This is a genomic window from Lactococcus termiticola (assembly GCF_003116835.1).
Taxonomy (GTDB): Bacteria; Bacillota; Bacilli; order Lactobacillales; family Streptococcaceae; genus Lactococcus; species Lactococcus termiticola.
In genome coordinates this window covers 1-56487 of the sequence record NZ_BFFO01000006.1, presented here as the reverse complement: position 1 = coordinate 56487, position 56487 = coordinate 1, and the positions used below count along the sequence as shown (strand labels likewise).

The window sequence follows — 56487 nt, the reverse complement described above, 5'->3', positions numbered from 1 at the left end:
CAGCGGATTGGTCAGGACTGGCTGGTCATGTATATCTTGACCAAGGGAAATCCAGGTCTATCCGGCCTTTATGGTGGGATTGTGACGGCTTTGCAGTTCCTGCCCTTCTTGTTTTTGTCACCCTTTACCGGCCTGTTGGCGGACCGTCTGAACCGCCGCCATCTCATGCTTTTCACGCAGACAATGATGGGCTTGCTGGCCTTGGGATTGGGGCTCTTGACTCTGAACCATCAGGTTACGATATACTGGGTCTTTGCCTTTGCCCTCCTCATGGGTCTGGTGCAGGCTCTGGACAATCCGGTCCGCCAGACTTTTGTCGGCGAGATGGTCGAAAAGAAGGACTTGACCAATGCGGTCGGGCTGAACTCGACTTCCTTTAATTCGGCCCGTCTGATTGGGCCTGCAGTAGGTGGCTTCCTGATTGCCTGGTCTGGGCCTGGCTGGGCTTTTATCATCAATGCCATCTCATTTGCGGCGACAGCAGGCTCCCTCCTTTTGATGCGGAAAAATGAGCTCTATGAGTTGCCGTCAGCCCAGAAGAAGAAGGGGCAAATCAAGGAAGGCCTCCGCTATGTGCGAAATCGTCCAGATATTCTCATTATCATGGGCGTGGTCTCTGTCGTCAGCATGCTGGGCCTAAACAACCAGCTGACTCAGGCCCAGATGGCGATTCACGTCTTCAATATCCCAGAGCCCTCACAATATGGCCTGCTCGGTACCTTCTTTGCCGTCGGTGCTGTGGCGGGCTCACTCATGGCCTCCCGCCGTCAACGGCCGAGGACCCGCCTGGTCGTCGGTTCTGCCCTGGCTTTTGGGGTCACGAGTGGGATTTATGCCATGATGCCGAACTTTTATAGCTTTGCCATTGCAGGGATTGCGGTCGGCTTTTGCGTCTTGACCCTGATTACTTCAGCCAATGCGACCGTCCAGCTTGGCGTGACGCCTGCCATGCGGGGGCGGGTGATGAGCCTCTACATGCTGGTCTTTCAGGGTGTGACCCCTTTTGGTTCGATTTTAGTCGGTTGGATTGCGGGTTCTTGGGGTGTCAATGGTCCCCGTTGGGCCATCGGGATCGGCTCGATTGCCTCGATCATTGTGGCCTTATGTGCGATTTATTGGACCAAGCGACATTGGCATTATAACATCCATCTGAGCCTGAAGTCACAGCCCCATCTGACACTGGATTATCCTCAGCCAGAGGACGACCGATAGGACTTGTCAAATCCTAAAAAAAAAGCTAAAATGTAGATAAATAAAAACTCGAAGGTCAAGGCTCGAGAAGATAGGTGCGGCTTGCACTTATTTTCGCTGTCTTGATTTTTCTTTTGGAGCACTAAAAATGAAACAAGAAAATTATGATGTCATTATCGTCGGGGCAGGACATGCTGGTGTCGAGGCGGCCCTGGCCTCAGCCCGTATGGGGACCAGCACGCTTTTGATTACCATCAATCTGGATATGTTGGCCTTTATGCCTTGTAACCCTTCTATCGGGGGCTCTGCCAAGGGGATTGTCGTCCGTGAAATTGACGCCCTGGGTGGCGAGATGGGCCGTAATATCGACAAGACCTACATCCAGATGAAGATGCTCAATACCGGAAAGGGCCCTGCTGTCCGTGCCCTGCGTGCCCAGGCAGACAAGGAGCTTTACGCCAAGACCATGAAGGAGACCGTAGAAAGCCAGGAAAATCTGACCCTCCGCCAGGGCATGGTCGAAGAGCTCTTGGTCGAGGATGACCGGGTCGTCGGCGTTCGCACAGCGACCGGGACAGAATACGGGGCCAAGGCCGTGGTCATCACGACCGGGACAGCCCTGCGTGGCGAGATTATCATCGGCGAGCTCAAGTATTCCTCAGGGCCAAATAATTCGCTGGCCTCTGTCGGCCTAGCTGATAATCTGCGAAATCTCGGCTTTGAGATTGGCCGTTTTAAGACGGGGACACCGCCTCGGATTTTGGGTTCTTCGATTAACTATGAAGCAACTGAAATCCAGCCGGGCGACGAGGCTCCAAATCATTTTAGCTTCTTGAGCAAGGATGAAGACTACCTCAAAGACCAGGTGCCCTGCTGGCTGACCTATACCAGCACGACCAGCCATGACATCATCAATAAGAACCTGCACCGGGCTCCGATGTTTTCAGGGATTGTTAAAGGTGTCGGCCCTCGTTACTGTCCTTCTATTGAAGACAAGGTTGTCCGTTTTGCTGACAAGCCCCGCCACCAGCTCTTCTTAGAGCCTGAAGGGCGAAATACTGATGAGGTCTACGTCCAAGGTCTTTCAACTAGCCTGCCAGAAGACGTTCAATTTGACCTCCTTCGCTCGATTCCAGGTTTGGAAAATGCAGAGATGATGCGACCTGGCTATGCCATCGAATACGACATGGTCATGCCCCATCAGCTCCGGCCGACATTGGAAACAAAGAAAATTTCTGGACTCTTCACAGCAGGTCAAACCAACGGTACATCAGGTTATGAAGAAGCAGCAGGGCAAGGTTTGGTCGCAGGGATTAATGCCAGCCTCAAGGTTCAAGGGAAGCCAGAACTCATCTTGAAACGCTCAGATGCTTATATCGGTGTGATGATTGATGATTTGGTAACGAAAGGGACTTTGGAACCTTATCGCCTTTTGACAAGTCGTGCAGAATACCGTTTGATTCTCCGTCATGATAATGCGGATATGCGTTTGACAGCAATTGGTCACGAAGTTGGCTTGGTTGATGAAGAACGTTGGACAGCCTTTGAAGCGAAAAAAGCCAGTTTTGATAAAGAAATGGCACGTTTGAACAAAGAAAAACTCAAACCCTTCCCAGAAACACAAGAAAAACTCGGTAAAATGGGATTTGGACCAATTAAAGACGCAGTTTCAGGAGCGGATTTCTTGAAACGTCCAGAAGTAACTTATAAAGATGTCCTTGACTTTGTCGGAGCACCAGAAGAAGCGCTGGATAGAACAGTCATTGAGCTGATTGAGACGGAAACAATTTATGAAGGCTATATCAAAAAAGCCCTCGAACAAGTTGAAAAAATGCACCGCCTAGAAGAAAAACGGATTCCTAAGAATATCGATTGGGATGCGATTGATAGCATCGCGACAGAAGCAAGACAAAAATTCAAGAAGATTAACCCAGAAACGCTTGGACAAGCCAGTCGGATTTCTGGTGTGAATCCAGCGGACATATCGATTTTAATGGTGTATCTTCAAAAATAGGATTTTTGGCTTGCCAGCCGTCCTTTCCCTTCGGGAGTGGGGATGTTTCTAGTAGTGGGTGCTCGCGGAACTAGCTTCGAGTGTTGCTAAGCTCTGCTTAGTCTCCCTACGGGAGCCGTCGCATGGCAAAGCAACGCTACTTGCGGATTTCCGCTCCGCGGATTATGGGAAAGCAAAGCTTTCTCATAATCCCACTACTAGAAAATCCCCTTGGATTAGAGCTCCGCTCCCGCCGTAGGCGGACCGCTTTGCGGGTTTGGCGAAGCCAAACGGCCGAAGGCCAATTCCAGGGGATTTTCTAATAATGGGAAGACAAGTAGCTTTGCTACTTAGTCTTCCGCACAGGGGAGATCCGCAAGTACTATTTCTTTGTGGCATGACGGCTCGCTTCAGCGAGACTGCCCGAGGGTCTTAGTGCTTTAGCACTTAGACTTCCGGGACAGCCTGATCTCATATCGAAGATGTGAGGTTGTTGGCTAAGCAAGGCTTAGAAATAGTCGAAGCTAGCTCCCCGAGCACCCATTATTAGAAACATTCCCAAACCAAACTGAGATAAAGTTAACTCTAACTAGCAAAAGATTTCACAAAATGCTATAATATAAAAGTAAAAATAAGGCAGAAATGCCACAAATCATTCGGAGGAATTTGAAATGGGAATCGTTTCAGCAGAAAAATTCGTACAAGCAGCCCGCGATAACGGCTATGCTATCGGTGGTTTCAACACCAACAACCTTGAGTGGACTCAAGCTATCTTGCGTGCCGCAGAAGCTAAAAAGACTCCAGTCTTGATCCAAACTTCTATGGGTGCTGCTAAATACATGGGTGGCTACAAGATGTGTAAAGTCCTCATTGAAACACTTGTTGAATCAATGGGTATCACTGTACCAGTTGCAATCCACCTTGACCACGGTCACTTTGACGATGCTAAAGAATGTATCGAAATTGGCTACACTTCAGTAATGTTCGACGGCTCACACCTGCCAATCGAAGAAAACTTGAAGCAAGCTGAAGAAATCATCGCTTTGGCTCACGCTAAAGGCATCTCTGTAGAATGTGAAGTTGGTTCTATCGGTGGTGAAGAAGACGGTATCATCGGTGAAGGCGAACTTGCTCCTATCGACGACGCTGTAGCAATGGCTAAACTTGGCGTTGACTTCTTGGCAGCTGGTATCGGTAACATCCACGGTCCTTACCCAGAAAACTGGAAAGGTCTCCACATCGATCACCTTGAAAAATTGAACAACGCTTTGGTTGAACAAGTTGGCCGTAAAGTGCCAATCGTTCTCCACGGTGGTTCAGGTATTCCTGATGACCAAATCCGCGAAGCAATCAAGAACGGTGTTGCTAAAGTTAATGTTAACACTGAATGCCAACTTGCATTCGCAGCAGCAACTCGTAAATTCGTCAACGAATTTGACGCTAACGAAGCTGAATACATGAAGAAGAAACTCTTCGACCCACGTAAATTCTTGGCTCCTGGTTTCGCAGCCATCACTGAATCAGTTGAAGAACGTATCGACGTTTTCGGTTCAGCTAACAAGGCCTAAGTCTTGCTTTGAAAAGTCCTTTTCTAAGGGCTTTTTTTGATGCTCCTTTTTTCAAGATGATTTAGCTTGCATCGCTTCCCCATTTTTGTTAAAATGCAAGATGTGGTCTTATATCCAAATAAGGATCTTAAGTGAAGGAAAGAATGATCTATGAAAAAAAGAAGTTCAAGACATATTAAGAAATCAAATAAAAAGAAAGTGATGTTGACAGGTGCTCTAGTCCTCTCTGCGGCCTCTTTTGGTACAGCTGGACATGCATTAGCTGACGAAGTTCATACAGCTGATGCCAATTTATCAGGTGCAGACCAGATAAATAGCCCCTCATCACCGTCAGATCCGACTCAGCCGACAAAGGTTGCAGAACCGACTCAACCAACACAGCCGTCAAAGCCATCGTTGCCAAGCACGCCGTCAGAGCCGACGAAGCCCACAGAGCCTACAAGCCCTTCAGAGCCGAGTAAGCCTACCAATCCGTCAAATCCTAGTCAACCCACAGAGCCCACAAAGCCTACGGATCCTAGTCAACCGACGAAGCCTACAGAGCCGAGCAAGCCAACTGAACCAAGTAAGCCTACAGAGCCAAGCAAACCGACTCAACCGACAAAGCCAACGAAGCCTTCCAAACCCTCTAAACCTTCGAAGCCTTCCAAACCGACCCAGCCTTCTAAGCCTAGTCAACCGACGAAGCCTTCTCAACCTGCAAAGCCAGTAGAGCCTTCAAAACCAGCTCAACCGGCTCATCCGTCATCCCCAGCAGTAGTGGCTCCAGACGTAAACTATCGGCCAGCTGAAAATTTCCCACCTATCTACGTGACGCCTGCCTACCCTGATTATAGTAATAGCTCTAAAATTACTAGCATCAAAGGCCTCCGTCTCTACAATAAGATCGCCATCGTCGTCCCTCCAGTGACCAGCGTCAACAACACGACGGTCGATGCCTTCATCAAGAGCCTGGGAGCCCGGGTGGCACAATTAGCCAGCCAGAACAACCTCTATGCTTCTATCATCCTGGCCCAGGCGATTCTTGAGTCTGGACACGGAACCAGCGAGGTAGCCCTGAAAGGTCATGACCTCTTCAATATCCGTGGGAGCTATGATGGCAAGTCAATTACCATCGGTTCTGGTGCCTATCGTGCCTATGGCTCATACGACCAGTCTCTGGTTGATTATGTGAAATTGATTCTCAACGGGACAGACTACAACAAGTACCTCTATGCAGGTGCCTGGAAGTCACGTTCTAAGTCAGTAGAAGAAGCTCTGGACGCTCTTCAAGGTGTCTTTGCGACCGACCCTAGCTATAAGGCCAAATTGATTGCAGTCATCAATGAATATGACTTGACCAAATATGATAATGTCAGCAATCTTTCAAGTTTGGTCAAAGATACACAGGCTCCGACAAGCCCTCTTATGCTTGGAGCCAACGACAGTAAATTCCCCGTCTGGGATGGTGTAGACCGTCCAGGCTCCAGTAGTTATGCCTGGGGTAACTGTACCATATATGTCTACAACCGTATCCTCCAGCTCGGTGGTAAAATCGGACAATACATGGGCAATGGTGGCGACTGGGGTGCTTCTGCAGTAGCTCAGGGTTACTATACAACCCATACGCCTCAAGTGGGCTATGCTGTAAGCTTCCCACCTGGAGTTGCTGGTGCAGTCGCAGTTTACGGCCACGTGGCCTTTGTCGAAAAGGTCTACGCCGACGGTTCATACCTGGTTTCAGAAATGAATGTCAAGGGCTTGAACGTCGTGGATTATCGTGTGATTCCTGCCTCTCAGGCAAGTCTTGCAACCTACATCCAGCCAAAATAAAAAAATCAGCCCATAGGCTGATTTTTTTTTGCCCCCGTCATGGGATAATAGCTTTATGAGGATAAGACCTCTCAGTAAATTTGTTTTTCATAACAGGAGGAAAATAAAATGGCAAATAAGAAAGACCGGATCATGGACCTGATGAGACGGGGCATCATCTCTGAAGATGAGGCCCTTGAGCTCCTTGAGTCTCAGAAAGAAGAGAAGGCGAGCGAAAGCAAGGAAAATCAGAGAGATAAGAAAGAATCCTTTAGCTATCAGGACAAGGAAGGCTATACCAACCACGATATCGACTTCCCTGATGCCTTTAAGAGTGTCATCAGCCAGATTGCGGATGGGGCAAAAGACTTGTTTAAGGGGATTTCAAAGGCAGTCGATGAAAACATTGATTTTGCCAATGGTTTTCCCAAGGTCAAGTCGATCAGTAAAACCATCGAAAAAGACATTGAAGGCGACTTCGATGCAGTAAATATTGCACTGACGGCGGGCAAACTCAGCGTCCAGCCTGGCGACAATGCCCATGTTAAAGTAGACTATAAAGTCTACGGGGCCGTAGAAAACGGCGACGTAGATAGCTATCTGGCCGAAAAGAGCAAGCTAGAAGTGATTGATGAGGTTCTCGAAATCACGACAGAGGCTCCTGGCCGTATCTCAGCTGACGTGGCCCTCTACCTGCCAGAGAAGACCTACAAAGACATTGCGGTCAAGCTGACCCATGGCGATAGTAGCTTCAGCAAGACCGAGGCTGAGAAGCTTAGCCTGAGCATTGTCAATGGCCAGATTGAACTCAAGGAAACTCAGACCTCAGAGCTCTTTGTCAGCAATAAGAATGGCGATATCCGCATTGAGGATGGCCGAGCAGATGAGCTCAAGCTCAGCCTGGTCAATGGTGACATCCGAGTGACCTCAGCCTTTGGCCGGGGCGACATCAGCTTGGTGAATGGAGATATTCTCCTTACACAAGATAGCAATAGCCCTCGGGAGCTGAATGTCAAATCTGTCAATGGCGACATCAAGCTCTCAGTACCTGAGGATTTGGGCCTGGTCGGCCATGTCAAGACCATCTTTGGTGGCTATAAGACAAGGCTCAAGCTCGACAGCCCCTTTGAGGCTGGCCGTAACGGGGCTGCCCTCGTACGAAATAGTGAACAAAGCCTGACCTTTGAAATTGAAACAAAGTCAGGCACAATATGGCTCAAGGACAATGAGTCCAAGGAAGAAGAAGCCTAGAAAGAAGGAAGAAAATGCAATCACGTGAACTCAGAAAATCAAAGGAGAACCGTCTCATCCGAGGGACCATTGCGGGAGTTGGGGAGTACTTTGGCCTGAGCCGGGATGTCATTACCTTCCTGAGAATCCTTTATGTCATCTTAACCTTCAGTAGCTTTTTTGCAGGTGTCATCGTCTATATCGTCGCTAGCTGGATTATCCCAGATGCCAGTGATGATGAAGCTGGCCAGGCAAGTTCCCAAAAACAGGACTGGGAGCAGCATTCAGGCGTTTATGAAAAACGCCATGCTGAGCGAATGGCTCGCAGACAGGCTAGATACGAAGAAAAAGCCCGTCGGAAGGCCGACAGCTGGGATGCAGGCTGGGAAAATCATCCAACCAAGCCAGGCCAGAAGATTAAGGAAGCCCAGCCGGTTGAGAAGGATGAGGATTGGTCGGATTTTTGAGATGAGGGAAAGCCTGTGACAAGGTGACTTTCCTTCCAGAAATTCTGAAAATAACTATGGGCCATCTTCGTGGCTCCGCCACTAGGCCCTCCATACTCGCTAAGTCGCTAAAGTGACTTAGCGAGCATGGGGCAAGCAGCCAGCTTCGCTGTCTCATTACTAAAAGGTGAACCCGTTAGGGCTCACCTTTTACCATATTTCACAGTAATTTTCAGAATTTCTTCCACTCTGGCCTGCTTTTTAGAGAAGGAAAGTCCTCTTACCAGCTCTTCAGAGAGACTTCCCCAGAAGACAAGACCATCTCCTGCCCGCCCGCCAGCTCAACGATAAGGCCAGCGTTAGCGGTCAGGTCACGGGCGATGCCCTCATAATCCCTGCCCTGCTGGCTGAAAGTCACCTGCCTGCCAAGGACGAGCGAATGCTCCGTGTAGATGCTTAGATAGTCTGCATTTTTAAGTCTGTCAAAGGCCTGCCAGATTTCTGAGATGAGCTGGTTGCGGTCGATATTAGCCTCGTCTGGACTGTTAAAGAGGCTTCCGGCCTTGTCTTTGAGGGGCTCTGGAAATTCTCTGATTGCAAAATTTAGGCCGATCCCAATGATGATTTCAAGCCTGCCATCAGCCTTCTGATGGGCCTCGGCGAGGATGCCACAAATCTTCTTGCCCTCCAGATAGATGTCGTTGACCCACTTGATTTGGACGGGCTTATCCGTCAGCTTTTTGATGGCGGAAACGACGGCCGCTCCGGCCAGGACCGTATATTGCGGCATGCTTTCACTCGGGTTGACCTGGAGGAGCAGGCTCATATAGATACCGCCCTCATCCGCCGAAAAAAATTCCCGGCCAAAACGTCCATAGGTCGCGGTCTGTTGCTCTGCGAGATAGAGGCAACGGTCTTGTCCGTCAGCCTTGGCATCCTGCTGGGTCGAGCTGGAACTGGCCTTGATTTTCACATCAGAGAGCCAGGGATTCCCAGCCAAAATGCCAGTTTTATCTAACTTTTTCATATGAAAATATCATAGCATAAAAGCAATAAAAATTGGGTAAATGCAAGGCCGGCCTAAGGATTTTGTGGTAGAATAGAATTAATATAAGGAAAAGAGGGATTGCCATGATTTTTGACGAACAATATCCGGATTACAAGGCTTTTGACCCAGAAGTCTGGGAGGCGATCGCAGCTGAAGAACGCCGTCAGGAGCAAAACATCGAGTTGATTGCTTCTGAAAATATTGTCTCCAAGGCTGTCATGGCGGCCCAAGGCTCCGTCTTGACCAACAAGTACGCAGAAGGCTATCCCGGCAAACGCTATTATGGCGGGACGGATGTTGTCGATGTCGTTGAAAATCTTGCCATTGAGCGGGCTAAGAAGCTCTTTGACGTCAAATACGTCAACGTCCAGCCCCACTCAGGCTCTCAGGCCAATGCGGCGGCCTACATGGCCCTGATTAAGCCAGGCGATACGGTCCTTGGTATGAATTTGGCCGACGGCGGTCATTTGACCCATGGCTCGCCGGTCAACTTTTCAGGCCAGACCTATAATTTTGTCAGCTATGGTGTCAACCCCGTCAGCGAGCAACTCGACTATGATGCCATCATGGTCAAGGCCCGGGAGGTCAAGCCGGCCCTGATTATTGCTGGTGCTTCAGCTTATGCCCGGACCATTGATTTTGCGCGCTTCCGTGAGATTGCTGACAAGGTTGGGGCCAAGCTGATGGTCGACATGGCCCATATTGCTGGCCTTGTTGCGGTTGGCCTCCATCCTAGTCCCATCCCTTATGCTGATATTACGACAACGACGACCCATAAGACCCTTCGTGGTCCTCGGGGTGGCATGATTATGACCAATGACGAGGCTTTGGCCAAGAAGATTGACTCAGCCATCTTCCCTGGCTCACAAGGCGGGCCACTCGAGCACGTCATTGCCGCTAAGGCCGTGGCCCTCAAGGAGGCTCTCGACCCTTCATTTAAGGCCTACCAGCAGCAGGTCATTGACAATACCAAGGCCATGGCCGCTATCTTTGGCGTTGAAGAAGGCTTCAAGCTCATCTCTGAAGGGACCGACAACCACCTCTTCCTGGTCGATGTCACCGGGATTGGGATGACAGGCAAGGAGGCTCAAAACCTGCTTGATGAAGTCCATATTACGCTGAACAAGAACTCGGTGCCTTTTGAGCCACTTTCACCTTTTATTACCTCAGGCATCCGGATTGGCTGTGCTGCCATTACCAGCCGGGGAATGAAGGAGACCGAGGCCAGACGGATTGCCAGCTTGATCATCCGTGCCCTGAAGGGCCGGAGCTTTGAAGAGGTCCAAGAAGAGGTCCGCAAAGAAGTGCTAGAGCTCACGGCTGCCTTCCCACTTTATCCCAAAGATTAACCACAACTGAATAAACGATGATTTCAAAAAAGCGAGTCAAAAAATAAAAATTTGAACAGTGATAGTAAGACTTGACCGCAAAGAATAGGAAAGTGATATGAAAAAAATCGGATCATTTGTAGCCTTAGTGATTGTATTGGCTGCAGCTTTTTGGGTCTATAGGACCCGTCAAAATGTTAAGCACGTCATGCGTTATGAGCAGGCGGTTTCAAAGAGTCTTGCAGCACAAGGCCTATCCAATGAGACCAATCTGGCTCTGGCCATCATCTATACCGAGACCAAGGGGCGGGACACTGACGTCATGCAGTCCAGCGAATCAATTAATGGTAAGACCGGAGAAATTGTGACCCAGTCTGAAAGCATCGACCAAGGGATTGCCAATCTGACCAAGGTCCTGAACTATGCGGCATCGAAGAAGGTCGACCCCTGGGCAGGTGTCCAGGCTTATAATTATGGTAAAAACTATGTTGACTATGTCGCCAAGCAGGGCGGGACAAATAGTCTGGACCTGGCCAAAGCCTACTCTCGTGATGTGGTCGCACCGAGTCTTGGCAATAAGACCGGCCAGACCTACTATCATTTGACGCTTTATTCGCTGTTGAATAACGGTGGTAAGCTTTATACTAATGGTGGGAATATGTTTTATGCCCAAGAAGTGAAGTATCATATGGCCTTGTTGAGGTTGTTTAATTGGTAAAAAAGTGTCCGTTGGACACTTTTTCTGTTCTCGCAGAATGCTGTTATTGCGGTCGTTTTGGAAGAGATGGTGTCCTATAGATAAAGTCCGTTTCGTTCCAGAAATTCTGAAAAATCACTGTGTGGCACGCAAGCAAAGCTTCGCTTTCATTGCTAAATGTCGAGCCCTCTCGGTCTCGCCATTTTCCCTTGTTCACAGTGTTTTTCAGAATTTCTTCCACTACACCCTTGCCTCATTTTTATTCGCCTGTTGACTATTTAATATAAGAAAAAGCTTGAAAACTCCAAGCTCTCACACAATCTTAAAATCTGAAAACAGCTCAGAATTATCAGCAATAGCCTCCAAATAAGTTACCTTAGCAAAAGGCGTAGGGCCCTTTCTGACCGCAGTGACAAAGCTCTGCAGAGCTACTGCATCTTCAGCCTGGGCGAGGATGCCAACAGTCCCGTCGGGATTATTCCAGACCCGGCCATAGATGCCGTATTGTTGGGCCAGCTGGATACAGCCAAATCGGAAGCCAACGCCCTGGACCCGGCCAGATACGATGATTTTGAGTTTTTGCATGGTCACCTCCTCAATATGGTATAATGATAACAAATTCTTGAAAGTTTAGGTTGAGCATGGAAGTCATACGTTCTAAAGATAATGTAAAAATTAAGTCAGCCAGAAAACTCCTGACCAAAAAGGGGAGAAAGCAGGCAGGGAGCTATCTTATTGAGGGCTTCCACCTCTTGCAGGAAGCCATCGGCTGGTCGGCCGAGCTCGAAGAGCTCTTTGTCTCAGAAGAGAAGATTGACCAGTTACCAGCAGGCCTGAGCGAATACCTCATCGTCTCAAATGAAGTCCTCGCCAGCCTCTCAGATGCAGAAACGCCACAAGGCCTTGTTGCAGTTGTCAAGCAGCCTCAGATTAGCTTTCCTAGGGCACAAAAGGTCCTCCTTCTGGAAAATGTCCAAGACCCTGGCAATGTTGGCACCATGATCCGGACTGCCGATGCGGCTGGCTTTTCAGCCGTTCTCTGCCTCAAAGGGACGGCGGATATCTACAGTCCCAAGGTTGTCCGCTCCATGCAGGGGAGTCAGTTCCACCTTCCGGTCATAGATGGCTTGAGCCTGGATGAGGCCCTGCCACTGCTCAAAGACCTGACTATCTTGACAACGACCTTGTCAAAGGACTCCATCAGCCATCGAGAGGTCCAGGCCGACAACTTTGCCCTGATTATGGGCAATGAAGGAGCCGGTGTCTCAGAGGCGGCCATCGAGGTCGCTGACCAGCTAGTCCACATCGAGATGCCAGGTCATGCAGAGTCGCTCAATGTGGCAGTCGCCGCAGGCATTCTGATGTTTAGCCTATAAGAAAAACGCCAGAATCCGGCGTTTTTTATTGGACTTTTTCAGCCAAGGCTGATGCAAAGGCTTCAAGATTAACGATGTCTTCCTCTTCAGCGTTGAGGTCAACACGGACACAGTCAGCTCCTTTTTCCGCTCCAGCTACTGCAAACTGCTCTTCAAACATGTCGATGCAGACGCAGAAGTCATCATAAAAAGTATCGCCTGAGCCACAGACGCCAAAGGTCTTGCCAGCCAGGTCAACGTCGGCCAAGTCCTCATAAAAGTCGACAATTTCATCAGGCAGCTCGCCGTCGCCATAGGTATAAGTGGCCACGATGCAGAGGTCAGCGTCGACAAAGTCTTCGGCATCGACCGTTGTGCATTCGTCGAGGTCGACGTCAAGGCCTAGGTCCTCCAGCTTATCAGCTACGATTTCAGCGATTTCTTGCGTATTTCCAGTCATACTTGCGTAGACGATTTTTGCTAATGCCATTTTTGATCACCTTTTCTTAAATTTCTTTAATAAAATTATATCAAAAATCTGGCAGAAATCACATCCTAAAGGCTCCGGAGCTTCTGATTTATCTGAGGATTTTATATAAACGGCTCAATTTATGATAAAATGGAAGCATAAAGTTATTAGAAAAGAGAAAGCAGTGATTACACTAAAATCTGAACGTGAAATCGAACAAATGGCCAAGTCAAGCAAGATCCTGGCCGACATCCATATTGGCCTGCGTGAGCTCATCAAGCCAGGCATCGACATGTTTGAAATCGAAGAATATGTCCGCCGGGTCTGCAAGGAAAAGAATGTCCTCCCCCTGCAAATCGGGGTCGACGAAGGCAACTATAATCCCTTTCCTTATGCGACCTGCTGTTGCTTGAATGATGAAGTGGCCCATGCCTTTCCTCGCCATATCAAACTCAAAGAAGGCGATTTGATCAAGGTTGACATGGTCTTGGGTCTTGTCGAAGACGACTTCTGCGATGTTTCAAAACTGAATTTTGACGATGCTGAAAGCATGGTTTACTATCAGGAAAATTTCCGTGGTGGAGTGGCAGATTCTTGTTGGGCCTTCGCTGTTGGTGAGGTTTCTGAAGAAGTCAGAAATCTGATGGATGTCACTAAAGAAGCCCTCTACCGTGGGATTGCCGCTGCCAAGGTTGGCAACCGGATTGGCGACATTGGTCACGCCATCCAAGAATACGCTGAGGGCAAGGGTTACGGCGTGGTCCGTGACCTGGTCGGCCACGGCGTTGGTCCAACCATGCATGAAGACCCAATGGTACCCCACTATGGCACGCCAGGAAAGGGCCTTCGCCTACGTGAAGGCATGGTCTTGACCATCGAGCCGATGATCAACACTGGCGATTGGGAGATTGACCACGACGGAGAACGGGGCTATGTGACGCTTGACGGTAGTCTTTCTTGCCAGTATGAGCACCAGTTTGTCGTGACTAAAGACGGTCCGGTCATCCTGACTTCTCAAGGAGAAGAAGGGACCTACTAAGATTTTCCAAATCTTTTAGATGAAAGCGTCCAGTTCAGAGAAAAAGAGCAGGAAAAACATGAAAGAAAAATTTAGCAAGGCTTTCATCGTTGAAGTCTTCAATCAGTTTCTCTCGTTTTTTAAGAGCTCAGAGATGAGCCTCTCGTCGATTGCGGTAGCCTATTACCTGATGCTATCGCTTTTTCCCTTTTTGCTGATTGTCGGAAATGCCCTCCCCTTTTTTCATCTGAATGTGGATCAGATTCTCCAGGCCCTGAGTGAGAGCATGCCCCATCAGATCTATGAGGCCATCTCAGGGCCGGGCCGGAGCCTCTTGTCCAATCCCAATACCAGCCTGCTCTGGGTCTCTATCATCGTCGGCCTCTGGACCTTTTCCAGGGCCCTTGCCAGCCTTCAGATGGCCATGAACAAGGCTTATGGCGTGCTAGACCACCGGGACTTTATCGTCAGTCGGGTCATTGGAATTGTCTCAGGCTTTGGGATCTTGATTTTCCTCTACATCGCCGTCCTGCTGTCGACCTTTGGCCAGCAGATCCTGGCCGAGTTGCACAGTCGCTTTCCCTTTAATGACCAGCTTTATTATACGTTGCACAATATGACCCTGCCGGCTGTGGGGCTCGCGACTTTTCTGTCGCTGGCCTTGCTTTACTTCCTCTTGCCCAATGTCCGAATTCACAAAATACGCTACATTATGCCAGGGACGATTTTCACGACCTTTGTCCTGGTCTTCTTGACCAATATCATCGCCCTTTACGCGACCAGGGCCCTCAATGAAGTGCGGGACTTCAAGGTGGCTGGCTCTCTGGTCGTTTTCACACTCATGATTTGGTTCATCTTCATTGCCCGTGTCCTGATTTTAGGGGCCATTCTTAATGCCGTTTATTTGCAGATCAAGGCAAAGAATATTGAGACCAGGCGGGGCGAGGTTATCGAGTTTATCAAGGTCATTCGTAATAAAGAAAAAAATCAGACAGATTAGGCTGATTAGGGGCTTTAGCGTAACATGGAGAGAATTATAGAAACTAGGATATTGAGCTCAAAGACTGGGAGTAAGGCGAGACTAGTTTCCTTTATGAATTCGAGGCTATCACCATTTTGTGAGAATAGAAAAATCAGTCGTTTAGGCTGATTTTTTTCTGAAGACGAGAAATTTAGAATAGAAGTAGTTGAGCAGGATGTTGAGGACCTGCAAAAATAGTGAGAAGATGTTCATCGTCAGCTTGAAGTTTTGATGAATGAGGCCGGTCAGGATTTCAGGATGGACGGTGCCGAACCACCATTTTAGGATGACGGCGAGGACCATGAAGGCGATACGTCCTGCTGAAAAATTGAGAAAGTCTAGGAAAACATGGTCACTTTCATGTTCAAAGACCCATTTCTTATTGGTCCAAAAGGCAAAGATAATGCTGACAATCTGACCGACAGCCTCTGCCAGGGGGGCAGAGTAGGAAGACCCCGAGGTCGCAAACATGACAATATTCAAAAAGATATAATAAACAAGTGTGGTTAAAACACCGAAAACCAGGTACTTAAAGGCTTCCGAAGCCATAAATTTTTTAATCGTATTCATTGCCTTCTTATTTTAGCAGAAAATTTATAAAATGACTAGCAAGCCTTATTTAGGAAAAATGGTCAGAATCTGTTATAATATAGCTTATGATAAGACAGCAGTTCTACTTTTTTATGATCGGTGTGATCATCTATGCCGCCCTGCTTTACTGGGCAGCCTCTCATGATTTTTGGTTGCCAACCGCCTTCTTTGCCTATCTTTTGGGCCGGCGGGTGGTCTTTGCCTACCGGGTTGACCGCTTTAATCGGATGAATCAACCTAAATAAGAAGACCTAATAAGGGCTTTTTTTCTCTAAAAATGACAAGTCAATATCAAGGTCGCCTGAGACTTGAAAAAAGCCAAGCTTTTCCGTATAATAAAAGAGTTGACGCGTCCGTAGTGTAATGGATATCACGCCAGATTCCGGTTCTGGCGATGGGGGTTCGATTCCCTCCGGACGCATTTTGTGTAGCAAGTCTAGGGCTTTAACTGGCCAAAGCCAGTTAAAGCCCAGCCTTGCTCACAAAATGGTTACTGAATAAAAGAAATTGAACGCAGTTCAATTTCTCACTTACGTGCAAAATGGCTATCCTACATTTCCGCCACTGCATTTCCAAAGTCAACGAATCCCCAAAATTGCAGTCAAGCCTGCAATTTTTTTATCAAAAACAGGAGAAAAAGGAGCTCAAATGGACATCCAATTTCTAGGCACAGGAGCAGGCCAGCCGTCGCACAGCAGAAAGACCCAGGCCATTGCCTTAAAACTCTTAGATGAACGTGGCGAAATCTGGCTTTTTGACTGCGGAGAGGCGACCCAGCATCAGATTCTGGAGACGACAATTAAGCCCAGAAAAATCACAAAAATCTTTATCAGCCACCTTCACGGCGACCATATCTTTGGCCTGCCTGGCTTTCTTTCAAGCCGGAGCTTCCAGTCTTCTGACGAGCAGACCGACCTTGAAATTTATGGCCCGCAAGGGATTAAAAACTTTGTGATGACCAGTCTGAAAATCTCAGGCAGTAAGCTTGGCTACCGGATTGATTTTCATGAGCTGGATCAGACCGCGGGTATTGTCTTTGAAGACGAGAGCTTTACAGTCTATGCTGAGCCACTCGACCATACCATCTTTTGCCTGGGCTACCGGGTCATGGAAAAGGATAGGGCTGGCGAGCTGGACAGCGAGCGATTGCAGGCCGATGGCCTGCCCTTTGGCCCGCTTTTTGGACAGATTAAACGGGGCGAGACGGTAGAGCTGGACGGCAAGATTTACCGGCCGGAGGACTATATTGGTCCAGATAAGAAGGGTAAGGTCGTGACCATCCTCGGCGATACCAGAAAGACCGAGGCGGCGGTCCGTCTGGCTGTGGGTGCCGACCTCCTGGTCCATGAGGCGACCTATGAGGCCTCAGAGCCTAAGATTGCCAAGAAACACGGCCACTCGACGACCAAGCAGGCGGCTGAGGTTGCCAAGGAAGCAGGGGCAAACAGACTCATCCTGACCCACATCAGCCCCCGCTATGTCGGTAAGGCGGTTAAACAACTCTTAACTGAAGCTCAGGCTGTCCACGAAAATAGCCATGTGGCGAAGGATTTCTATGAAGAAAAACTTTAAGGACATCCTCATCACAGGGGCGACGGGCGATATTGCCCAGGCCCTGGTCAAGCTCCTGGCCGAGGATAAAGACGTCCGACTCCATCTACTTTCCCGGGATCTTCAAAAATTAGAGCAGCTTTACGGCGGTCTTCCCAATGCCTGCTTTTATCAAGAGGGCGTGAGTCCACTGCCAGAAGTCGACATCCTGGTCAATAATGCCGGAACAGCCGTCTTTGAGGCCTTTGAAGAGCTGACCATGGACGATATTGAGGCCATGTTTGAGGTCAATAGCCTCCTGGCCATCCGCCATATTAAGGAGAGCCGGCCCCGGATTCAGATTGTCAATATTGCCTCTATCGCTGGCAAGCTACCGACGGCTAAGTCAACGGCTTATTCAGCTTCTAAGGCAGCCCTGATTGCCTTTTCAGATGCCCTCCGGATGGAGCGTCCGGACTTAATCATCACGACGGTCAATACAGGCCCGGTCAGGACCAAGTTTCATGCGGATAACCCCGCCTATCTTGAGCGGGTCGGCTCTTATGTCTTGACGGCAGATGAGATTGCAGTAAAAATTTATAAACAGTTGGGCAGGCAAAAGGCAGAGCTCAATCTGCCCTGGCAACTGGCTCTGCTCGTCAAGCTCCGTGGCCTTTTTCCCAGGATTTTTGACGGAGTCAGCCTGAGATTTTTCAACTATAAATAGGGAGAAATGACATGATTTATAACTATCGTCTCAATTCAGACAGACGGCTGGAACGTAATAATATCGGGACAGACGGCGACTTTCTCTACCTGCTCCAGCCGAGCAAGGAAGAAATCGGCCGGCTGACCGAGCGTTTTGGCTTTCCTTTTGACTATCTCAGCGGGATTTTGGACAATTATGAAAAGGCCCGGATAGAAGGCGACGACAAGGGCAACCAGCTCCTCCTCATGCAGTATCCGATGATGAGTGATACAGGCGAAATCAAGACCTATCCCTGCTCGATTGTCAACACCAGCTCGGGTGTAGTGATCTTTGCCTTGAATGCTGACTTTGAACTGCCTGGCCTCAAAGATGTCAGCTTTGAGCGGGAGCGGTTCGCCCATCAGATGACCTATCACCTCCTTTTTGACATTGAAGCCCGTTATGAAAAGCATCTGGCTGAATTTCGTCAACGCCGGCAAAAAATCGAAAAGTCTATCATGAAGTCGACGAAAAATGACCAGCTATTGGATATGATTGCCATGCAGGCCAGCCTGATTTACTTTGAAGATGCGGTGAGCAATAACCTCAGCGTCCTGACCCGCTATGCGGAATATCTCAGGACACATAGCCAGGACGGCTTTGCAGAGCGGATTTTCGATATTCAGATTGCGGCTGACCAGTCTCACGCCGAGACCCGAATTCAGCTTAAATTGATGGAAAATCTAAGAGATTTATTCTCAAATATTGTTTCTAATAACTTGAACATCGTCATGAAAATTATGACTTCAGCGACCTTTGTCCTCGGGATTCCTGCCATCATCGTAGGTTTTTACGGGATGAATGTCCCTTTGCCCAAGCAGGAATGGGGGAATATGTGGTGGCTGATTCTGGTCGGGATTATCCTGATTTGTGGATGGGTTAGTGTCCTTCTGCATAAGCGGGACATGATGTGAGCGGAGCCTGTTTGCAGGCTTTTTTGCAAGACTCGGTTCGCTAAGATTAAAATTTAGTAATTATTTCCTAATCCAAGCTTGATTTGATATAATGGAATTATCATATGAAAGGGCTTAAAGCTTAAGCTCAAAAGGAGGTAAAGTGGGAAATATAGCTTTGATGATTATTGCAGTGGCCTTTGCCCTGCTGGTAATCTTTATTATTGTTGTCCTGGTCAAGGTTTCAAAGACTATGACTGAGGTCAATCGCAGTATCAAGCTAGTCTCGAGTGACGTGGATGTCCTCATGCACCAGGCCGACAGCCTGATGGGCAAGGCTAATACACTGCTTGACGATGTTAACGGTAAGGTGGCTACGATTGATCCGCTCTTTACGGCGGTTGCTGACCTGTCAGAGTCTGTCTCTGCGGTCAACGCATCGACCCGTAACCTGGTCGGTCGCTTCAGCCGGTCTGGCCGTAGAAATGCCCGGTCTACAGCAGCTGTAGTTGCTGCAAAGCAGGCAAAGAAATTCTTTACAAAAAAAGAAAAAGTAGAAAAAGAGGTAGTATAATATGGCTAAAAAATCTGGATTTTTAGTAGGTGCACTGATTGGTGCTGCAGCAGCATTGTTCCTGGCCCCTAAAAAAGGCTCTGAGCTCCGTGAAGACGCAGGCAAGGCCTTTGACGACTTTAAGGCAGACCCTAAAGGTACGGTCTCAAACGTGACCGACTCAGCCAAGGCCTTCTATGATGAAAAGTTCAGCGACATCAAGGAAAAATTTGACAACGGGGACATCTCAGCTGAGCGTGCCAAAGACTATCTGGTCGCTAAAAAGGACGACATCAAGGCTAAAATTGATAGTGGTGAGCTGTCAAAAGAGTCTGTGATGGACTTTGTTAATAAGACAAAAGATTCAATTTCTGACAAATTTAACACAGCAAAAGATTCGACTGAAGAGCTCTTTGATGAAGATGAAAGTTCAATTTCAGATTCTGTTGTAGAAGCCCAAGAAGCAGTGACAGAAAAGGCTGAAGAAGTCAAAGATGCCGCAACTGAAAAGGTGGAAGAAATCGCATCAGAAGTTAGCCCAGCCAGCGAAAGCAAGGGCCTGAGCGATCTGCAAAGACGTGCCGATGAGATTGCTGAAAAGGCGAAAGAATTGACGGAATAAGAAGGGGCGGACATGATGTCTGCTTTTTTTCTGTTTAGGAGGACTGGCCCTTGCCTTGCGGAAGTTCGAGTGGCCAGAGGGCTCCAAGAGAAGCTACAGATAAGGAAAACGAAGTTTTCTTCGCTACATCGTTCTAAAGAGCGAGTCCGAAAGTCTCGCTAGTCGCCCTTTTCACAGTGTTTTCCCGATTTTCCTCCATTTCACTCGATCCACTTTATATTAATAATATTAATTCTTTCTTGTAACTTTTTTTCATCCATCATATAGCGTCAATAAAAAAATATACTTAAACAAGGATTTTTCAATTAAAAAAAGTTATAATGTAACTATACTCGAAAAATGAATAGGAGATTCATATGTCACAAGCAAACTTTGGTGTCGTCGGCATGGCCGTGATGGGTAAGAACCTTGCCCTCAACGTTGAAAGCCGTGGCTACACGGTCGCTATCTTTAACCGGACGACGGCGAAAGCAGAAGAAGTCATCGCTGAACACCCAGACAAAAATTTGGTCTTGACAAAAACCGTTGAAGAATTTGTCAATGCCATCGAAAAACCACGCCGTATCATGCTCATGGTCCAAGCAGGTCCTGCAACCGATGCAACAATCAAATCTCTCTTGCCACACCTTGACAAGGGCGATATCTTGATTGATGGCGGAAATACTCATTTCCCAGACACAATGCGTCGTAATGCAGAACTTGCAGATTCAGGCATCAACTTTATTGGTACAGGTGTTTCTGGTGGTGAAAAAGGCGCCCTCCTCGGACCATCTATCATGCCTGGTGGACAAAAAGAAGCTTATGACCTCATTGCCCCTATCTTTGAGCAAATCTCAGGTAAAGCCCCTCAAGATGGTAAGCCATGTGTGGCTTATATGGGCCCTAATGGTGCTGGACACTATGTTAAGATGGTCCACAACGGCATCGAATACGGTGACATGCAATTGATCGCTGAGTCATACGACCTCTTGAAACGTGTCATTGGCCTTGATAATGCTGAAATCCAAGCCATCTTTGAAGAATGGAACGAAGGCGAACTCGACAGCTACCTTATCGAAATCACCAAAGAAGTCTTGAAACGTCAAGACGATGAAGGTGAAGGATTCATCGTTGATAAAATCCTTGATAAGGCTGGAAATAAGGGAACCGGTAAATGGACTTCACAATCAGCCCTTGACCTTGGTGTCCCATTGCCATTGATTACAGAATCAGTATTTGCACGTTTCATCTCAACTTACAAAGATGAACGTGTCAAAGCAAGCGCAATCCTTTCAGGACCAGAAGTGAAATTTGATGGCGACAAGAAAGAAGTGATCGAAAAAATCCGTCAAGCTTTGTACTTCTCAAAAATCATGTCATATGCACAAGGATTTGCACAACTGCGTAAAGCCTCAGAAGACTTCGACTGGGACTTGCCATATGCAACCATCGCGCAAATCTGGCGTGCTGGATGTATCATCCGTGCAGAATTCTTGCAAAATATCACTGATGCTTTCAACAAGAACGCAGCACTTGAAAACCTCTTGCTCGATGACTACTTCATCGACATCACAAAACGTTACCAAGAAGCAGTACGTGACGTTGTAAGCCTCGCTGTACAAGCAGGTATCCCAGTGCCAACATTCACATCAGCCATCAGCTACTATGATAGCTACCGCTCAGCTGAATTGCCTGCCAACTTGATTCAAGCGCAACGTGATTACTTCGGTGCTCATACCTATGAACGTAAGGATAAAGAGGGTGTATTCCACTATGATTGGTATACTGAAGACTGATTCAGTTGACTTCAAACCCTGAATATAAAATCTGATAAAAAACTCTGCCAAATCTTTCGGCAGAGTTTTTTGATAAAGAAAAAAGAGCCAAGGCTCCAATAATTCCAAAAGATTAAATGGCTGAACGCAGACGTTGTCCGCCATTTTCCAGCATCCGGACTGTGCGAGGCAAGAAGGTGCGGATTTCTTCTTCGTTGTAGCCGACATGGAGGCGTTTGTCATCCATGATGATCGGCCGGCGAAGAATTTGGGGGTTTTCAGAAATAATCTTGATGGCGGTTGTCATTGAAAGGTCTTCAAAGTCAACGCCCAGGGTCTTTACGAAGCGATTGCGGCTTGATACCAAGCCTTCAACACCGTCGTCACATTTTTCTAAAATTTTAGTGACTTCATCTACTGAGAGTGGATTAGCGATGATATTGCGTTCGTTAAAGTTGATATGATGTTGTGACAACCAACTTTTCGCCTTCTTGCAACTGGTGCAAGATGGGGCGGTATAGATAGTAAGCATACACTCTCCTTATTAAAATTTAATGTAGCCAGAGCTGGGCCAGACCAGCTTTGTGGGCATAGGATTATTATATTATAGCACAAAGGAGGTGGCAAAAAAAGACCTTTTTCTAACTTTTTTCATAAAACTTATCTTTTAAGATATTGTTAAAAGGCGAGCCCTTGCGGGCTCGCCTTTTGAATATTTCACAGTGCTTTTCAGAATTGCCTTCACTACACTCCTGCCTAGTTTTAGTCTAGTGAGTTATATAAAGAACTCCGCAAAGCCCTAGTCCTTCAATGCATTATTCTCCATAATCTCATCAATAAAGCCATATTCCAGTGTTTCCTTGGCGTCCATCCAGTAGTCGCGTTCTGCGTCGGCGTGGATTTTTTCGATGGATTGGCCTGAGTTATCTGAGAGGATTTTTTCGAGGCGGTTACGAGTCTTCAGGATGCTTTCAGCAACGATGGCGATTTCAGTCTGTTGGGCACCTGGGCGGACACCTCCCATGGGCTGGTGAATGAGGTATTCAGCATTTGGCAACATGAAGCGTTTGCCCTTGGCACCGCTTGAGGCGATGATGGTCCCCATAGAAGCAGCCATCCCCATGACGATGGTCTGGACATCAGACTTGATGAAGTTCATGGTGTCGACAATGGCAAGGCCGGCAGAGACTGAGCCACCGGGTGTGTTGACATAGAGGTAGATGTCTTTGCTGTTGTCTTGGGCATCGAGGAAGAGGAGCTGGGCGATGATGGCATTGGCCATCCCGTCGTTGACTTCGCCCTGGAGCATGATGATGCGGTCCTTCAAGAGCCGTGAGTAGATGTCATAAGCGCGCTCGCCCCGGCTTGATTGTTCGATGACAGTAGGTATTAAGTATCCCATAAGAATCTCCTTATTTTCATTAACAATTTATAAATTCATTATAATCAAAAGGTCAAAAAAGGTCAAACAAAAAGATTTTCAATTTCCTAAAATGCCTTTGAAAATGCGGGATAGCGTGTTATAATTAGGGACATGAATGCAGAAATTATGTTAGCCGTCCTTTTTGGAATGATCATCGGTGCCTGGGCCTTGGTTGCCGGCATTTGGATTTACAAGAAATACGACGAAAACCGCTATAAAAAGCGGTTGACCATCGAGAAGCTCCTGCGTGAGATTGAGGTCCGTAATATCTTGAATCAGAAGATGATTGAGGTCTTGAACCGACCGATTACCGATGCCGACAAGGAATTCATCAATCCGACGAGCGACGTCAAGATTCCCTTCTATGACTATAACTTCTTGAAGAACTATACGTCGATGTATAATCTCTACATCCCTGCCTACTACATGACAGAATTTTTCAAGAGCCTTTCTTATCATCTGAGTGTCTTTGATGATGAGCAGGACCTGAAAAACGGCGGTTATATCTTCAAGGATGCCCGGACACTGATGGAAAATTTTTCTGTTGAGATTACTGAAGACATCGAAAAGAAGAAGGAAGAGCTGAACAAGGCGAAGAATATTTATCCTTCGATGTTGAAGCAACAGCATTATGAGCTTTAAGCGAGAACAGGCCTGAGGGCTTTTTTCTTTTTTACGGCTAGAAGCTGGAGATAAAGTCCCTTGCTGAATTTGACATAAGAAAAGCCACTGAGGGAGCTGACTATCGCAGTGTTCAGTGGGTCTTTAGTGACATGATATCAAATGTTTTGGCAGGGAGGGCTGCTTTTTACACTGCATAAAGGTTCTGTAACGGCATCCATTAACCCAATCTTTAGTCATATGCTATATTTATTCTTTGAGGAGGTCAAGTTCTTCCCCTTCTTTACCAATAAGCCCCAAAGGCCAAAGTGCCGTGGAGAAAAATACGAAAAATGCTATAATATGGAATATGAAAATTTTCGACTCACACACCCACCTCAACGATAAACCCTTCCTCCACCGCGAAGCAGAAGAAATCCAAAAAGCTGCTGAACTCTCCGTCGTCAAAATGAACGTTGTCGGCAGTAATTTTGAGCTGAATGATAAAGCCATTGAGCTGGCTCACAAATTTCCAGAAGTTTATGCGACGATTGGCTGGCATCCTGATGATGCGGGGCAATTTGATGATAAGGCAGAAAGCTATCTGAAGGAGAAACTGAAACAGACCAAGGTCATTGCCCTTGGCGAGATTGGTCTGGATTATCATTGGATGGTCGAGTCAAAGGATCGTCAGGAAGAGGTCTTCCGCCGGCAGATTCAGCTCTCTAAAGAAGCTGGTGTCCCTTTCCAGGTCCACACTCGGGATGCATTGGCAGATACCTACGACATCATCAAGTCAGAAGGGGTTGGCCCGGCTGGTGCCATCATGCACTCTTTTTCAGGGAGCTACGATGATGCCGAGGCCTTTGCAGAGCTGGGGATGATGATTAGTTTTTCTGGTGTGGTCTCTTTTAAGAAGGCAACGGATATCCAGGAGGCTGCAGGCCGATTGCCACTGGACAGGATTTTGGTCGAGACCGATGCTCCTTATCTGACGCCTGTGCCTTTTCGAGGCAAGGAAAACACGCCAGGCTATACGCACTATGTCGTCCAAAAGCTAGCGGAAATCAGAGGGATTTCAGTCGAAGAAGTGGCTGAGGCGACCTATCAAAACAGCCTGAAAATCTTTGGTCTGGAGGACTGACCGATGGCGGACAAGAAAAAAATTGACCAGGTCATCGTCGTTGAAGGGCGTGATGACACGGCAAATCTCAAGCGTTTTTACGATTGTATGACCTATGAAACGGGTGGGAGCTCGATTGATGAGCAAGACCTTGAACGCCTCAAACGCTTGCAGGCAAGTCGAGGGCTGATTGTCTTTACTGACCCGGATTTTCAGGGTGAACGAATCCGTAAAATCATCATGTCTGCGGTCCCTGATGCCCAGCACGCCTTTATCCAGCGAGATGAAGGTCGGCCTAAAAAGCAGGGTTCGCTCGGTGTTGAGCATGCTGACTTTGAGGCCCTGGAGCGGGCTTTTGAGGCAGTCAATACCTCCGGTCATCATGCAGAAGGCCTGAGCCAGACGGATTTGATAAGCTTTGGCCTGGTCATGGCTTCTGACAGTCGGCAACGACGAGAGTATCTCTGCCATGAGCTGAGAATCGGCTATGCCAACGGCAAGCAACTTTTGAAGCGGTTGAATATGTTTGGAATTGCTCTGGAGCGGGTTGAGGAGCTTATGAGAGGTTATCGCAATGACCTATAAAAGTATCGGCTACGAGAGTTTTGGAGAGCCAAGGGAGGTCCTAGAAATCAGGGCAAGAGAACGGAGCCCCCTGAAATATGCACAGCTCCGGGTCCAAATGCTCCTCGCCCCAGTCAACCCTTCAGACCTCATCCCCGTCACAGGAGCCTACCGCCACCGGACGCCACTTCCAGCCATCGCAGGCTACGAGGGTGTCGGCCTGGTGCTAGAAGTCGGTCCAGGCCTCTCGAGCGATCTCCTGGGCAAGCGTGTCCTCCCTTTGGAGGGCGAAGGGACCTGGCAGGAGGAGGTCGTCTGCGAGGCAGACTATGCGGTGATGATTCCTGACGAGCTGGATGACCTCTCCGCCAGCCAGCTCTACATTAATCCCCTGACAGCCTATCTTTTGGTCAATGAAGTCTTTCAGCTTCAGCCGGGAAAGAAGCTGGCCGTGACGGCAGGAGCCTCAGCGATCGGCAAGTGCTTTGCCCAGCTGGCGAAGACGATGGGCTTTGACTACTATGCCATCGTCCGTAATTCGTCGCATGATAAGGAGCTCTACGAGCTCGGGGCCAAGGCTGTTCTGACGGATGCCAAAGGCCTTCAGTTTGATGCAGTCGTCGACTGTGTGGGCGGTGAGGTCGGCACGAGTCTAGCTAAGCAGGTCAAGTCCGGCGGGCATTTCCAGGCCCTTGGCCTTCTCTCTGGCGAGCAGGTCGACTGGGCGGAGATTTCGGAATTACCTATTAAGCAGGGCCTCTTTCACCTCCGTTATTGGTTGGCAAAGCATAGCCCCGAAGCTTTTCAGGAGAAGATGGCTGACATCATTGGCTTAGTCCAAAAGGGGGAGCTTGTCATTAACCAGGATGTGCGCGTCCTTCCTTTTACTGACATCAAGCAGGCACTGGCGAGTGATGAAAAAGGAAAAATGATTCTCGATTTTAGAAATTAAAAAAAGGCTTTGTGATAAGCCTTTTAATGTGCAATCCGCTTGCGTTTAGCCTTCTTGCGGTTTTCTTCGATAAAGTTCCATTTTTCTTCGACCGGGTCGATGACCTTCGCCTTGTAGAGTCCGCCGGCGGTTGCGATTACTATGATGACCGCGAGGCCACCTGCGACAAAACCGCCAATAAATGATTTGCTCATCTCTTTCCTCCCTTAAGTTGTGTTATAATTTTATTATAAACTATTTATGGGAAAAAAAGGAAATGTCATGAGGAATCAAGTATTAGTGGTCTTGGGGCCGACGGCGGTCGGCAAGACTGCCCTGGGGATTCAGCTTGCCCAGGCCTTTGATGGCGAGATTATCTCGGGCGACTCCCAGCAGGTCTACCGGGGCCTAGATATTGGGACCGCCAAGGCGACGCCTGAAGAACGGGCGATGGCGGTCCATCACTTGATTGATGTGAGAAATCTGGACGAGAATTTTTCAGCCCATGACTTTGTGACAGAGGCCAATCTGCTGATTGCTGATATTCTCTCACGAGGTAAAGTCCCGATTATCGTGGGAGGGACGGGTCTCTATCTCCAGGCCCTGATTGAAGGCTATCATCTGGGTGGCCAATCAGGCCATGACGACATGATGGCCCTGAGGCAGGAGCTGGAGGCCTTGCTTGACGAGGACTTACAGGTCCGGCTTGAATCAGCAGGCATCGAGCTGGCCGAGTTTAGCCGGAGGCGGGCCATCCGGGCATTGGAAATTTCCAAATTTGGAAGTCAGCTTGAAAATCAGGGCTCAGCCTATGACTTTAAGCTACTAGGCCTGACGGCCGACCGGGAACTGCTCTACGATCGGATCAATCAGCGGGTCGAGCTGATGATGACGGCCGGCCTGCTGGCCGAGGCAGAGGGACTTTATCAAAAGGCTCCGGAAGCCCAGGCATCCAAGGGCATCGGCTACAAGGAGTTCTTCCCTTATTTTCGGGGAGAAATCAGTCTGGATGAGGCCGTTGAGCTGGTCAAGCGAAATTCGAGGCGTTATGCTAAACGTCAGCTGACCTGGTTTAAGAACCGGATGCAGGTAGATTTTTATGACGTGTTTGATAGGGCCTATCCGGCTCAAAATCTGATGCCGGCAGTAAAAAATTTTTTAGAGAGTGAGTAAGATAATGGCAAATTGGTTGGATTTAGCAATGAAATATGGGGGCTTTATGGCCCAGGACAAGGTCTTTTTGGAGAACCGCCTGGCCCAGCTGGATGACGAGGCTGACAAGCGACTCCTTGCCACACCGCCAGCCAGCGTGTTGAACGCCTATTTTGCTGAGCTCTATCAAAAGAAGTCGCCGAAGGATGCGACCGATTATTATTTTGAGATGTCGAAGGCTTTGGACATGTTTCAGGAAAATCCTGATTTTCAGCTGGAAGGCAAGCCTGGAGCCGAGCAATACCGCTTTATCCGCCTGAATATCTCTGGACAGTCCTTTGGCTATTCTTATCTGAATGACCAGGAAGAAGCCCTGGTCTTTAGCGAGTTTCCCCGGGCGATTGATACAGAGCTGATCTTTGAGGTTTCTCAGATTTTCCCTCAGTATTTTTTGCAAGAAGCGGACGATAAGATTTTGATGAAGCCCTTGACTTTGGAAGGCGACTTTGAGTACATCCGGGACGCCTCTGAGCTCACAACTGTTTCTGAGTGTGACAATTTCATCCGGGTGTCGAGCTACAACATCGAAGAATTGCGTGCAACCGTCGAGGAAATCGGTTATATCCGTCCTCCCTTCTTGCAGTATGCTGGGAAGATGTTTCATTATTATATTCCGAAGGGATTTTAATGGTATAAGAGTTAATTTGAACCATAAAAATCACAGACTCTAGCGGAGGAATTTCTGGTAAATCACTGTGACATAAGGCAAATGGCGAGACCGCAAGGGCTCGCCATTTAGCAATGAGATAGCGAAGCTGTCTGCTTGCGGCCTCACAGTGATTTACCAGAAATTCCGGAGCGAAAGAAAGCTTTTTATATTTAGGGCTTCTAAAAAGCCTTTTTTTCTTCCAAAAATGGAAGAGTGCTTTCAAAAGATGATATAATAAAATTAAGCAGACTTGTCCAAAAGTGGCAAGAAAAAAGGAGAATATATGATCATTCTTATTATTTTGTTCATCATCTTGTTGGTCATCTTGACCAGCCTGAGCACGCTGTTTTTTACAGTCAAACAGCAAACTGTGGTCATCATTGAGCGACTCGGCAAGTATCAATCGACGGCGAGTGCTGGCTTCCATCTTAAGTTTCCTTGGGGAATTGATCGGATTGCTGCCCGCATCCAGCTGAGACTCCTGCAAAATGAGATGCTGGTCGAGACCAAGACCAGCGACAATGTCTTTGTGACCATGAACATCGCTTCGCAATACCGGGTCAACGAAAACAACATCAAGGATGCCTACTACAAGCTAAGCAATCCTGGCGAGCAAATCAAGGCCTATATTGAAGATGCCTTGCGTTCTTCAGTGCCTAAGTTGACGCTCGATGAGCTCTTTGAGAAAAAAGATGAAATTGCCCTGGAAGTCCAAAAGACGGTCGCTGAGGAGATGTCGACCTATGGCTATATCATCGTCAAAACCCTGATTACCAAGGTCGAGCCGGATGCTGAAGTCAAGCAGTCGATGAATGACATCAATGCGGCCCAACGGAAGCAGGATGCGGCCCAGATGCTGGCCAATGCCAACAAAATCCAAGTCGTGACCGCCGCTGAAGCCGAAGCTGAAAAAGACCGCCTGCGTGGGGTCGGGATTGCCGAGCAACGGAAGGCCATCGTAGACGGCCTGGCCCAGCAAATCATCGAGATGAAGAACACCGGTGTCTCGCTCACTGAAGAGCAAATCATGTCGATTCTTCTGACCAACCAATACCTGGACACGCTCAACCAGTTTGCAGTAGGTGGTAATTCTACCATCTTCCTGCCTGGCGGGGCAGAAGGGTCGGATGATCTCCGGACGCAGATTTTGGCGGCGATTAAGGCGGGAAAATAAGAAAGTGAAAAAAAGAGCCTGGGCAGGCTCTTTTTATTTTGCCGTCAACACCCCAATCCCGTGCTCATCAAAGAAGTCTTGGTAGGCCTGAGGAGGCTGTTGGTCTGTGATGATGGCCTGGATTTCGTCCAGTTCTGCATAGGTCATTAGTGTGGTGTGGTCAAATTTGGAGTGGTCGGCCAAAAGATAGATTTCGTGGCTCTTCTGGCAGATGTTTTGCTTGATGCGTTGCTCGAGGGAGTCAGAATTGCTCAGGCCGTTTTCAAGGCTGACACCGGTGGCGGCCATGAAGGCCTTGTTGATATTGATATTGGTCAGGTCCTGGCTGGGTGAGAGCTCGACAAAAGAGCGGGTGCTGTGCTTGTAGATGGCCCCAATCAGGATGAGACGAAAATTTGGAAGCTGGGTAAAAAAGTCAACCACATCAAGATTATTGGTCAAGATCGTGCAGTTGATGGTCTTGTCAATATAGGGGAGCATCTGGCTGGTCGTCGTCCCTGAGTCGATGAAGATAATGTCATCCTCCTGGATCAGGCTTGCTGCGAGTCTGCCGATTTGAGCCTTGGCGTCAGCCTGGATGCGGTTCCTGAACGTATAGTCTAAGAGGGCATTGTGCAGGCTTTTCACGCCCCCATAGACCTTTTCAATCTTGCCCGAAAGTGTGAGCTCATTGATGTCACGCCTGAGCGTGTTCATAGAAACCTGAAATTTTTCTTCGAGTTCCTTATAAGAAACGCTTCCTTGTTCTAGAATAAAGCGTTCGATTTCCTCGATACGTTTCGCTTTCATTAGTTGTACCTCATTTTTTCTGATTCTATTATACCTAAAAAAATAATTTTTTGCACAAATTACAGTGATTTCAAATAAAATATAATATAAAGTTGCTCAAAAAACACTCAAAAACTAATCAAAAAATCTTGACAAACTGGAAAGATGGGTTTATAATGACCTTGTATTTAGAAAATAGGAGGAAAATATGAGCAAATTAAAGAACTTTGTTGCTGGAAGCTGGCTGGACAGCAAGACGGACGAATTTGAAGCTGTCTATAATCCGGCGACCGAAGAAGTCCTAGCTGAAGTCCCGATATCGACCAGAGAAGAATTGGACGAGGCTGTTGCCAAGGCTGAAGAAGCCTTTAAGACTTGGAGTAGGGTCGATGTCATCAAGCGGGCCAGAATCATGTTTAAGTTTCATGAGCTGATTCTTGAGCATAAGATGGAACTTGCCCAAATCATCACCAAAGAAAACGGCAAGTCCATCGGCGAAGCACTGGGCGAAGTCGGGCGTGGCCTTGAAAACGTTGAATTTGCAGCGAGTGCTCCCAGTATGATGATGGGCGACAGCCTCTCTGCGGTCGGGACGGACGTCGAAGTGACCAACTATAAATATCCGGTCGGCGTGGTCGGCGGGATTGCTCCCTTTAATTTCCCCATGATGGTGCCTTGCTGGATGTTTCCGATGGCGATTGTCTGTGGCAATAGCTTTGTCCTCAAGCCTTCTGAAAAGACACCGATGCTTGCCAGCCGCTTAGCGGAATTGCTGGCTGAAGCTGGCCTGCCTGATGGGGTCTTCAATATTGTCAACGGGGCTAAGGATGTGGTCAACGGCCTCCTTGAAAATCCAGCCGTCAAGGCCATCTCTTTTGTAGGCTCAAAAGGGGTCGGTGAATATGTCTACAAGACAGGGACAGCAAATCTTAAGCGGGTCCAGGCTTTGACTGGGGCTAAAAACCACACGATTGTTCTCAAAGACGCCAATATCGACGTGACCGTCAAAAACGTGATTTCTGCCGCCTTTGGTTCAGCCGGCGAACGTTGCATGGCCTGTGCTGTGCTGGCGATCGAAGCTGCCATCTATGATGACTTTATGGAGGCCCTGGTCAAGGCGACCAAAGCCATCAAAATTGGTAACGGCCTTGAAAAAGATGTCTTCCTTGGCCCAGTGATTCGCAAGGAAAATCAGGAGCGGACACTGGCCTATATTGAAAAAGGCATCAAGGAAGGGGCGACTTTGCGGCTGGACGGCCGTGAGAAGAAGTTTGACAAGGGCTACTTTGTGGCTCCGACCATCTTTGAAAATGTGACGCCTGAGATGAGCCTCTGGACCGACGAAATCTTTGCCCCTATTCTCTCTGTTGTCAAAATCAAGAACCTCCAAGAAGGGGTCGAGCTGGCTAACTCGCATACGCTGGCCAACGGGGCCTGCCTCTTTACTAATAATGCCAGCAGTATCCGTTATTTCCGTGAAAATATCGATGCCGGTATGCTGGGCGTGAATCTCGGCGTGCCTGCACCTGTCGCCTTCTTTGCCTTTTCAGGCTGGAAGGACAGCTTCTATGGCGACCTGCACTGTAATGGCAAGGATAGCATCGAGTTTTATACCCATCGTAAGGTCGTGACAGCACGCTATCCTAAGGAAGACATCTAAAAAGGAGGAGTCATGGTTGTTTTGAAACGCACAGTCATTGGCTTTGAAACTGATGACAAGGTCAAGCTCCTTCATCATATCAGCAAGGAAAATTCAGCCTTTGATTGGATTGAAGCCCAGGTCTTTGAAATGAAGGCGGGCGGACGATTTGCCAGACAACTTGACGGCTATGAGGCCTGTTTGGTGGCTCTGGCAGGTCAATACAAGATTTCAGACGGCGAGCAGACTTTTGATAAAGTCGGGACTCGTGAGTCTGTCTTTGACAAGATTCCGACGGATGCGGTTTATATTCCTGCGGGTAAGCAAATCAGTATTGAGGCGAAAAAGGCAGGGAAAATCATCATCTGTATGGCTCCGTCTAAGGATAAGGAGCGGAAAAGCCAGCTGATTTCTGGAGCTCAGAACTCGATTGAGCACAGAGGAGCCTTTAACAATCTGAGGACGGTCCATAATATCTTAGACGATGAGAGTCCGATTTCAGATAAATTGCTGGTGGTTGAGGTCTACACGCCCTCTGCCAACTGGTCGAGCTACCCGCCCCATAAGCATGACCAGAATAATTATCCTGAGGAGACCCTGCTTGAAGAAGCCTATTATCACGAGATGAAGGGGGATGGAGGTTTTGTCTTTCAGCGGGTCTATACGGATGACGGCCTAATCGATGAGACCATGACCGTCCAAAATGAAGAGATGGTGCTGGTGCCGATTGGCTATCATCCCGTCTCTGTGCCGGACGGTTATGAGAGTTATTATCTCAATATCATGGCTGGCCCAATGAAAAAATGGAAATTCCATAATGCCAAAGAACATGAATGGATTATTGAACGCAATCGAAAGGAGAATGATGGCTAAGCAATTTCACTTTATTGCCATAGGACGAGCTGCGATTGACCTGAATGCAGTTGAATATAACCGCCCGATGGAGGAGACCAAGACCTTTAGCAAGTATGTCGGTGGCTCGCCGGCCAATATCGCTATCGGAGCCTCTAAGATGGGCTTGAAAACAGGTTTTATTGGCAAGCTCGCTGATGACCAGCACGGTCGTTTTATCCAGTCCTATCTTGAAGGGGCGGGCGTGGATACGCAGGGCCTTGTGACCGACACTGAAGGCCACAAGACAGGCCTTGCCTTTACAGAAATCAAGAGCCCGCAAGAATGCTCGATTCTTATGTATCGGGATGAGGTGGCTGACCTCTACCTTTATCCAAGCGAGGTCTCAGAGGACTATCTGAAGCAGGCTGACTATCTCCTGATTTCTGGGACGGGCCTGGCTCAGAGTCCTTCTCGGGAGGCGATTCTAAAGAGCCTGCTCTTGGCTAGAAAAAATGGCCTTAAAATCATCTTTGAGCTGGACTACCGGGAATATACCTGGAAGTCAGCAGAAGAAACGGCGATTTATTACCAGCTCGTGGCCCAGCAGTCGGATATCATTATCGGGACCCGAGATGAGTTTGATGTCTTAGAAAACCATTTGGGAGGCGATAATGAAGCAAGCGTGAAGGCCTTATTTAAGCACCAGGCCGAACTCATTGTCATCAAGCATGGTGTGGAAGGCTCTTATGCCTATGAAAAGAATGGCAAGGTCACACGAGGCAAGGCCTACAAGGCCAAGGTTCTCAAGACCTTTGGGGCAGGCGATTCTTATGCGGCGGCCTTTATCACGGCCCTGGTCAATGGCGAAAGTATTGGGACCGCACTCAAGTACGGGGCGGCGTCAGCTGCGATTGTCGTGAGCAGTCATTCATCATCTGAAGCCATGCCAACGATTGAAAAAATTAAAGCTCTGATTGCAGAGCAGGATAAATAAATAGGAGGATTTTATGAGCATCAAGTTAGGAATTTGCCCGATTGGCTGGACCAATGACGACCTGCCAGAGCTGGGGTCAGAAAACACTTTCCAACAGGCCATCAGTGAGATGGCACTGGCCGGATTTACAGGGACGGAAATCGGCAATAAGTATCCCAAAGAGCCTGCAGAGCTCAAGAGCTATCTGGAGCCTCGGGGCCTGTCGATTGCCTCAGCCTGGTTTTCAGCCTTTGTGATTGCAGACTTTGAAGCGACCAAACGAGATTTTATCCGCCATCGTGATTTCCTACATGCCATGGGCTCAAAGGTCATCGTGGTTTCCGAACAGACCCACTCTATCCAGGGCCAGGAGCGGAGCATCTATGATGAAAAGCCGATCTTTACTGAGGCAGAATGGGAGCAGTTGACCAGAGGGCTCGAAGAACTCGGCGAGCTGGCCCAGGAAAAGGACATGGCCATCGTCTACCATCATCATATGGGGACGGGGGTCCAGACGACAGAAGAGATTGAGCGCTTGATGGAAAATACAGACCCGGCCAAGGTCAGCCTCCTCTTTGATAGCGGCCATCTGGTCTTCTCAGGCGAAGATCCGCTCTATATCTTTAATAAGTATGCTGACCGGATCAAACACATCCACTTAAAAGACATCCGTCAAGAGCGGATGGAGGATGTCCGGGCCCAGCACAAGTCCTTCTTGACCGGTGTAAAAGAGGGAGTATTTACAGTGCCCGGCGACGGGATGATTGATTTCAAGCCTATCTGGGAGGCCATCAGAAGCTCAGGATATGCTGGCTGGATGATGGTTGAAGCAGAACAAGACCCGGCCAAGGCCAATCCCTTTATCTATGCCAAGAAGGCCAGGGTCTATATCAAGGCAGTGACGGGGCTTTAAGGAGAAAGGAGTGCTTTCTAGTATTCCTTGGGCTGTAGACAAAGCTCGTTGCCTTCCAGAAATTCTGCAAAAAGCACTGTGATGCCATCTCCTTGGCTCTGCCACTAGGTTCTCCATGCTCGCTAAGCTGCTAAAGCAGCAAGTCGCATGGGGCAAGCAAAGCTTCGCTTTCATTGCTAACTGTCGAGCCTAAGGTCTCGCCAGTTGCCTTATTTCACAGCGTTTTAGCAGAATTTCTTTCACTCCACTTCTAGCATTTAGCTAAAAAATTCCGCCTAGAAGAGGAGATGTCTACACTTTTGGAAATGCTAGAGTAGCATCAGGTCAATCAAACCGCCTAAAAAATTTCAAAAGAAATGTAATCGCTTACCACTATTAAGGAGGGTGCTGAATGAATAATTTATGGACCATCATCAGCTTTTTCGTCATCGTAGGGGGCATCTGGATTTATGCCTACCGCAAGTCAAAACGGGTCAATATCCAGACCGCTGAAGGCTACTTCATGGGTGGCCGCTCCCTCGGCGCTGTCAATGTGGCTGGGGCCATCATCCTGACCAATCTCTCAACCGACCAGATGGTCGGGGAAAACGGCCAGTCCTATCAGGCTGGCATGCAGGTCATGGCCTGGGAGGTCACAGCGACCATTGCCATCGTGGCCTTAGGTCTGATTTTTATCCCGAAATACTTTAAGTATGGGATTGATACGGTGCCTGACTTCCTCGAAATTCGCTATGATACGACCATCAAACGCATCATGTCGGCCCTCTTTATCATCACCTATATCGCTTTATTCTTGCCGGTCCTCCTTTATTCAGGCGCCCTGGTCTTCAATGAAATCTTCCATGTTGATAAGATTCTGCACACCAGCCAGCTGGTCGCTGTCGTCGCCATTTGTATCATCGTGGGTCTCGTAGCCATCCTATACCTGCTGATGGGCGGCCTGGCCTTGACCGCCCAGTCTGATACCATTTATTCTATTGGTTTCCTGGTTGGTGGCCTTCTGGTCCCTATCCTTGGCTTGGTCTATCTGGGCCATGGCAACTTTATCGGGGGTGTCGAGCAGGTGGTCTATCACTCGCCTGTCTCTGGCCTTCTCAATTCACTAGGGCCAATTGATTCTAAGTTTGTCCCTTGGCCGGCCCTCTTTACCGGGATGCTGGTCAACAACCTTTACTTCTGGTGTACCAACCAGATGATTGTCCAAAAGGCCTTTGCAGCCAAGAATCTCGAAGCTGCCCAAAAGGGGACGATGATTCTCGGTGGCTACAAGATTTTCGGTGCCTTGTTCCTAGTCTTTCCAGGTGTCATTGCCAGAAATATCTTCGGCGACCAATTTCTGGCCCATCCAGACAATTCTTATCCGGCCCTCTTGATTCAGGTCATGCCACAGGTCCTGACAGGTATCTACGGGGCGGTCATTCTGGGCTCTGTCCTCTCCAGCTTCTCAGGTGCTCTGAACTCACTCGTCACCCTCTTCTCGCTTGACTTTTACAAGGGCATGATTAATAAAAAAGCGACGGACGAGCAGGTGGCCAGAAACGGGAAGCTTGCGACCATCGTGGTCGGTCTGATCTGTATCGCCATTGCGCCATTTATCACCTATGCACCGGCAGGCCTCTATCAATTCATCCAGCAGTTTAATGGCCTCTACAATGTACCATTGTTGGTCATCATCCTCTTTGCCTTCTGGTCTAAAAAGGCGACCGCCTTCTCAGCCAAGGTCATTATCCCGGTCCACATCGTGCTCTATGTCATCGCCCTCTTTGCCTTCCCAGAATTTAACTTCTTGTACACACTGGGCATCCTCTTTGTCCTTGAGGCAGTGATCATGTGGTTGATTCCAAAATTCCGTCCCCAGGCAGACTTTCATCTGGAGACCTACAATACCAAGGTGGATATGACCCCCTGGCGACATGCCAAGACGGTCGGGATTATTTCTATCCTAGTCGTGCTTGCCATTTATGCCTTCTTCTCACCACTTGGCATTGGAAACATGTAGAAAGGAAGCCTTATGAAAACAGTACTGATTATCTCAGAACGGGGGATTTCAGCCAGTAATCTTTTATTTAAGCTGGCAGAGAGCATCCACGAAGAAGATCTAGCCCTCGATATTGACTATGTTTCTTTTGGTCACATCAAGGAAAAGCTGAGCAAGAAGGCCTATGACCTCTTGCTGATCACGCCACAGGTCAGTCGCCATCAGGCAGAGATGGAGGAGCTCATGGCTGGACCAGCTTCTGGCCTGAAAAATCTGGTCATCTCTGACGACGACTTTCACTTTATGAATATTCCACATATTTTAAGGCAAATAAAGGAGGCTTAAAATGCCGAAAACCATTCGATTGACAACCGCCCAGGCCCTCATCAAGTTTTTGAACCAGCAGTACATTGCCTTTGATGGCAAAGAAGAAGCCTTTGTAGAGGGCATCTTCCATATCTTTGGCCACGGGATTGTGCTAGGTCTTGGCGAGGCCTTAGAAGAAGACCCCGGCCACTTGACGACCTATGCAGGGAAAAACGAGCAGGGGATGGCCCTCGCCGCCATTGCCTATGCCAAGCAAAAAAAACGCCGTAAGATTTTTGCCGTGTCAGCAAGCTCAGGGCCTGGCTCTGCCAATATGCTGACGGCAGCAGCGACTGCCTATGCCAATAATATTCCGGTCCTGCTTTTGCCGGCAGATACCTGGGCGACCAGACAGCCTGACCCAGTCTTACAGCAGGTCGAAAATCCCCTGTCGACAGCCATTTCGACGAATGATGCCTTCAAGCCCTTGTCTCGCTACTGGGACCGGATTGAACGGCCAGAACAGCTGATGTCTGCTATGATCAAGGCCTTTGAAGCTTTGACCTCTTGGGAAAATGCAGGGCCGGTCACGATCTGCCTGCCTCAGGATGTCGAGGGGATGGCCTATGACTATCCGGTCGACTTCTTTGAGAAGAAGGTCCATTATCTGGACCGACGACCTGCGACAGGGCGTGAGCTGGATGTTGCTGTAGAGCTGATTAAGTCTGCTAAGAAGTCGGCCGTCATCGTCGGTGGTGGGGCCAAGTATTCTGAGGCTGGCGAGGCCATCAAGGCCTTTGCTGAGCAGTTTGATGTCCCACTGGTCATGACCCATGCCGGCCAGTCGACGCTTTTGTCGGATGAAAAATATAATATGGGGGGTGTCGGCGTCCTTGGGACCTCGTCAGCTAATCAGGCTGTGATGAATGCTGACCTTATCATTGGCATCGGGACCCGTTACAACGACTTTGTCACGGCCTCAAAAAGTCTCTTTGACTTTGAGCATACCCAATTTATCAATATCAATGTCAGCCGGGTCCAGACCTATAAATTTGCCGGCCATTCGATTGTCGCAGATGCTAAAGAGGCTGTCACAGCCCTGTCAGAACGCCTCACAGGCTATCGGTCAAGCTGGGGAGGCATTCTCCAGGAATGGAAGCAGGAATGGGAGCTTGAGCGTGAACGGCTGGCCGGGATTCATTATACGGGCCAGGACTTTGAGCCTGAAATCGCCGGGCATTTTACAAGTGAGCATCTGGACGACTACAGCAAGACGCTGAGGACGCATCTGACGCAGACTGAGGTCTTTCTGGCTTTGAACGAAGCCTTGGATGACGATGCGGTCATCGTGACCTCAGCAGGCTCTCTGCCAGGCGAGTTTCAGCGACTCTGGAAGAGTAAATCGCTGAATTCTAATCATCTGGAATATGGCTACTCTACGATGGGCTACGAGATTGCAGGGGCCTTTGGGGCCAAGCTGGCTGAGCCTGACCGGGAGGTCTATGCCTTTGTAGGCGACGGCTCCTTCCTCATGCTTCACACAGAAATCGTGACCGCCCTCCAATACAGCAAGAAGACCAACGTCCTCCTCTTTGACAATGCCGGTTATGGCTGTATCAATAACCTACAGATGGAGCATGGCGAGGCCTCAAATGGGACGGAGTGGCTCGACCATCAGGGCAAAATCATGAACATTGACTATGCCAAGGTGGCCGAAGGCTATGGCCTGAAGACCTACCATATCCACAGTCTTGAAGAACTCCGTGAAGCAGTAGAAGATGCCAAAGGTCAAGACAAGTCGACCCTCTTTGACATCAAGGTCCTGCCAAAGACCATGTCAGGCGACGCTGTCGGTTCCTGGTGGAATGTCGGCATCTCAGAAGTCTCCAGCCTTCCAGCCGTTCAGAAGATGTCAGACCAGAAGCTAGAAGAACGGAAGTCTGCCCGGCAGAACTACTAATCGAACAAGTTTGTAATGGCGCAGTTTTGAGACCCTGCCAGCAGTTATATCAGCCTAGTGTCGGAGCCATGAAGAAGGCCACAGCATGCTTTAGTCAGATTTTTAGAACGCAAGGCCAGTTATCAAAAAATGAACAGGAGAATAAAATGACAAAAATCAAAATCGCAATCATCAGTTACGGCCGAATTGGCAAGGTCCACATGAAGAATCTGGCCATCAATCCTGACTTTGAAGTGGTCATGGTCTGTGACATCATTGAAGACCCTGACTTTAAGGAGGACTATCCAGCTATCCCTTTTGTTAAAGACTATGATGAGGTCCTGGCCAATCCAGCAGTCGAAGCCGTTCTCATCGGTACGCCGACGAAATTCCACCCCTCACAAATCATCGCAGCGGCCAAGGCTGGCAAGCACATTTTCTGTGAAAAGCCGGTCGGCTCTGAACTCGATGAAATCATGGAAGCTTACGAAGCTGTCAAAGAGGCCGGTGTCAAGTTCCAGCTGGGCTTTAACCGTCGCTTTGATGACGACTTTCTCAATATCAAAGCGCGGATTGCTGAAATTGGCGAACCTCAGATCCTGAAAATCACCTCTCGTGACCCTGGCATGCCCCCGCTTGACTATGTCAAGGGCTCCGGTGGTCTCTTCATGGATATGGCCATTCATGACTTTGACATGGCCCGCTACATGTTTGGCGAGGTCAAGACGGTCTCAGCCAAGGGGGGAGCCCTGATTGACCCAGCAATCACTCAATATGACGACATTGATACGGCCATCACGACACTGACCTTTGAAAATGGGGCCATGGCCGTCGTTGACAATAGCCGACAGGCGGTCTATGGCTATGACCAACGCCTGGAAGCCTTTGGGAGCAAGGGGATGCTAGCCAACAGCAACCACACAGACCACAACACAATCTTCTCAGGCTCTGACCATATCCAATCTGGCAAGCCACAGCTTTTCTTCTTAGAACGTTATCTTAAGAGCTATGACACAGAGCTCAAGTTCTTTGCTGACAGCATTAAGAACAATGCTCCAATCGCCTGTAGCTTTGAGGACGGCATCATGGCCGTCAAGATTGCCAAGTCGGCCAAAGAAGCTCTAGTGACAGGCCAAACGATTGCCATTGAAAAAATCTAATGGGGTAAAAAAATGACAAAAATTAAGATTGCAAGCATCGGTCTGGGGCGTCTCGGTATGGTTCACACCCAGCACCTTTCTGAACTCAAAGAAGAGGTCGAACTACTGGCCAGTTTTGCCCTCGATGACGCCCAGCTTGATTATGCCAAGGAGCATTTTGGAATCAAGCCCTACAAGGACTGGAAGAAGATGATTGATGAAGAGCCACTAGATGCCATCGTGATTACTTCGCCGACAGCTTTTCATCCTGAGATGACAACCTATGCCTTAAATGCTGGTCTCCACGTCTTTTGTGAAAAACCGCTTGGCATCAATATGGATGCGGTCGAGGAGATGGTCCATGCCGTCAAAGACCATCCGAATCAGATTTTCCAGCTGGGTTTCATGCGACGTTTTGACCCTTCTTATCAGGAGGCTAAACGCATGCTGGATGCGGGCGAGCTGGGCGAGATTCTCTATTTGCGGGCCTACGGGATTGACCCGATTTCAGGCATGGAGAGCTTTGTGAAATTTGCTAGCGACAATGACTCTGGTGGCGTCTTTTTGGACATGGCCATTCATGACATTGACCTGGTCCGCTGGTTTACCGGCCAAAACCCCAAGAAGGTCTGGGCTGTGACGAACTCAATCGCAGAGCCCAAGTTAGAAGCGATTGGCGAGGTCGATATCGGTGTAGCCAATCTGGAGTTTGAGCGGGGGATGATGGCAACGATTGTCGCCGGTCGTTCTGCCAGCCACGGCAACCATGTCGAATTTGAAATTATGGGCAGTAAGGGCTGGATTCGGATTGGTCAGGAGGCTAATCCCCACTATAGCACCCTTTTTACGCAAAAGGGCATCGTCAAGCCTTACATGCAGAGCTTTCCAGAGCGTTTTAGCCAGGCCTTTGTAGCAGAGCTTAAGGCCTTTGCAGAGGCGGTCAAGGTCGGAAGTCCTTCAGAGATTGGAGCTAATCTGGAAGACGGCCTAGAAAGCCTGAAAATCGCTGAAGTCGCAAAAATTTCAGCCGAAAAAGATGAAATTGTCAGTCTTTAATTTTTCAAGCAATGATAATGTAAGCGATTAAAGGATGTGCTATAATGGCGGTGTCTAGGCCAGCAATCACTATAAAAACTGGCTCAATACAAAAGAAATCAGGGACTAGCATGCCATCAAAAAACCAAGAAAAATACTATCGTCTCCTCAAAGAAGCCTATCCCAGCAGGGAAAAGGTCCTGACAGAAATCATCAACCTCAGTGCCATTTGTGAATTGCCCAAGGCGACAGAGCACTTCATGAGCGATGTTCACGGCGAATATAGGGGCTTTGATTCGGTCTTGCGACGGGCCTCGGGTGGTATCAAGGAGAAGCTCAGAGAACGCTTTCCCAGCCTCAGTTTTTGGGAGGTCGAGCAGATTTCTGCCATGATTTCCTATCCTGAGGAGACACTAAGCTCGCAGGAGGCAGAGCTCTCGGCTGAAGCCTTTGAAGACTGGGGCCGGCAGATGCTCCAGCATCTTTTGCGGGCGACCTATATGGCCGGCGAAAAATACAGCCGTTCCAAGTTGAGAAAGGCCCTGCCAGAGCAGTTTTCCTATATCCTGGAGGAGCTACTGACCGAGCTGGAGTCGACCGGAGACCGGCATGACTATTTTCAGGCCATTGTCAATAAGCTCCAGGAGCTCGACCAGCTCAAGCCCTTGTTGATTGCCTTGTCCGACAGTATCCGTAGGCTCTCGATTGACCAGCTCCATATCGTGGGCGACATCTATGACCGGGGGCCTTATCCGGACAAGATTATCGACGAGCTCATCGCCTTTCCTTCGGTGGATATTCAATGGGGCAATCACGATATTGCCTGGATGGCGATTATGGCGGGCTCAAAGTTGGCCATGGTCAATGTCATCCGGATTTCTGCCCGCTATGGCAATCTGGAGGTCCTGGAAAACAGCTATGGCGTGAATTTGAGGCCACTGATGGACTATTCTTCCCGCTATTACCGGGACGCTGAGAAATTTGCCCCAAGATTGCCCAAGGACACGGCAATGAGTGGCCAGGAGAAGAGTTTATTGAACCGCCTCCAGCAGGCGACGGCGATGCTTCAGTTCAAGCTTGAAAGTCAGCTGATTCACAGACGGCCTGATTTTAAGATGGCCGGCCGTGATTTGCTCTATTTTATCGACATTGAAAAAGGGCTGGTCGAGCTTAACGGCAGGGACTATCCCCTCCATGATTTTCAGGCCCCGACCATCGATTGGAATCGTCCCAATCGCCTGACAGCTGAGGAAGAAAGCCTACTTGACCTGCTCATGGAAAATTTCCTGGCTTCGGTCAAGCTGAGAAAGCATGTTGATTTTCTCCTGGAAAAAGGGGGCATGTACCTGAAATACAACGGCAACCTCCTGATTCACGGCTGTCTGCCCCTGGAAGAAGACGGTAGCTACAAGGCCTTTGAGCTGGAAGGCAAGTCCTATGCTGGCAAGTCCCTGCTGGACTTCTTTGACGGCCAGGTCCGCCTGAGCATGCAGTATCCTGAGACGACGGATGATTTGGCGACCGACCTCATGTGGTATCTCTGGACGGGCGAGAGCTCCTCGCTTTTTGGCAAGGAGGCCATGACGACCTTTGAGCGTTATTATATTGAAGACAAGGCGACACATCATGAAAAGAAAAATCCTTATTATCAGCTGAGGGAAAATCGGAAAATCATTGAGAAAATCCTGGCTGACTTTGGCCTGGACCCTGAAAAAGGCCATCTGATCAACGGCCACACGCCCGTCCATGAAAAAGACGGCGAAAATCCGATTAAGGCAGAAGGCAAGATGATTGTCATTGACGGTGGTTTCTCAAAGCCTTATCAGGCAGTCACTGGCCGGGCTGGTTATACCCTCCTTTGCAACAGCTGGGGCCTTCAGCTGGCCGTCCACAATAAGCCAGAAGGCGAGCTGGACCAGACCTTAGGCATGATTACCGTCAAACGCCTGGTCGATAAGGTCGACCGACGTCAGCGGGTCAAAGACACGACCATCGGCCAGCAACTGCTTGAAGAAATCAAAGACCTGGAGTATCTATATGCAAATTATGAGAAATATTAGGAGGTGCCGATGCATCCTATTAAACATGAAATCCAAAAGGCCGAGCGGGCTGGCTATGCCATAGGAGCCTTTAATAGCATCAATCTGGAGTGGATGCAGGCGATTCTAAGGGCGGGAGAAGCAACTGGTCAGCCGGTCATCCTTCAGACCTCTGTCCCGCCAGTCGCCTACATGGGTGGCTTGGGGCTGGTCAAAAGCCTCTATGACCATCTTCTGGAAGCTCTTGAGATAAGCGTTCCTGTCGCCCTCCATCTCGACCACGGCGATGCAGAGACTGTCAGGCAGGCCATTGCCGTCGGCTATGACTCGGTCATGTTTGACGGATCCCATCTGCCGATGGCGGAAAATCTTAGATTGTCGGCCGAGCTGATTGAGTTGGCCCAGGCCCATGACGTTTTGATAGAGTGCGAGGTCGGCTCGATTGGAGGCTCTGAGGATAATATTTATGGAAAGGGAGAGATTGCCTCTTTAGCCGATGCCAAAGCCATGGCAGACCTTGGGCCGGATTACTTGGCGGTTGGCATTGGCAATATTCACGGCCGTTATCCAGAGGACTGGCCAGGGCTTGATTTTGATCAACTCAAGATTCTGAAGCAGGGCCTGGGAGACCTTCCCCTCGTTCTCCACGGGGCCTCCGGCATTCCAGACGACCAGATTAAGCAGGCCATTAAGCAAGGCATCAGCAAGGTCAACGTCAACACCGAATGCCACCTGGCCTTTAGTACTGCCATGATTGATTATGTCCATGAATTTGAAAGCCATAAGGAAGACTACCTCAACAAGAAGTACTACGAGGGGCGGCATTTCCTGTCGGCGGGCTATCAGGCGGTCGAAGACAAGGTTAAAGAAAGAATTGAGCTTTTCAGCCGGATTTAGGCGGGGAGCTTTTTCTTTATTTGATAGAAGGGGATGATATCACTTCCTAACAAGCTCATCAGTAAAATGATGGAAAATTGTCGTTTCCTTCTTTTTACGTTATAATAAGCTCATGACTGAAACAGATATCAAACGCATTGCCAATATCATCCGGACCCAGGATATTCTACGACGGCATGATTTTAATTTTAAGAAAAAATTCGGACAGAACTTTCTGACCGATGGCAATATTCTCAGTAAAATCACGGAGGCAGCAGAGCTCTCAAAGGAAGTCAATGTCATCGAGATTGGCCCAGGGATTGGCTCGCTGACCCAGTATCTGCTTGAAGAATCAGCTGAGGTCATGGCCTTTGAAATCGATAAGACCCTGATTCCGATTTTAGAAGAAACCCTGGCTGATTATGATAATTTCCAACTTGTTAATGCCGATATCTTGAAGGTCGACCTCAAGGCTGAAATCGCAAAATTTAAGAATCCTGACCTGCCTATCAAGGTCGTGGCCAACCTGCCTTACTACATCACGACCCCAATCCTGATGGCCCTGATTGAAAGCAAGATTCCCTTTGCTAGCTTTGTGGTCATGATGCAAAAAGAGGTCGCTGACCGAATTGCAGCAAAGCCGAATACCAAGGCCTACGGCTCCCTCTCAATCGCCGTCCAATACTACCTCAAGGCAGAAGTAGCCTTCAATGTCCCAAGGACTGTCTTTGTGCCGGCTCCTAACGTCGACTCGGCCATCCTTAAGATGACCCGGCTTGACCAGCCTGCCGTCGATGTCCCTGATGAAGACTGGTACTTCCGCTTGATGAAGCTCAGCTTTGTTCATCGCCGGAAGACCCTGCTCAATAACCTCCAGTCAGCCTTTGGCAAGGACCGCAAGGAAGAAATCCTGGGCTTGCTGGACAGGGCTGGCATCTCGCCAACTGCCCGGGCTGAGAGCTTTGATTTGGAAGATTTTGCCAAGCTCTCGATTGCTCTGTTGCCGATGAAAGATTAAAAAAAGCCAGTCTTTAGGACCTGGCGTTTTTCTTTACTACCACTTAGGCGTAACAGCCCCAGCACCCCGCCCAAAAAGGCCGGACTGACTCGTGATTTTCTTATAAAAGTCGTTGACCATCGGGGTCAGATTTCGCCTGAGGGCGAGGGGGCGGAGGTCGGCTTCGAGCTTAGAGAGGGCCTTTCCAAGCGGCTGGCCGGCCTCGATATCTGCCTTGGCTGCCAGTAAAAGCCCCCGTTCAAAGTCCCGGATATGCCGGCTCAGTACCAGGTTATAGATGTCGTTCAAGATTTCAGTTTTCATTGTTATCATCTTATCACATTTGCTGTTATAATGGAGGCAAGATATTTAGGAGGTGTTTATTATGGCAATAGAACGTGCAATCTTCGGCGGCGGCTGCTTTTGGTGTATGGTCGAGCCCTTTGACCAGAAGCCCGGCGTCATCTCAGTATTATCGGGCTTCTCAGGGGGACATGTCGACAATCCCACGTATGACCAGGTTATTGGCCACTATACCGGCCACGTCGAAGTCGTTGAGATTCTCTTTGACAATGAAAAACTCAGTTATCAGGAGCTGCTCGATATTTACTGGAGTCAGGTCGACCCGACCGATGCTGATGGGCAATTTCTTGACCGGGGGGACAACTATCGGCCTGTGATTTTTGTCGAGTCTGAGGAACAAAAAAAGCTGGCCGAGGCCAGCAAGGCAGCAGTTGAAGCCTCAGGCATCTACAACAAGCCGATTGTCGTGGCAATCGAGCCGGCATCAACTTTTTGGCCAGCCGAAGACTACCACCAGGACTGGTACAAGCGAAATCCAGAACGCTATCATCTCATGCATAAGACCCGGGACCGGATTATTGCGGGCCGTAAAGTGAAGAGTAAGTTTTTTGGCTTGTTTGGGAAATAAATGTCCGGGGATAGTTATTCTCATCTCCCCAAAAGCCGCTAACTGTCTGCAAAATGCAGTAGCAGCCCTTCTTTTTAACTAGCAAGAAAACAGAAAAATAGGCTTCTCTCTATTAGAAAGGCCTATTTTTTAACCATCGTCACATGCATAATCCCCGCCTCCTCAAAGACCTCTCCCTCAGCCTCAAAGCCAAAGCCATCATAAAAAGGCTTGGCCGTTAGCTGGGCGTGGAGGACGAGCGGGCTAATATTTTCTTGTTTAGCAAAATCAATCAGGGCCTGCAAAATCTCACTGCCATAATGCTGGCTCCGATAAGCCTTGAGGACAGCCATTCGTTGGATGACGGCAGAGCCGTCTGCTTGCTTCAAAAGTCGCACGGTGGCGATGGCATGGCCATCCACACAGCCGATAAAATGCACGCTCTGGGCCTCGTCGGCTGGGTTTTCAACCTCCAGCCGGTAGGGCACGCCCTGCTCTTTGACAAAGACTTCATTGCGGATTTTTAGAGCCTCAAAATAAATGTCGCTCATGGTATCCCGGGTCTGTTTGATTTGCATAAGTCCTCCTTGATTTGCTTATAAGTCTTGCTTTTATTATAATATATTTATTACTCAAACGCATATTAATAATAAGCTTTTCATGCTCTATTCTTCAAAAATAGGCTTCTATCAAAATGATAGATTCTTAGTGGAATGGAGGAAACCAGGGAAAGCTACTATGTAAAAGGCAAATGGTGAGACTGAAAGGCTCGACATTTAGCAATGAAAGCGAAGCTTTGCTTGCGTGCCACATAGTAGCTTTCCCTGGTTTCCGCAAATGGAGCAGTATTATATAAATTTTCAATTAGATAGGAAGCCATGTTTAGAAACTCAAAACTCTTTTTTTGGACCATAGAAATCCTGGCCGTCGCGGCCTTGATTTTCATGCTGAGCCGAATTGGCTGGGTCTTTGACCCCATTCGGACCATGCTGGCCCTGCTCTTTATCCCCTTGATCATTGCAGTCTTTCTCTACTATGTCTTCCATCCCCTTGTGGCCTGGTTGCATCGCAAGTTCAAGGTGCCGACGACCCTGAGCATCCTTTTGATCCTCTTGCTCCTCGGGGCAGGCCTCGTCTTGATTGTCCTGGCTGTCGTGCCTGCCTTGATCAACCAGCTGACTGGCCTGATCAACATGACGACCCGGGCCTATCCTGAGGCCAGAGAGTGGATTCTCTCCCTCTCGCAGGACCCTCGTTTTGCGACCCTCTACAAACAGCTCGACGTGACCAGTCTGATCAACAACATCAACATTTCCTATACCGATGTCCTGCAAAATATCCTGCAGAGCCTGACCATCTCAGTTGGCTCGATTGTGGGTGTGGTGGTGTCTGTCGTCAGCGTCCTGATTCTGGTGCCGATTTTCCTTTATTATATGCTCAAAGACGGCCACAAGCTCATGCCCTTCCTCAAGGAAAATGTCCTCAGAGAGGACAAGTGGCATCTGCTTGGCCTCATGAGAAATATGAACGAAACGATTTCCCGCTATATCTCTGGTGTGGCGATTGATGCCGGCCTGATTTTCATTTGTATTTTTATCGGCTACCTGATCATAGGAATTCCTTATGCCTTTATCTTTGCCTTGTTCTCAGCCATTACCACGCTGATTCCTTATGCTGGGCCTTATATCGGTGTCCTGCCAATGCTTGTGACCGTGGTCTTTATCCACCCTTGGCTGGCCTTGATTGCTGTGATTTATGTCCTGGCTCTGGAGCAATTAAACGGTAATCTGATCTATCCGAAGATTGTCGGTAATGCGGTCAAGGTCCACCCTGTGACGGTCATGGTCCTCATGCTGGTTTCAGGTAGCCTCTACGGCATCCTTGGCATGATTATCGCTGTGCCGGTTTATACGCTGGTCAAAGAGGTCGTCAAATTTGCCGTCGCCCTCTACCGCAATCTCAAGCGGGAGAAAAGCTTAAAGATTAAGCCTGATCTGTGATATAATAGCTTTAATTAAAGTAATAAATTTATTAAAACACCTTAAAAACTAGGAGAAACAATGTCCCACCCCGACCCCGAAAGTCTTTCGATACTGATACAACTCGCCGTCCTCATCCTTTTGACGGCCCTCAATGCCTTCTTTTCAGCCAGTGAAATGGCACTGGTCAGCCTGAGTCGCTCCCGTGTTGAGCAACGGGCGACCGAGGGAGACAAGGCCTATGCCAATCTCCTAGCTGTGATTGACAATCCGACCCAATTTCTGTCTACGGTCCAGGTCGGCATTACCTTCTTGAACATCGTGGCCGGTGCCAGCCTAGCAGATAGCCTGGCGGCTGAGCTCTCGCCTCTGATTGGCCAGTCAGCCCTGGCCCAGACGGCAGGGAAAATCATCATCCTGGTGCTTTTGACCTTCTTTACCATTGTCTTTGGTGAACTCTTTCCAAAGCGAGTGGCACAGGCTATGAAGGAGCGGGCAGCACTCAGACTTGTCAAGCCCCTCCAGTGGGTCGGCATTATCCTACGACCATTTATCTGGCTCTTGACCATCTCGATTAACGGCCTTTCAAAAATCATTCCCATCAAGTGGGATGAAAATGGCGATAATATGACCCGAGACGAGATGGAATACCTTGTGAGTACAGATGAGACGGCTCTCGACGAGGAAGAGCGGAACATGCTGGCTGGGATTTTCTCGCTTGACGAGCTTCTGGCCCGTGAAATCATGGTTCCTCGGACAGATGCCTTCATGATTGACATCAATGTGCCCTCAAGAAAAAATATCGAGGCCATCCTCAATGAAGCCTACTCCCGCGTCCCTGTCTACGATGGTGATAAGGATAATGTCATCGGGATTCTCCATACTAAAAGACTGCTTAAATACGGCTTTGAAAATGGCTTTGACGGCATCGACATCCGTGACATGCTCCAGGAGCCAGTCTTCGTCCCTGAGACCATCAACGTCGATGACCTGATTCTCGAGCTCCGCCGGACCCACAACCAGATGGCCGTCCTCCTCGATGAATACGGGGGTCTGGTCGGCCTTGTTACCCTCGAAGACATGATTGAAGAAATCGTCGGCGAAATCGAAGACGAGTCTGACGTTGAGCAAAAAGAATTCCACAAGCTGACCGACACCATGTATGTCGTCCAAGGCAAGATGACCTTGAACGACTTCAACGACGAGTTTGATACCCACCTTGAAAGCAAGGACGTCGACACCATCGCCGGCTATTTCCTCGCTGTCACTGGCCAAATCCCTGAAAAGGGTGAACAAATCGTCTGCATGGTCGAAAATCCCGACGACCACCTCAGCCTGACCAGCTTAGAAATGGATGGCAAGCGGGTTGTGAAGCTCCGGGTTGAGTTTCTTGAGCCTCTTGTGGTGGATGAGGAAGAGGAATAAAAGAATTTTATATAGTCTGTGCTTTTTAATAAAGTGAAAGAAAACAGGCTGTTGAGCTATGAAAAGGCAAGTCTGGAGACCTTAGGGCTCCAGACTTAGCAATGGAAGGGCCTAGCCCTTCGCTTGCGGGCCATAGCTCAACAGCCTGTTTTCTGTAACGAAATGAAAGCGTTCAAGAATTCATTTGATAGAAAGCCAATAAAACGCTATAATTAGGGATAAGCAAAGGAGCTCTTATGACTAAAAACATAGATGAACTCAAACAGGTCACTGGCCTGATCCACTCTACAGAAAGCTTTGGGACCGTCGACGGCCCTGGTGTGCGTTTTGTCATCTTCGTCCAAGGTTGCCGGATGCGCTGCAAGTACTGCCACAATCCCGACACCTGGGCCATGAAATCCGATAAGGCAACGACTCGCACGGTAGAAGATGTCATGGAAGAAGCCCTGCGCTTCCGAGGCTTCTGGGGCGATAAGGGTGGTATCACTGTCTCAGGTGGTGAGGCCCTCCTCCAGATTGATTTTGTGACCGCCCTCTTTACTTATGCCCAATCCCTCGGCATCCACACTACGCTGGACACGGCCGGCCAGCCCTATCTGACCGACCCTGAAGTGACCGAGAAGATTGACGCCCTGCTGGACGTTACAGACCTCGTTATGCTGGACATCAAGGAAATCAATCCTGAGCGACACAAGGCCCTGACCGCCCAAAAGCTGGACAATATTCTAAAATTTGCAGAACATCTCTCAGAACGTGGCAATCCCATGTGGATCCGCCATGTCCTGGTGCCAGGCGAGTCTGACTTTGACGAAGACCTGGTCGAACTCGGCAAATTTGTTAAGACCTTGAAAAATGTCTTGAAATTTGAGATTTTACCCTACCATACCATGGGAGAGTTCAAATGGCGTGAGCTGGGCTGGAAGTATCCCCTTGAAGGTGTAAAGCCACCGACATCCGCCCGTGTGGCCAATGCCAAGGAGCTGATGGACACGGAGTCTTATCAGGACTATTTGGAACGTATTCGATAAATCCCGATTTCACGGGATTTTTTTCTTGCTTTTTGTTAAGATAAAATCAATGAGAAAAAGAGAAAAAATCATCCTAGCAGGCCTTGCTAGCTATGGCCTGGTCAAGCTTTTGAAGCGGGGCCTCTCAAGGCGGAAACGCTCCCTGCTCAATCAAGGCCGGGCAGACCAAGCGATAGCGTCCACCCGCTATCCGATTGTCCTGGTCCACGGTATCTTCTTTAGAGACTCCCAGCTCTTTGACTATTGGGGAAGAATTCCGGCTGAGTTAAGGAGCAACGGAGCCCAGGTTTTTCACGGCAAGCAGGACTCGACGGTGCCGATAGCGATTGCAGGAGAGCAATTAAAGGCACGTATCTTAAGCATTTTAGAGCTGACTGGGGCCGATAAAGTCAATATCATCGCCCATTCTAAAGGCGGTTTGGACAGCCGTTATGCAATTTCAAAGCTAGGCCTGGCCGAATATGTCGCCAGCCTCACAACGGTAAATACGCCACACCGGGGCTCGGTCTTGGCCAATGAAATCCTCTCTAAAACGCCCAGCCAGCTGGTGGAGCGATTAAGCCGGCATTACGAGAGCCTCTTGACTAGGCTGGGCGACCAAAAGATTGACCTGATTGCCAGCCTAGAGGACCTGACGCCCGAGCAGGCCACCGCCTTTAATCTTGAGGTTCTTGACCATCCGGCCGTCTACTATCAAAGCCTGGGCTCAAAGCTGGCTGGCCCTCTGGCTTCTACCAGTATTTTTGGCCTAGGCTATCAGATTATTAAGCCTCTGGCGGGCGACAATGACGGCCTGGTCCCACTCGATTCCATGCCCTGGGGCAATTATCTGGGCACGGTCACGCCAATTGGCCGACGTGGCATTTCCCACGCCGACATGGTTGACCAGGCAAAAAAAGACTACGAGGACTTTGAGGTCTTGGAATACTACGTCCAGCTGGTCGCTGACTTGAAGGCCAAGGGCTTCTAGTATTTTATTTTTGATTCTAAACTTTTCATGAGATAATGAAATAAAGATTAAAAATGAATCAAAAGGAAAGGATAAAGATTATGACAAAAACAAAATGGACCTGGGAAGAACTCGAAGTAAAAAACATGTCTGAACATGTGATGACAGAAGGAACAGAGGGCTGGGAGACAGTCGATGACGAGCCTGGAGCCCATAAGGAGCACCGCCGAATCAGCCGTTTTGGCCGGACCAGCCATCGATTTAATCAGCGCAAGAGCGGGCGTTAGGCCTGTATGAAGAAGCTTTAAGACAAAAAATGACGACCGCCCCAGGCGGTTTTTTTAAGGCTTTCAAAAAAGGAGCAGGCTCCAACTAATGAAAGCGTGCAAAAAAAGCCAAATTTTGCTATAATAATCACGATTGAATAAATATAAAGGAGACAGCTATGTCTGATAAAATTTTTGTCTTTGGCCATCAAAAGCCTGATACTGACGCGATTGGCTCATCTTACGGTTTTTCTTACCTGAGCAATCACCGCAAGGTCGGAGCCCTCAACACTGAAGTCGTTGCCCTCGGTACACCCAACGAAGAAACTCAATTCGTCCTGGATTACTTTGGTGTTGAAGCTCCTCGTGTAGTAGAATCTGCTAAGGCTGAAGGCGTGGACACGGTCATCTTGACAGACCACAATGAATTTCAACAGTCAATTTCAGATATTGCTGAACTCAATATCTACGGCGTGGTTGACCACCACCGTGTGGCCAATTTTGAAACGGCCAGCCCCCTCTTTATGCAGGTTGAACCTGTCGGCTCTGCCTCATCGATTGTCTACCGCAAGTTCCTTGAAGCTGACGTAGAAATCCCTCGTGAAGTGGCTGGACTCCTGCTCTCAGGCCTGATTTCAGACACCCTCCTCTTGAAGTCACCAACGACTCATCCCACTGACCACAAGGTCGCTGAAGAACTGGCTAAAATCGCTGGTGTCGACCTTCAAGAATACGGTCTTGCCATGCTCAAAGCTGGTACCAACCTTGCCTCTAAGACAGCTGACGAACTCATTGACATCGATGCCAAGACCTTCGAGCTCAACGGCTCTAAGGTCCGTGTGGCCCAAGTCAACACTGTTGACATCAATGAAGTCCTCGAACGCCTGACAGAAGTCAAGACCGCCATCAAGAGCTACATGACTGCTGGCGACTTTGACGACTTTGTCTTCATGATTACTGATATTGTTAATTCAAATTCAGAAATCGTCGAAATCGGCTCACATGCTGACAAGGTCGAAGCAGCCTTCCACTTCAAGCTTGAAGACGACCATGCCTTCTTGGCAGGTGCTGTGTCTCGTAAGAAGCAGGTCGTACCACAGCTGACAGACGAATTTAATAAATAATGCCCGTCCAAATTTTTGGCGGGAACAAGCTGACTCGCTCGCCCTTCTTTCTGGCATTGATTGAATTTCTTAGAGAAGAAAAATCCCTCCGAGAGATACACAAGGCTTTTGAAGATACCCGCAATCTCGACCGCCAGCTAGACCAGCTGATTTCAGCCGGCCTGGTCATCCGGAGCGAGAAACGTTATCGGCTGGGTTTTCCCATCTTTACTGATGGCGACTTCAAGCTGGAGCCGACAGCCCTTGCCCCATCCAGGCTGAGCTATGACGGCCCCATCTTTATTGAGGCGGGGAGCAGGCTTGCCGAGCGACTCAGTCAGAGCCTGATTTACCAGACACTGACAAATGAGACCAACAGCGTCAAGCTCCATTTTATTAGTCGCTTTGACCATGGGACAGAGAACCTCTTTAACTATTTCTACAAGTTAGAAAAGGAGCTCCCCCTCAGTCCCTTTGAAGAAGAGGTCTACCAAATCCTGGGCGACGTCGACCCTGAATACTGCCTGAAGTACATGACGACCTTCCTCTTGCGTTTCTTAAAGAAGGAGTCCATCAATGTTTCAAGGCCGGATATCTTCGTCCGGACACTGGAAAAATATGGCATGATTGAGAAGACAGGCGAAAAGTCTTACATGCTCAAACAAAGCTTCCAGGCAGAAGAAGAGCTCCCCGTCCAGACCTTTACGGACCCTAAGGCCTTCATCCAGGCTCAACTGGCCCAACAACAAACAAGCGTTCATGATTATTTATCTATAGGAGGATAAAAATGAAATATGACAAACTCTTAGACCGCTTTCTTGACTATGTCAAAGTCAACACCCGATCTGACGAAACATCAACAACAACCCCAACCACCCAGTCACAAGTCGACTTTGCCCACAAGCTGGCAGATGAGCTCAAAGCCATCGGTGTCCAAGACGTTCACTATCTTGAACACAACGGCTATGTGGTCGGGACGATCCCAGCGACGACGGACAAAAATGTCCGCAAGATTGGCTTTATCAGCCACATGGACACAGCAGATTTCAACGCTGAAGGCGTGAATCCTCAGATCTTCGAAAACTACGATGGCTCAGTCATCAAGCTCGGCGATACTGAGTTTACGCTTGACCCAGCAGAATTTCCAAATCTGAACAACTACCATGGCCAAACCCTCATCCACACTGACGGTACAACCTTGCTCGGTGCAGATGACAAATCAGGTCTTGCTGAAATCATGACGATGGCAGACTACCTGCTCAATGTCAATCCTGACTTTGAACACGGTGAAATCCGTATTGGTTTCGGTCCTGACGAAGAAATTGGGATTGGTGCTGACAAGTTCGATGTCGAAGACTTCGACGTTGACTTTGCCTATACAGTCGATGGTGGACCGCTCGGTGAGCTGGAATATGAAACCTTCTCAGCTGCCGGTGCAACCATTGAATTCCAAGGGAAGAACGTTCACCCTGGTACTGCCAAAAATATCATGGTCAATGCTTTGCAACTGGCCATCGACTTCCACAACGCCCTGCCTGACTTTGACCGGCCTGAAAAGACCGAAGGCCGCGAAGGTTTCTTCCACCTCCTCAAGATGGAAGGGGCGCCTGAAGCTGCCTCATCTGCCTATATCATCCGTGACCACGACAGCGAAAAATTCGCTGAGCGTAAGGCATTGATGCAAGAAATTGCTGACAAGATGAATGCAGAGCTCGGTCAAGAACGGGTAAAACCTGTCATCAAAGACCAGTACTACAACATGGCTGAGATCATCAAGAAGGACATGTCCATCATCGACCTGGCAGAAGAAGCCATGAAGAATCTGGGCATCACGCCTAAAATTGAAGCAGTCCGTGGTGGTACAGATGGCTCTAAAATCAGCTTCATGGGTATTCCTACACCGAACCTCTTTGCAGGTGGGGAAAACATGCACGGTCGCTACGAGTTTGTCAGCCTCCAGGCCATGGAAAAAGCAGTGGATACACTGCTTGAGATCTTGAAGTTAAACAACAAGGTCACAAAATAACATTATTATTGCTAACTTTCTGAGTCGTCCTCTGGACGACTTAGTTTAGTTATTGTGTGGTTTTTTCACGCAATTATATAAAATTCTGCTCAATCGAGAGCATTTCAAAAAGGAGACAACATGTCTGATAAAACAAAAGGTAAGTTAGGTCTTGCGGGCTTGGCCCTCATGATCTTTACCTCAGTCTACGGGTTTAACAATATCCCGCGTGCCTTCTATATGATGGGCTATGGTGCCATTCCTTGGTATATCATCGGTGGTATCGGCTTCTTCCTACCTTTCGCCTTCATGGTGACAGAACTTGGTTCTGCCTTCAAGGACGAAAAAGGTGGGATCTACTCATGGATGGAAAAGGCCGTAGGCCCAACCTTCGCCTTCATCGGTACTTTGATGTGGTACCTCTCATACGTCGTATGGATGGTTAATATCTCATCTGGTATTCTGGCCCCTCTGGGTGCAGCCATCTTCGGTGATGCTTCTATCATCAACAGCATTGCCCCATGGATCATGTCACTCTTGGGTGTCCTGGTCATCTCACTCGTAACCTTCTTCTCATCATTTGGTCTGAATGCCATCAAGAAGGTGACTTCTATTGGTGGTGTGGCCGTGCTTGCATTGAATGCCCTTCTCTTGATTGGTGCAGTCATTGTCGTGATTGCTCAAGGTCATCCAACAATGCCTATCGACCTGCATGCCCTGACGACCTCTCCAAACCCAACCTTTGACAACGGCTCTATTATTGGATTCTTTGCATTTATAGTCTTTGCCGTCTTTGCTTACGGTGGTGTTGAAGCCGTTGGTGGTTTGGTTGATGAAACTGAAAACCCTAAGAAGAACTTCCCTAAGGGTGTCATGATGTCAGCTGTTATCATCGCCGTCGGTTACTCACTCATGATTTTCTTGATCGGTCTTTTCTTAGACTACAAGACAGGTGGGGCCTTCTGGGAAGGTGTTAAATCAAGTCAATACAACTTCGGTAATGCCTCATATGTCATCATGGACTTCCTTGGACAATCCCTCGGACATGCTTTTGGTATGAGTAACAGTGGTGCTCACTTGATTGGTAACATCTTCCAACACTTTATGGGACTCTCTATCTTCCTTTCACTTATGGGTGCCTTCTTTACCTTGATTTACTCTCCTGCAAAACAAATCGTTTCAGGAACACCAGAAAAACTCTGGCCTGGTAAACTTGGTAAGTTGGATGAAAAAGGCATGCCACGCAACCTGATGATGGTCCAATGGGCAATCGTTGTTATCATCATCTTGATCGTCATGGTCGTTAACCTGGCCGGTGGCCAAGACGGGCAACATGCGACAGCCATCTTCTTCACGATTTTGACGAATATGACCAACGTCGCTTTGACCTTGCCATACCTCTTCATCGTCTATGCCTTCGCCCGCTTCAAGTTTAATCATCACATCAAGAAGCCATTTGAAATCTACAACAAGGCATGGGCTCTGATTGCAACCGTCGTTGCCCTAGTCGTCCTCATCTTTGCCGATGGCTTTACTGTTTTGCAACCATTGATCCAGCCTTCATCAGTTGAAGGCACAGGTCTTTCTCCAATCGTGTCCTTTGCGACCATGGTCGGAGGCCCGCTTGTCTTTGCCATCATCGCTATCGCCATGATGCAAGTCTACAAGTCTAAACACCCTCAAGAATACGCAGCCCTCCATGAATTGGATGCGTCTGAAGTTTCAGAAGAAGAATAATGGCTCTTTGTCAAATCGTGTGGGATTTAAAATCTCAAAGATAATAGGTAACCTCGGTTGCCTATTTTTTTATATGTTCATAAGGAATACCCGTTTCCTAAAGTTTCTAAAAGTCCTGAAACCAAAC

Annotated in this window: 57 protein-coding genes and 1 tRNA gene (1 of these 58 only partly in view); 48 read left to right on the top strand and 10 right to left on the bottom strand. The window is 48.6% G+C overall.

Annotation, left to right across the window (positions count from 1 at the left end; all coding sequences use genetic code 11):
• The 6 genes from NtB2_RS05560 to NtB2_RS05535 all read left to right on the top strand — a co-directional run.
• A protein-coding gene (locus NtB2_RS05560; RefSeq protein WP_109245957.1) for an MFS transporter crosses the window boundary here: on the top strand, nt 1–1212 show its 3' portion. Its footprint begins 108 nt before the window's first position; 1212 of the gene's 1320 nt are visible here — the last part of the coding sequence; its start codon lies off the left edge, out of view; its stop codon occupies nt 1210–1212.
• 127 nt (nt 1213–1339) lie between these two features.
• Nucleotides 1340–3205 carry a tRNA uridine-5-carboxymethylaminomethyl(34) synthesis enzyme MnmG gene (mnmG, locus tag NtB2_RS05555; RefSeq protein WP_109245956.1) on the top strand — a complete coding sequence of 622 codons (1866 nt, stop codon included), beginning with the start codon at nt 1340–1342 and terminating at the stop codon, nt 3203–3205.
• Nucleotides 3206–3855: 650 nt separating this feature from the next.
• On the top strand, nt 3856–4752 hold the full coding sequence (locus NtB2_RS05550) for a class II fructose-bisphosphate aldolase (protein WP_109245955.1): 897 nt from the start codon (nt 3856–3858) through the stop codon (nt 4750–4752).
• A gap of 759 nt (nt 4753–5511) precedes the next feature.
• Entirely contained in the window at nt 5512–6564 is a 1053-nt protein-coding gene (locus tag NtB2_RS08835) for a glucosaminidase domain-containing protein (protein WP_369689560.1), read from the top strand.
• 108 nt (nt 6565–6672) lie between these two features.
• Complete coding sequence (locus tag NtB2_RS05540) at nt 6673–7794, top strand: DUF4097 family beta strand repeat-containing protein (protein WP_109245953.1); 1122 nt, start codon at nt 6673–6675, stop codon at nt 7792–7794.
• A 14-nt stretch (nt 7795–7808) separates the two neighbouring features.
• Complete coding sequence (locus NtB2_RS05535) at nt 7809–8240, top strand: PspC domain-containing protein (RefSeq protein ID WP_109245952.1); 432 nt, start codon at nt 7809–7811, stop codon at nt 8238–8240.
• A gap of 259 nt (nt 8241–8499) precedes the next feature.
• Here the strand turns inward: NtB2_RS05535 and NtB2_RS05530 are convergent, their stop codons facing one another.
• Nucleotides 8500–9246 (bottom strand): biotin--[acetyl-CoA-carboxylase] ligase, encoded by a 747-nt coding sequence (locus tag NtB2_RS05530; RefSeq protein ID WP_109245951.1) that lies wholly within the window; start codon nt 9244–9246, stop codon nt 8500–8502.
• A 104-nt stretch (nt 9247–9350) separates the two neighbouring features.
• Here NtB2_RS05530 and glyA point away from each other — a divergent pair, with 104 nt between their 5' ends.
• Together glyA and NtB2_RS05520 are read left to right on the top strand one after the other, a co-directional pair.
• Nucleotides 9351–10616, top strand: coding sequence for a serine hydroxymethyltransferase (gene glyA / locus NtB2_RS05525; protein WP_109245950.1), 1266 nt, complete (start codon nt 9351–9353; stop codon nt 10614–10616).
• A gap of 97 nt (nt 10617–10713) precedes the next feature.
• Nucleotides 10714–11313, top strand: a complete 600-nt coding sequence (locus tag NtB2_RS05520) for a lysozyme family protein (protein WP_165814961.1) — start codon at nt 10714–10716, stop codon at nt 11311–11313.
• Nucleotides 11314–11604: 291 nt separating this feature from the next.
• On the opposite strand, the gene NtB2_RS05515 is transcribed toward NtB2_RS05520, so the two are convergent.
• Nucleotides 11605–11877 (bottom strand): acylphosphatase, encoded by a 273-nt coding sequence (locus tag NtB2_RS05515; protein ID WP_109245949.1) that lies wholly within the window; start codon nt 11875–11877, stop codon nt 11605–11607.
• Nucleotides 11878–11933: 56 nt separating this feature from the next.
• Between NtB2_RS05515 and NtB2_RS05510 the strand changes: the two genes are divergently transcribed.
• A complete protein-coding gene (locus tag NtB2_RS05510; RefSeq protein ID WP_109245948.1) occupies nt 11934–12668 on the top strand; it encodes a TrmH family RNA methyltransferase in 735 nt (244 codons plus the stop codon).
• A gap of 25 nt (nt 12669–12693) precedes the next feature.
• Here NtB2_RS05510 and NtB2_RS05505 read toward each other — a convergent pair whose 3' ends face one another.
• On the bottom strand, nt 12694–13137 hold the full coding sequence (locus tag NtB2_RS05505; protein WP_109245947.1) for a flavodoxin: 444 nt from the start codon (nt 13135–13137) through the stop codon (nt 12694–12696).
• 163 nt (nt 13138–13300) lie between these two features.
• On the opposite strand from NtB2_RS05505, the gene NtB2_RS05500 reads away from it, so the two are divergent.
• Together NtB2_RS05500 and NtB2_RS05495 are read left to right on the top strand one after the other, a co-directional pair.
• Nucleotides 13301–14155: a methionyl aminopeptidase gene (locus NtB2_RS05500; RefSeq protein ID WP_109245946.1), complete on the top strand. Its 855-nt coding sequence runs from the start codon at nt 13301–13303 to the stop codon at nt 14153–14155.
• A gap of 58 nt (nt 14156–14213) precedes the next feature.
• Nucleotides 14214–15134, top strand: coding sequence for a YihY/virulence factor BrkB family protein (locus NtB2_RS05495; RefSeq protein ID WP_109245945.1), 921 nt, complete (start codon nt 14214–14216; stop codon nt 15132–15134).
• Between the two features lie 141 nt (nt 15135–15275).
• Here the strand turns inward: NtB2_RS05495 and NtB2_RS05490 are convergent, their stop codons facing one another.
• Nucleotides 15276–15725, bottom strand: coding sequence for a GtrA family protein (locus NtB2_RS05490; RefSeq protein WP_109245944.1), 450 nt, complete (start codon nt 15723–15725; stop codon nt 15276–15278).
• An 86-nt stretch (nt 15726–15811) separates the two neighbouring features.
• Between NtB2_RS05490 and NtB2_RS05485 the strand changes: the two genes are divergently transcribed.
• From NtB2_RS05485 to gnd, 8 genes are all read left to right on the top strand, one after another.
• A complete protein-coding gene (locus NtB2_RS05485; RefSeq protein WP_109245943.1) occupies nt 15812–15991 on the top strand; it encodes a hypothetical protein in 180 nt (59 codons plus the stop codon).
• Nucleotides 15992–16095: 104 nt separating this feature from the next.
• Nucleotides 16096–16167 (top strand) — tRNA-Arg (locus tag NtB2_RS05480).
• A gap of 227 nt (nt 16168–16394) precedes the next feature.
• Entirely contained in the window at nt 16395–17318 is a 924-nt protein-coding gene (gene rnz, locus NtB2_RS05475; protein WP_109245942.1) for a ribonuclease Z, read from the top strand.
• On the top strand, nt 17302–18003 hold the full coding sequence (locus NtB2_RS05470) for an SDR family NAD(P)-dependent oxidoreductase (RefSeq protein ID WP_109245941.1): 702 nt from the start codon (nt 17302–17304) through the stop codon (nt 18001–18003). Before rnz ends, NtB2_RS05470 begins: the two co-directional genes overlap by 17 nt.
• 11 nt (nt 18004–18014) lie before the next feature.
• On the top strand, nt 18015–18938 hold the full coding sequence (locus tag NtB2_RS05465; RefSeq protein ID WP_109245940.1) for a magnesium transporter CorA family protein: 924 nt from the start codon (nt 18015–18017) through the stop codon (nt 18936–18938).
• A gap of 142 nt (nt 18939–19080) precedes the next feature.
• A complete protein-coding gene (locus tag NtB2_RS05460) occupies nt 19081–19491 on the top strand; it encodes a DUF948 domain-containing protein (protein WP_174683338.1) in 411 nt (136 codons plus the stop codon).
• 1 nt (nt 19492) lies between these two features.
• Nucleotides 19493–20092, top strand: a complete 600-nt coding sequence (locus NtB2_RS05455; protein WP_109245938.1) for a YtxH domain-containing protein — start codon at nt 19493–19495, stop codon at nt 20090–20092.
• A gap of 356 nt (nt 20093–20448) precedes the next feature.
• Complete coding sequence (gene gnd, locus NtB2_RS05450; RefSeq protein WP_109245937.1) at nt 20449–21867, top strand: NADP-dependent phosphogluconate dehydrogenase; 1419 nt, start codon at nt 20449–20451, stop codon at nt 21865–21867.
• 112 nt (nt 21868–21979) lie between these two features.
• Here gnd and spx read toward each other — a convergent pair whose 3' ends face one another.
• Nucleotides 21980–22378, bottom strand: coding sequence for a transcriptional regulator Spx (gene spx / locus NtB2_RS05445; RefSeq protein ID WP_109245936.1), 399 nt, complete (start codon nt 22376–22378; stop codon nt 21980–21982).
• 267 nt (nt 22379–22645) lie between these two features.
• On the bottom strand, nt 22646–23248 hold the full coding sequence (locus NtB2_RS05440) for an ATP-dependent Clp protease proteolytic subunit (protein WP_109245935.1): 603 nt from the start codon (nt 23246–23248) through the stop codon (nt 22646–22648).
• Between the two features lie 132 nt (nt 23249–23380).
• Here NtB2_RS05440 and NtB2_RS05435 point away from each other — a divergent pair, with 132 nt between their 5' ends.
• The 4 genes from NtB2_RS05435 to NtB2_RS05420 all read left to right on the top strand — a co-directional run bounded on the left by NtB2_RS05435 (nt 23381) and on the right by NtB2_RS05420 (nt 26508).
• Nucleotides 23381–23911 (top strand): hypothetical protein, encoded by a 531-nt coding sequence (locus tag NtB2_RS05435; RefSeq protein ID WP_109245934.1) that lies wholly within the window; start codon nt 23381–23383, stop codon nt 23909–23911.
• A 328-nt stretch (nt 23912–24239) separates the two neighbouring features.
• The gene (locus NtB2_RS05430; RefSeq protein WP_109245933.1) at nt 24240–25013 is read left to right on the top strand and encodes a TatD family hydrolase; all 774 of its coding nucleotides are present in this window, start codon (nt 24240–24242) and stop codon (nt 25011–25013) included.
• Between the two features lie 3 nt (nt 25014–25016).
• Nucleotides 25017–25577, top strand: a complete 561-nt coding sequence (gene rnmV, locus NtB2_RS05425) for a ribonuclease M5 (RefSeq protein WP_109245932.1) — start codon at nt 25017–25019, stop codon at nt 25575–25577.
• A complete protein-coding gene (locus NtB2_RS05420) occupies nt 25567–26508 on the top strand; it encodes a zinc-dependent alcohol dehydrogenase family protein (protein WP_109245931.1) in 942 nt (313 codons plus the stop codon). Before rnmV ends, NtB2_RS05420 begins: the two co-directional genes overlap by 11 nt.
• A 23-nt stretch (nt 26509–26531) precedes the next feature.
• On the opposite strand, the gene NtB2_RS05415 is transcribed toward NtB2_RS05420, so the two are convergent.
• Nucleotides 26532–26702 (bottom strand): DUF3042 family protein, encoded by a 171-nt coding sequence (locus tag NtB2_RS05415; RefSeq protein ID WP_109245930.1) that lies wholly within the window; start codon nt 26700–26702, stop codon nt 26532–26534.
• Nucleotides 26703–26769: 67 nt separating this feature from the next.
• Here NtB2_RS05415 and miaA point away from each other — a divergent pair, with 67 nt between their 5' ends.
• The 3 genes from miaA to NtB2_RS05400 all read left to right on the top strand — a co-directional run bounded on the left by miaA (nt 26770) and on the right by NtB2_RS05400 (nt 29522).
• Nucleotides 26770–27660 (top strand): tRNA (adenosine(37)-N6)-dimethylallyltransferase MiaA, encoded by an 891-nt coding sequence (gene miaA / locus NtB2_RS05410; protein ID WP_109245929.1) that lies wholly within the window; start codon nt 26770–26772, stop codon nt 27658–27660.
• A gap of 4 nt (nt 27661–27664) precedes the next feature.
• Nucleotides 27665–28327 (top strand): hypothetical protein, encoded by a 663-nt coding sequence (locus NtB2_RS05405; RefSeq protein WP_109245928.1) that lies wholly within the window; start codon nt 27665–27667, stop codon nt 28325–28327.
• Nucleotides 28328–28631: 304 nt separating this feature from the next.
• Nucleotides 28632–29522, top strand: a complete 891-nt coding sequence (locus NtB2_RS05400; protein WP_109245927.1) for an SPFH domain-containing protein — start codon at nt 28632–28634, stop codon at nt 29520–29522.
• 33 nt (nt 29523–29555) lie between these two features.
• Here NtB2_RS05400 and NtB2_RS05395 read toward each other — a convergent pair whose 3' ends face one another.
• Nucleotides 29556–30311: a DeoR/GlpR family DNA-binding transcription regulator gene (locus NtB2_RS05395; RefSeq protein ID WP_109245926.1), complete on the bottom strand. Its 756-nt coding sequence runs from the start codon at nt 30309–30311 to the stop codon at nt 29556–29558.
• 187 nt (nt 30312–30498) lie between these two features.
• Here NtB2_RS05395 and NtB2_RS05390 point away from each other — a divergent pair, with 187 nt between their 5' ends.
• The 12 genes from NtB2_RS05390 to rsmA all read left to right on the top strand — a co-directional run bounded on the left by NtB2_RS05390 (nt 30499) and on the right by rsmA (nt 44979).
• Complete coding sequence (locus NtB2_RS05390) at nt 30499–31950, top strand: CoA-acylating methylmalonate-semialdehyde dehydrogenase (protein WP_109245925.1); 1452 nt, start codon at nt 30499–30501, stop codon at nt 31948–31950.
• 12 nt (nt 31951–31962) lie between these two features.
• Nucleotides 31963–32802: a 5-deoxy-glucuronate isomerase gene (gene iolB / locus NtB2_RS05385; protein ID WP_109245924.1), complete on the top strand. Its 840-nt coding sequence runs from the start codon at nt 31963–31965 to the stop codon at nt 32800–32802.
• Nucleotides 32795–33757, top strand: a complete 963-nt coding sequence (iolC, locus tag NtB2_RS05380) for a 5-dehydro-2-deoxygluconokinase (protein WP_109245923.1) — start codon at nt 32795–32797, stop codon at nt 33755–33757. Before iolB ends, iolC begins: the two co-directional genes overlap by 8 nt.
• Nucleotides 33758–33770: 13 nt before the next feature.
• Complete coding sequence (gene iolE / locus NtB2_RS05375; protein ID WP_109245922.1) at nt 33771–34649, top strand: myo-inosose-2 dehydratase; 879 nt, start codon at nt 33771–33773, stop codon at nt 34647–34649.
• A 391-nt stretch (nt 34650–35040) separates the two neighbouring features.
• On the top strand, nt 35041–36648 hold the full coding sequence (locus tag NtB2_RS05370; protein WP_109245921.1) for a solute:sodium symporter family transporter: 1608 nt from the start codon (nt 35041–35043) through the stop codon (nt 36646–36648).
• A 12-nt stretch (nt 36649–36660) separates the two neighbouring features.
• A complete protein-coding gene (locus tag NtB2_RS05365; protein ID WP_109245920.1) occupies nt 36661–36972 on the top strand; it encodes a PTS sugar transporter subunit IIB in 312 nt (103 codons plus the stop codon).
• A gap of 1 nt (nt 36973) precedes the next feature.
• A complete protein-coding gene (gene iolD, locus NtB2_RS05360; RefSeq protein ID WP_109245919.1) occupies nt 36974–38893 on the top strand; it encodes a 3D-(3,5/4)-trihydroxycyclohexane-1,2-dione acylhydrolase (decyclizing) in 1920 nt (639 codons plus the stop codon).
• Between the two features lie 146 nt (nt 38894–39039).
• Nucleotides 39040–40032, top strand: coding sequence for an inositol 2-dehydrogenase (gene iolG, locus NtB2_RS05355; RefSeq protein WP_109245918.1), 993 nt, complete (start codon nt 39040–39042; stop codon nt 40030–40032).
• Nucleotides 40033–40044: 12 nt separating this feature from the next.
• Complete coding sequence (locus NtB2_RS05350; protein ID WP_109245917.1) at nt 40045–41067, top strand: Gfo/Idh/MocA family protein; 1023 nt, start codon at nt 40045–40047, stop codon at nt 41065–41067.
• A gap of 110 nt (nt 41068–41177) precedes the next feature.
• Nucleotides 41178–43106, top strand: a complete 1929-nt coding sequence (locus NtB2_RS05345) for a fructose-1,6-bisphosphatase (protein WP_109245916.1) — start codon at nt 41178–41180, stop codon at nt 43104–43106.
• A 9-nt stretch (nt 43107–43115) separates the two neighbouring features.
• Nucleotides 43116–43982: a ketose-bisphosphate aldolase gene (locus NtB2_RS05340; RefSeq protein ID WP_109245915.1), complete on the top strand. Its 867-nt coding sequence runs from the start codon at nt 43116–43118 to the stop codon at nt 43980–43982.
• 112 nt (nt 43983–44094) lie between these two features.
• On the top strand, nt 44095–44979 hold the full coding sequence (gene rsmA, locus NtB2_RS05335) for a 16S rRNA (adenine(1518)-N(6)/adenine(1519)-N(6))-dimethyltransferase RsmA (RefSeq protein ID WP_109245914.1): 885 nt from the start codon (nt 44095–44097) through the stop codon (nt 44977–44979).
• 36 nt (nt 44980–45015) lie between these two features.
• On the opposite strand, the gene NtB2_RS05330 is transcribed toward rsmA, so the two are convergent.
• Complete coding sequence (locus tag NtB2_RS05330) at nt 45016–45282, bottom strand: bacteriocin immunity family protein (protein ID WP_225867053.1); 267 nt, start codon at nt 45280–45282, stop codon at nt 45016–45018.
• 61 nt (nt 45283–45343) lie between these two features.
• On the opposite strand from NtB2_RS05330, the gene msrA reads away from it, so the two are divergent.
• On the top strand, nt 45344–45889 hold the full coding sequence (msrA, locus tag NtB2_RS05325) for a peptide-methionine (S)-S-oxide reductase MsrA (protein WP_109245912.1): 546 nt from the start codon (nt 45344–45346) through the stop codon (nt 45887–45889).
• 122 nt (nt 45890–46011) lie between these two features.
• Here msrA and NtB2_RS05320 read toward each other — a convergent pair whose 3' ends face one another.
• On the bottom strand, nt 46012–46446 hold the full coding sequence (locus tag NtB2_RS05320; protein ID WP_109245911.1) for a GNAT family N-acetyltransferase: 435 nt from the start codon (nt 46444–46446) through the stop codon (nt 46012–46014).
• 300 nt (nt 46447–46746) lie between these two features.
• Between NtB2_RS05320 and NtB2_RS05315 the strand changes: the two genes are divergently transcribed.
• From NtB2_RS05315 to yjeM, 9 genes are all read left to right on the top strand, one after another.
• Nucleotides 46747–47868, top strand: coding sequence for an AI-2E family transporter (locus NtB2_RS05315; protein WP_109245910.1), 1122 nt, complete (start codon nt 46747–46749; stop codon nt 47866–47868).
• 60 nt (nt 47869–47928) lie between these two features.
• Nucleotides 47929–49272 (top strand): hemolysin family protein, encoded by a 1344-nt coding sequence (locus tag NtB2_RS05310; RefSeq protein WP_109245909.1) that lies wholly within the window; start codon nt 47929–47931, stop codon nt 49270–49272.
• Nucleotides 49273–49508: 236 nt separating this feature from the next.
• Complete coding sequence (gene pflA / locus NtB2_RS05305) at nt 49509–50300, top strand: pyruvate formate-lyase-activating protein (protein WP_109245908.1); 792 nt, start codon at nt 49509–49511, stop codon at nt 50298–50300.
• A 49-nt stretch (nt 50301–50349) separates the two neighbouring features.
• On the top strand, nt 50350–51270 hold the full coding sequence (locus tag NtB2_RS05300) for a lipase family alpha/beta hydrolase (RefSeq protein ID WP_109245907.1): 921 nt from the start codon (nt 50350–50352) through the stop codon (nt 51268–51270).
• A gap of 80 nt (nt 51271–51350) precedes the next feature.
• Nucleotides 51351–51536 carry a hypothetical protein gene (locus NtB2_RS05295; protein ID WP_109245906.1) on the top strand — a complete coding sequence of 62 codons (186 nt, stop codon included), beginning with the start codon at nt 51351–51353 and terminating at the stop codon, nt 51534–51536.
• Between the two features lie 158 nt (nt 51537–51694).
• The gene (locus tag NtB2_RS05290; RefSeq protein ID WP_109245905.1) at nt 51695–52639 is read left to right on the top strand and encodes a manganese-dependent inorganic pyrophosphatase; all 945 of its coding nucleotides are present in this window, start codon (nt 51695–51697) and stop codon (nt 52637–52639) included.
• The gene (locus NtB2_RS05285) at nt 52639–53403 is read left to right on the top strand and encodes a DUF1803 domain-containing protein (RefSeq protein WP_109245904.1); all 765 of its coding nucleotides are present in this window, start codon (nt 52639–52641) and stop codon (nt 53401–53403) included. The genes NtB2_RS05290 and NtB2_RS05285 overlap by 1 nt, the downstream gene beginning before the upstream one ends.
• A gap of 2 nt (nt 53404–53405) precedes the next feature.
• Nucleotides 53406–54644 carry a peptidase T gene (pepT, locus tag NtB2_RS05280; RefSeq protein WP_109245903.1) on the top strand — a complete coding sequence of 413 codons (1239 nt, stop codon included), beginning with the start codon at nt 53406–53408 and terminating at the stop codon, nt 54642–54644.
• A 120-nt stretch (nt 54645–54764) separates the two neighbouring features.
• Nucleotides 54765–56360 carry a glutamate/gamma-aminobutyrate family transporter YjeM gene (yjeM, locus tag NtB2_RS05275; protein WP_109245902.1) on the top strand — a complete coding sequence of 532 codons (1596 nt, stop codon included), beginning with the start codon at nt 54765–54767 and terminating at the stop codon, nt 56358–56360.
• Nucleotides 56361–56487 lie beyond the last annotated feature (127 nt).

Excerpts from the sequence above, each read along its gene's own strand:
- iolC (WP_109245923.1), top strand. The coding sequence starts at position 32,795 with ATGGCTAAGCAATTTCACTTTATTGCCATAGGACGAGCTGCGATTGAC.
- NtB2_RS05485 (WP_109245943.1), top strand. The coding sequence starts at position 15,812 with ATGATAAGACAGCAGTTCTACTTTTTTATGATCGGTGTGATCATCTAT.
- NtB2_RS05310 (WP_109245909.1), top strand. The coding sequence starts at position 47,929 with ATGTCCCACCCCGACCCCGAAAGTCTTTCGATACTGATACAACTCGCC.
- NtB2_RS05520 (WP_165814961.1), top strand. The coding sequence starts at position 10,714 with ATGAAAAAAATCGGATCATTTGTAGCCTTAGTGATTGTATTGGCTGCA.
- pflA (WP_109245908.1), top strand. The coding sequence starts at position 49,509 with ATGACTAAAAACATAGATGAACTCAAACAGGTCACTGGCCTGATCCAC.
- rnmV (WP_109245932.1), top strand. The coding sequence starts at position 25,017 with ATGGCGGACAAGAAAAAAATTGACCAGGTCATCGTCGTTGAAGGGCGT.
- NtB2_RS05455 (WP_109245938.1), top strand. The coding sequence starts at position 19,493 with ATGGCTAAAAAATCTGGATTTTTAGTAGGTGCACTGATTGGTGCTGCA.
- NtB2_RS05370 (WP_109245921.1), top strand. The coding sequence starts at position 35,041 with ATGAATAATTTATGGACCATCATCAGCTTTTTCGTCATCGTAGGGGGC.
- NtB2_RS05535 (WP_109245952.1), top strand. The coding sequence starts at position 7,809 with ATGCAATCACGTGAACTCAGAAAATCAAAGGAGAACCGTCTCATCCGA.
- NtB2_RS05285 (WP_109245904.1), top strand. The coding sequence starts at position 52,639 with ATGCCCGTCCAAATTTTTGGCGGGAACAAGCTGACTCGCTCGCCCTTC.
- iolD (WP_109245919.1), top strand. The coding sequence starts at position 36,974 with ATGCCGAAAACCATTCGATTGACAACCGCCCAGGCCCTCATCAAGTTT.
- NtB2_RS05365 (WP_109245920.1), top strand. The coding sequence starts at position 36,661 with ATGAAAACAGTACTGATTATCTCAGAACGGGGGATTTCAGCCAGTAAT.
- NtB2_RS05330 (WP_225867053.1), bottom strand. The coding sequence starts at position 45,282 with ATGAAAACTGAAATCTTGAACGACATCTATAACCTGGTACTGAGCCGG.
- miaA (WP_109245929.1), top strand. The coding sequence starts at position 26,770 with ATGAGGAATCAAGTATTAGTGGTCTTGGGGCCGACGGCGGTCGGCAAG.
- NtB2_RS05435 (WP_109245934.1), top strand. The coding sequence starts at position 23,381 with ATGAATGCAGAAATTATGTTAGCCGTCCTTTTTGGAATGATCATCGGT.
- NtB2_RS05395 (WP_109245926.1), bottom strand. The coding sequence starts at position 30,311 with ATGAAAGCGAAACGTATCGAGGAAATCGAACGCTTTATTCTAGAACAA.
- NtB2_RS05495 (WP_109245945.1), top strand. The coding sequence starts at position 14,214 with ATGAAAGAAAAATTTAGCAAGGCTTTCATCGTTGAAGTCTTCAATCAG.
- NtB2_RS05465 (WP_109245940.1), top strand. The coding sequence starts at position 18,015 with ATGATTTATAACTATCGTCTCAATTCAGACAGACGGCTGGAACGTAAT.
- NtB2_RS05490 (WP_109245944.1), bottom strand. The coding sequence starts at position 15,725 with ATGAATACGATTAAAAAATTTATGGCTTCGGAAGCCTTTAAGTACCTG.
- NtB2_RS05430 (WP_109245933.1), top strand. The coding sequence starts at position 24,240 with ATGAAAATTTTCGACTCACACACCCACCTCAACGATAAACCCTTCCTC.
- pepT (WP_109245903.1), top strand. The coding sequence starts at position 53,406 with ATGAAATATGACAAACTCTTAGACCGCTTTCTTGACTATGTCAAAGTC.
- NtB2_RS05515 (WP_109245949.1), bottom strand. The coding sequence starts at position 11,877 with ATGCAAAAACTCAAAATCATCGTATCTGGCCGGGTCCAGGGCGTTGGC.
- rnz (WP_109245942.1), top strand. The coding sequence starts at position 16,395 with ATGGACATCCAATTTCTAGGCACAGGAGCAGGCCAGCCGTCGCACAGC.
- NtB2_RS05405 (WP_109245928.1), top strand. The coding sequence starts at position 27,665 with ATGGCAAATTGGTTGGATTTAGCAATGAAATATGGGGGCTTTATGGCC.
- mnmG (WP_109245956.1), top strand. The coding sequence starts at position 1,340 with ATGAAACAAGAAAATTATGATGTCATTATCGTCGGGGCAGGACATGCT.
- NtB2_RS05420 (WP_109245931.1), top strand. The coding sequence starts at position 25,567 with ATGACCTATAAAAGTATCGGCTACGAGAGTTTTGGAGAGCCAAGGGAG.
- NtB2_RS05295 (WP_109245906.1), top strand. The coding sequence starts at position 51,351 with ATGACAAAAACAAAATGGACCTGGGAAGAACTCGAAGTAAAAAACATG.
- msrA (WP_109245912.1), top strand. The coding sequence starts at position 45,344 with ATGGCAATAGAACGTGCAATCTTCGGCGGCGGCTGCTTTTGGTGTATG.
- NtB2_RS05540 (WP_109245953.1), top strand. The coding sequence starts at position 6,673 with ATGGCAAATAAGAAAGACCGGATCATGGACCTGATGAGACGGGGCATC.
- NtB2_RS05440 (WP_109245935.1), bottom strand. The coding sequence starts at position 23,248 with ATGGGATACTTAATACCTACTGTCATCGAACAATCAAGCCGGGGCGAG.
- iolE (WP_109245922.1), top strand. The coding sequence starts at position 33,771 with ATGAGCATCAAGTTAGGAATTTGCCCGATTGGCTGGACCAATGACGAC.
- NtB2_RS05550 (WP_109245955.1), top strand. The coding sequence starts at position 3,856 with ATGGGAATCGTTTCAGCAGAAAAATTCGTACAAGCAGCCCGCGATAAC.
- NtB2_RS05510 (WP_109245948.1), top strand. The coding sequence starts at position 11,934 with ATGGAAGTCATACGTTCTAAAGATAATGTAAAAATTAAGTCAGCCAGA.
- NtB2_RS05315 (WP_109245910.1), top strand. The coding sequence starts at position 46,747 with ATGTTTAGAAACTCAAAACTCTTTTTTTGGACCATAGAAATCCTGGCC.
- gnd (WP_109245937.1), top strand. The coding sequence starts at position 20,449 with ATGTCACAAGCAAACTTTGGTGTCGTCGGCATGGCCGTGATGGGTAAG.
- NtB2_RS05350 (WP_109245917.1), top strand. The coding sequence starts at position 40,045 with ATGACAAAAATTAAGATTGCAAGCATCGGTCTGGGGCGTCTCGGTATG.
- NtB2_RS05415 (WP_109245930.1), bottom strand. The coding sequence starts at position 26,702 with ATGAGCAAATCATTTATTGGCGGTTTTGTCGCAGGTGGCCTCGCGGTC.
- NtB2_RS05290 (WP_109245905.1), top strand. The coding sequence starts at position 51,695 with ATGTCTGATAAAATTTTTGTCTTTGGCCATCAAAAGCCTGATACTGAC.
- NtB2_RS05345 (WP_109245916.1), top strand. The coding sequence starts at position 41,178 with ATGCCATCAAAAAACCAAGAAAAATACTATCGTCTCCTCAAAGAAGCC.
- NtB2_RS05300 (WP_109245907.1), top strand. The coding sequence starts at position 50,350 with ATGAGAAAAAGAGAAAAAATCATCCTAGCAGGCCTTGCTAGCTATGGC.
- rsmA (WP_109245914.1), top strand. The coding sequence starts at position 44,095 with ATGACTGAAACAGATATCAAACGCATTGCCAATATCATCCGGACCCAG.
- NtB2_RS05400 (WP_109245927.1), top strand. The coding sequence starts at position 28,632 with ATGATCATTCTTATTATTTTGTTCATCATCTTGTTGGTCATCTTGACC.
- NtB2_RS05320 (WP_109245911.1), bottom strand. The coding sequence starts at position 46,446 with ATGCAAATCAAACAGACCCGGGATACCATGAGCGACATTTATTTTGAG.
- yjeM (WP_109245902.1), top strand. The coding sequence starts at position 54,765 with ATGTCTGATAAAACAAAAGGTAAGTTAGGTCTTGCGGGCTTGGCCCTC.
- NtB2_RS05340 (WP_109245915.1), top strand. The coding sequence starts at position 43,116 with ATGCATCCTATTAAACATGAAATCCAAAAGGCCGAGCGGGCTGGCTAT.
- NtB2_RS05390 (WP_109245925.1), top strand. The coding sequence starts at position 30,499 with ATGAGCAAATTAAAGAACTTTGTTGCTGGAAGCTGGCTGGACAGCAAG.
- NtB2_RS05470 (WP_109245941.1), top strand. The coding sequence starts at position 17,302 with ATGAAGAAAAACTTTAAGGACATCCTCATCACAGGGGCGACGGGCGAT.
- NtB2_RS05530 (WP_109245951.1), bottom strand. The coding sequence starts at position 9,246 with ATGAAAAAGTTAGATAAAACTGGCATTTTGGCTGGGAATCCCTGGCTC.
- iolG (WP_109245918.1), top strand. The coding sequence starts at position 39,040 with ATGACAAAAATCAAAATCGCAATCATCAGTTACGGCCGAATTGGCAAG.
- iolB (WP_109245924.1), top strand. The coding sequence starts at position 31,963 with ATGGTTGTTTTGAAACGCACAGTCATTGGCTTTGAAACTGATGACAAG.
- spx (WP_109245936.1), bottom strand. The coding sequence starts at position 22,378 with ATGCTTACTATCTATACCGCCCCATCTTGCACCAGTTGCAAGAAGGCG.
- NtB2_RS05505 (WP_109245947.1), bottom strand. The coding sequence starts at position 13,137 with ATGGCATTAGCAAAAATCGTCTACGCAAGTATGACTGGAAATACGCAA.
- glyA (WP_109245950.1), top strand. The coding sequence starts at position 9,351 with ATGATTTTTGACGAACAATATCCGGATTACAAGGCTTTTGACCCAGAA.